General features: G+C 71.1%; 47 protein-coding genes and 2 pseudogenes (2 of these 49 running past the window's edge). 17 read left to right on the top strand and 32 right to left on the bottom strand.

Features of this window, described 5'->3' with window-relative positions; genetic code table 11:
* The 6 genes and pseudogenes from ACFWXQ_RS30470 to ACFWXQ_RS30445 form a co-directional block, all read right to left on the bottom strand.
* Positions 1–38, bottom strand: the beginning of a protein-coding gene (locus ACFWXQ_RS30470; RefSeq protein ID WP_383941779.1) for a serine/threonine-protein kinase. It extends 1,606 nt beyond the left edge of the window; the window shows 38 of its 1,644 coding nt (coding positions 1–38); the start codon lies at positions 36–38; its stop codon lies off the left edge, out of view.
* A 157-nt stretch (positions 39–195) separates the two neighbouring features.
* Positions 196–1,443 (bottom strand): annotated as a pseudogene (locus tag ACFWXQ_RS30465) (serine/threonine-protein kinase); the annotation flags it as partial.
* Between the two features lie 115 nt (positions 1,444–1,558).
* Positions 1,559–3,364: a protein kinase gene (locus ACFWXQ_RS30460; RefSeq protein WP_383941811.1), complete on the bottom strand. Its 1,806-nt coding sequence runs from the start codon at positions 3,362–3,364 to the stop codon at positions 1,559–1,561.
* A gap of 188 nt (positions 3,365–3,552) precedes the next feature.
* Positions 3,553–6,393 carry a protein kinase gene (locus tag ACFWXQ_RS30455; protein WP_383941781.1) on the bottom strand — a complete coding sequence of 947 codons (2,841 nt, stop codon included), beginning with the start codon at positions 6,391–6,393 and terminating at the stop codon, positions 3,553–3,555.
* A gap of 154 nt (positions 6,394–6,547) precedes the next feature.
* Positions 6,548–8,794, bottom strand: coding sequence for a serine/threonine-protein kinase (locus ACFWXQ_RS30450; protein WP_383941814.1), 2,247 nt, complete (start codon positions 8,792–8,794; stop codon positions 6,548–6,550).
* Between the two features lie 573 nt (positions 8,795–9,367).
* The gene (locus ACFWXQ_RS30445; RefSeq protein WP_383941784.1) at positions 9,368–11,074 is read right to left on the bottom strand and encodes a glycerol-3-phosphate dehydrogenase/oxidase; all 1,707 of its coding nucleotides are present in this window, start codon (positions 11,072–11,074) and stop codon (positions 9,368–9,370) included.
* Between the two features lie 272 nt (positions 11,075–11,346).
* Here ACFWXQ_RS30445 and ACFWXQ_RS30440 point away from each other — a divergent pair, with 272 nt between their 5' ends.
* Complete coding sequence (locus ACFWXQ_RS30440) at positions 11,347–12,552, top strand: nucleotide sugar dehydrogenase (RefSeq protein WP_383941788.1); 1,206 nt, start codon at positions 11,347–11,349, stop codon at positions 12,550–12,552.
* Between the two features lie 725 nt (positions 12,553–13,277).
* On the opposite strand, the gene ACFWXQ_RS30435 is transcribed toward ACFWXQ_RS30440, so the two are convergent.
* The 4 genes from ACFWXQ_RS30435 to ACFWXQ_RS30420 form a co-directional block, all read right to left on the bottom strand.
* Complete coding sequence (locus ACFWXQ_RS30435) at positions 13,278–14,402, bottom strand: GuaB3 family IMP dehydrogenase-related protein (protein ID WP_383941791.1); 1,125 nt, start codon at positions 14,400–14,402, stop codon at positions 13,278–13,280.
* Between the two features lie 114 nt (positions 14,403–14,516).
* Positions 14,517–16,022, bottom strand: a complete 1,506-nt coding sequence (gene guaB, locus ACFWXQ_RS30430) for an IMP dehydrogenase (protein WP_383941793.1) — start codon at positions 16,020–16,022, stop codon at positions 14,517–14,519.
* A gap of 636 nt (positions 16,023–16,658) precedes the next feature.
* On the bottom strand, positions 16,659–17,246 hold the full coding sequence (locus ACFWXQ_RS30425) for a sigma-70 family RNA polymerase sigma factor (protein ID WP_266497194.1): 588 nt from the start codon (positions 17,244–17,246) through the stop codon (positions 16,659–16,661).
* A 271-nt stretch (positions 17,247–17,517) separates the two neighbouring features.
* Entirely contained in the window at positions 17,518–18,129 is a 612-nt protein-coding gene (locus tag ACFWXQ_RS30420) for a response regulator transcription factor (protein WP_003948568.1), read from the bottom strand.
* 380 nt (positions 18,130–18,509) lie between these two features.
* Between ACFWXQ_RS30420 and ACFWXQ_RS30415 the strand changes: the two genes are divergently transcribed.
* Positions 18,510–18,845: a WhiB family transcriptional regulator gene (locus tag ACFWXQ_RS30415; protein ID WP_143639121.1), complete on the top strand. Its 336-nt coding sequence runs from the start codon at positions 18,510–18,512 to the stop codon at positions 18,843–18,845.
* Between the two features lie 51 nt (positions 18,846–18,896).
* Here ACFWXQ_RS30415 and ACFWXQ_RS30410 read toward each other — a convergent pair whose 3' ends face one another.
* The gene (locus ACFWXQ_RS30410; RefSeq protein WP_383941798.1) at positions 18,897–19,793 is read right to left on the bottom strand and encodes a LysR family transcriptional regulator; all 897 of its coding nucleotides are present in this window, start codon (positions 19,791–19,793) and stop codon (positions 18,897–18,899) included.
* Positions 19,794–19,872: 79 nt separating this feature from the next.
* On the opposite strand from ACFWXQ_RS30410, the gene ACFWXQ_RS30405 reads away from it, so the two are divergent.
* From ACFWXQ_RS30405 to ACFWXQ_RS30395, 3 genes are all read left to right on the top strand, one after another.
* The gene (locus ACFWXQ_RS30405) at positions 19,873–20,550 is read left to right on the top strand and encodes an MOSC domain-containing protein (protein WP_383941800.1); all 678 of its coding nucleotides are present in this window, start codon (positions 19,873–19,875) and stop codon (positions 20,548–20,550) included.
* A gap of 224 nt (positions 20,551–20,774) precedes the next feature.
* Positions 20,775–21,548 (top strand): SDR family oxidoreductase, encoded by a 774-nt coding sequence (locus ACFWXQ_RS30400; RefSeq protein WP_055612684.1) that lies wholly within the window; start codon positions 20,775–20,777, stop codon positions 21,546–21,548.
* 181 nt (positions 21,549–21,729) lie between these two features.
* Complete coding sequence (locus tag ACFWXQ_RS30395; RefSeq protein ID WP_383941803.1) at positions 21,730–22,437, top strand: ester cyclase; 708 nt, start codon at positions 21,730–21,732, stop codon at positions 22,435–22,437.
* A gap of 136 nt (positions 22,438–22,573) precedes the next feature.
* On the opposite strand, the gene groL is transcribed toward ACFWXQ_RS30395, so the two are convergent.
* From groL to ACFWXQ_RS30375, 4 genes are all read right to left on the bottom strand, one after another.
* Positions 22,574–24,196, bottom strand: coding sequence for a chaperonin GroEL (gene groL, locus ACFWXQ_RS30390; protein ID WP_383941806.1), 1,623 nt, complete (start codon positions 24,194–24,196; stop codon positions 22,574–22,576).
* A gap of 121 nt (positions 24,197–24,317) precedes the next feature.
* On the bottom strand, positions 24,318–24,626 hold the full coding sequence (gene groES / locus ACFWXQ_RS30385; RefSeq protein ID WP_015035628.1) for a co-chaperone GroES: 309 nt from the start codon (positions 24,624–24,626) through the stop codon (positions 24,318–24,320).
* Positions 24,627–25,004: 378 nt separating this feature from the next.
* Positions 25,005–25,778 carry a polysaccharide deacetylase family protein gene (locus ACFWXQ_RS30380; RefSeq protein WP_383954186.1) on the bottom strand — a complete coding sequence of 258 codons (774 nt, stop codon included), beginning with the start codon at positions 25,776–25,778 and terminating at the stop codon, positions 25,005–25,007.
* A complete protein-coding gene (locus tag ACFWXQ_RS30375; RefSeq protein ID WP_383954190.1) occupies positions 25,775–26,635 on the bottom strand; it encodes a polysaccharide deacetylase family protein in 861 nt (286 codons plus the stop codon). Before ACFWXQ_RS30375 ends, ACFWXQ_RS30380 begins: the two co-directional genes overlap by 4 nt.
* A 222-nt stretch (positions 26,636–26,857) precedes the next feature.
* On the opposite strand from ACFWXQ_RS30375, the gene ACFWXQ_RS30370 reads away from it, so the two are divergent.
* Complete coding sequence (locus tag ACFWXQ_RS30370; protein WP_383954184.1) at positions 26,858–28,063, top strand: methyltransferase domain-containing protein; 1,206 nt, start codon at positions 26,858–26,860, stop codon at positions 28,061–28,063.
* 30 nt (positions 28,064–28,093) lie between these two features.
* Here ACFWXQ_RS30370 and ACFWXQ_RS30365 read toward each other — a convergent pair whose 3' ends face one another.
* Genes ACFWXQ_RS30365 through ACFWXQ_RS30355 form a run of 3 tightly spaced genes read right to left on the bottom strand, consistent with a single transcriptional unit; the run spans position 28,094 to position 31,049 of the window.
* Positions 28,094–29,281, bottom strand: a complete 1,188-nt coding sequence (locus ACFWXQ_RS30365) for a dipeptidase (RefSeq protein ID WP_383954188.1) — start codon at positions 29,279–29,281, stop codon at positions 28,094–28,096.
* 5 nt (positions 29,282–29,286) lie between these two features.
* On the bottom strand, positions 29,287–29,841 hold the full coding sequence (gene purE / locus ACFWXQ_RS30360; RefSeq protein WP_383954182.1) for a 5-(carboxyamino)imidazole ribonucleotide mutase: 555 nt from the start codon (positions 29,839–29,841) through the stop codon (positions 29,287–29,289).
* Entirely contained in the window at positions 29,838–31,049 is a 1,212-nt protein-coding gene (locus ACFWXQ_RS30355; RefSeq protein ID WP_373466695.1) for a 5-(carboxyamino)imidazole ribonucleotide synthase, read from the bottom strand. The genes purE and ACFWXQ_RS30355 overlap by 4 nt, the downstream gene beginning before the upstream one ends.
* A gap of 142 nt (positions 31,050–31,191) precedes the next feature.
* On the opposite strand from ACFWXQ_RS30355, the gene ACFWXQ_RS30350 reads away from it, so the two are divergent.
* Complete coding sequence (locus ACFWXQ_RS30350) at positions 31,192–31,788, top strand: GtrA family protein (RefSeq protein ID WP_190229519.1); 597 nt, start codon at positions 31,192–31,194, stop codon at positions 31,786–31,788.
* Between the two features lie 86 nt (positions 31,789–31,874).
* On the opposite strand, the gene ACFWXQ_RS30345 is transcribed toward ACFWXQ_RS30350, so the two are convergent.
* The gene (locus ACFWXQ_RS30345; RefSeq protein WP_383954180.1) at positions 31,875–33,143 is read right to left on the bottom strand and encodes an ATP-binding protein; all 1,269 of its coding nucleotides are present in this window, start codon (positions 33,141–33,143) and stop codon (positions 31,875–31,877) included.
* Positions 33,144–33,313: 170 nt separating this feature from the next.
* Positions 33,314–33,991: a response regulator transcription factor gene (locus tag ACFWXQ_RS30340; RefSeq protein ID WP_037748267.1), complete on the bottom strand. Its 678-nt coding sequence runs from the start codon at positions 33,989–33,991 to the stop codon at positions 33,314–33,316.
* A 501-nt stretch (positions 33,992–34,492) separates the two neighbouring features.
* On the opposite strand from ACFWXQ_RS30340, the gene ACFWXQ_RS30335 reads away from it, so the two are divergent.
* Complete coding sequence (locus ACFWXQ_RS30335; protein ID WP_383954178.1) at positions 34,493–35,989, top strand: oligopeptide:H+ symporter; 1,497 nt, start codon at positions 34,493–34,495, stop codon at positions 35,987–35,989.
* A gap of 166 nt (positions 35,990–36,155) precedes the next feature.
* Here the strand turns inward: ACFWXQ_RS30335 and ACFWXQ_RS30330 are convergent, their stop codons facing one another.
* The 6 genes from ACFWXQ_RS30330 to ACFWXQ_RS30305 all read right to left on the bottom strand — a co-directional run bounded on the left by ACFWXQ_RS30330 (position 36,156) and on the right by ACFWXQ_RS30305 (position 41,893).
* Positions 36,156–37,439, bottom strand: coding sequence for a hypothetical protein (locus ACFWXQ_RS30330; RefSeq protein WP_383946096.1), 1,284 nt, complete (start codon positions 37,437–37,439; stop codon positions 36,156–36,158).
* 77 nt (positions 37,440–37,516) lie between these two features.
* Positions 37,517–38,638 (bottom strand): neocarzinostatin apoprotein domain-containing protein, encoded by a 1,122-nt coding sequence (locus ACFWXQ_RS30325; RefSeq protein ID WP_383946099.1) that lies wholly within the window; start codon positions 38,636–38,638, stop codon positions 37,517–37,519.
* A 62-nt stretch (positions 38,639–38,700) separates the two neighbouring features.
* Positions 38,701–39,621, bottom strand: coding sequence for a hypothetical protein (locus tag ACFWXQ_RS30320; RefSeq protein WP_383946044.1), 921 nt, complete (start codon positions 39,619–39,621; stop codon positions 38,701–38,703).
* A 78-nt stretch (positions 39,622–39,699) separates the two neighbouring features.
* Entirely contained in the window at positions 39,700–40,386 is a 687-nt protein-coding gene (locus ACFWXQ_RS30315; protein WP_383946102.1) for an LPXTG cell wall anchor domain-containing protein, read from the bottom strand.
* A gap of 303 nt (positions 40,387–40,689) precedes the next feature.
* Positions 40,690–41,193: an ATP-binding protein gene (locus ACFWXQ_RS30310; protein WP_383946047.1), complete on the bottom strand. Its 504-nt coding sequence runs from the start codon at positions 41,191–41,193 to the stop codon at positions 40,690–40,692.
* 271 nt (positions 41,194–41,464) lie between these two features.
* Entirely contained in the window at positions 41,465–41,893 is a 429-nt protein-coding gene (locus ACFWXQ_RS30305) for an STAS domain-containing protein (protein ID WP_383946050.1), read from the bottom strand.
* A 249-nt stretch (positions 41,894–42,142) separates the two neighbouring features.
* Between ACFWXQ_RS30305 and ACFWXQ_RS30300 the strand changes: the two genes are divergently transcribed.
* The 3 genes from ACFWXQ_RS30300 to ACFWXQ_RS30290 all read left to right on the top strand — a co-directional run bounded on the left by ACFWXQ_RS30300 (position 42,143) and on the right by ACFWXQ_RS30290 (position 46,460).
* Positions 42,143–43,042, top strand: a complete 900-nt coding sequence (locus ACFWXQ_RS30300) for an RNA polymerase sigma factor SigF (RefSeq protein ID WP_383946053.1) — start codon at positions 42,143–42,145, stop codon at positions 43,040–43,042.
* Between the two features lie 280 nt (positions 43,043–43,322).
* Positions 43,323–44,924: a ricin-type beta-trefoil lectin domain protein gene (locus tag ACFWXQ_RS30295; RefSeq protein ID WP_383946056.1), complete on the top strand. Its 1,602-nt coding sequence runs from the start codon at positions 43,323–43,325 to the stop codon at positions 44,922–44,924.
* Positions 44,925–45,026: 102 nt separating this feature from the next.
* Positions 45,027–46,460: a DUF418 domain-containing protein gene (locus tag ACFWXQ_RS30290; protein ID WP_383946059.1), complete on the top strand. Its 1,434-nt coding sequence runs from the start codon at positions 45,027–45,029 to the stop codon at positions 46,458–46,460.
* 34 nt (positions 46,461–46,494) lie between these two features.
* On the opposite strand, the gene hutI is transcribed toward ACFWXQ_RS30290, so the two are convergent.
* From hutI to hutU, 4 genes are all read right to left on the bottom strand, one after another.
* Positions 46,495–47,682, bottom strand: a complete 1,188-nt coding sequence (hutI, locus tag ACFWXQ_RS30285; RefSeq protein ID WP_383946062.1) for an imidazolonepropionase — start codon at positions 47,680–47,682, stop codon at positions 46,495–46,497.
* Between the two features lie 41 nt (positions 47,683–47,723).
* Positions 47,724–49,085, bottom strand: coding sequence for a formimidoylglutamate deiminase (locus ACFWXQ_RS30280; protein WP_383946065.1), 1,362 nt, complete (start codon positions 49,083–49,085; stop codon positions 47,724–47,726).
* Positions 49,082–50,347, bottom strand: coding sequence for an allantoate amidohydrolase (locus ACFWXQ_RS30275; protein ID WP_383946067.1), 1,266 nt, complete (start codon positions 50,345–50,347; stop codon positions 49,082–49,084). The genes ACFWXQ_RS30280 and ACFWXQ_RS30275 overlap by 4 nt, the downstream gene beginning before the upstream one ends.
* Before the next feature lie 152 nt (positions 50,348–50,499).
* A complete protein-coding gene (gene hutU / locus ACFWXQ_RS30270) occupies positions 50,500–52,164 on the bottom strand; it encodes a urocanate hydratase (RefSeq protein WP_383946070.1) in 1,665 nt (554 codons plus the stop codon).
* Between the two features lie 229 nt (positions 52,165–52,393).
* On the opposite strand from hutU, the gene ACFWXQ_RS30265 reads away from it, so the two are divergent.
* From ACFWXQ_RS30265 to ACFWXQ_RS30240, 6 genes and pseudogenes are all read left to right on the top strand, one after another.
* Positions 52,394–53,848 carry a diaminopimelate decarboxylase gene (locus ACFWXQ_RS30265; protein WP_383946105.1) on the top strand — a complete coding sequence of 485 codons (1,455 nt, stop codon included), beginning with the start codon at positions 52,394–52,396 and terminating at the stop codon, positions 53,846–53,848.
* Between the two features lie 26 nt (positions 53,849–53,874).
* Positions 53,875–54,051: pseudogene (locus ACFWXQ_RS30260) on the top strand (amino acid permease); the annotation flags it as partial.
* Positions 54,052–54,185: 134 nt separating this feature from the next.
* The gene (locus ACFWXQ_RS30255) at positions 54,186–54,584 is read left to right on the top strand and encodes a hypothetical protein (RefSeq protein ID WP_055617535.1); all 399 of its coding nucleotides are present in this window, start codon (positions 54,186–54,188) and stop codon (positions 54,582–54,584) included.
* Positions 54,585–54,589: 5 nt separating this feature from the next.
* Complete coding sequence (locus ACFWXQ_RS30250; RefSeq protein ID WP_383946108.1) at positions 54,590–55,663, top strand: transcriptional regulator; 1,074 nt, start codon at positions 54,590–54,592, stop codon at positions 55,661–55,663.
* Positions 55,664–55,701: 38 nt separating this feature from the next.
* Positions 55,702–56,187, top strand: a complete 486-nt coding sequence (locus tag ACFWXQ_RS30245) for a roadblock/LC7 domain-containing protein (RefSeq protein ID WP_200396371.1) — start codon at positions 55,702–55,704, stop codon at positions 56,185–56,187.
* An 84-nt stretch (positions 56,188–56,271) separates the two neighbouring features.
* Positions 56,272–56,646, top strand: a complete 375-nt coding sequence (locus tag ACFWXQ_RS30240) for a hypothetical protein (RefSeq protein WP_383946074.1) — start codon at positions 56,272–56,274, stop codon at positions 56,644–56,646.
* Between the two features lie 14 nt (positions 56,647–56,660).
* On the opposite strand, the gene ACFWXQ_RS30235 is transcribed toward ACFWXQ_RS30240, so the two are convergent.
* Positions 56,661–57,245, bottom strand: coding sequence for a hypothetical protein (locus ACFWXQ_RS30235; RefSeq protein ID WP_383946077.1), 585 nt, complete (start codon positions 57,243–57,245; stop codon positions 56,661–56,663).
* Between the two features lie 103 nt (positions 57,246–57,348).
* Positions 57,349–57,399: the 3' end of a MurR/RpiR family transcriptional regulator gene (locus ACFWXQ_RS30230; RefSeq protein ID WP_383946111.1), read on the bottom strand. Its footprint extends 831 nt past the window's final position; only the last 51 of its 882 coding nucleotides appear in the window; its start codon lies off the right edge, out of view; its stop codon occupies positions 57,349–57,351.

Here is a 57,399-nt window from a genome sequence, read left to right as displayed (position 1 = left end):
TCGTCGGGTCCGTAAGGGGCTCCCCCGTTGTTGCTCATGGGTCCATCCCTATCGCGGCAAGCGCTTCGGGAGCCACCCTGGGCGCTTTCCAGTCACAGACCCGTGACGCACGGCGTCGCTTATGTTCCTTTTACGCGGCGGCACGACTCACGTGCCCGAGGGGGCGCCGCCGCCGGATCCCGGGCGGGTCACCGTGCCGGTGGGCTCGGGGCTCGGGGGCGCAGGGCTCGTGGTGGCCGGGCCGGTGGTGGCCGGGCTCGTGGCCGGACCCGGGGGCGCGCTCGCCGCCGGGCCGGTCGTCGACGTCGTTGTCGCGGTGGTCGTCGCAGTGGTCGTCACCCGGGACGAGGGCACGGAACTCGTCGGCGACAGGGGCCCGTTGCCTCCGTCGCCGTCCATCAGCAGCGCGGCCGCCGACACGCCCGCCACGGCCATCGCGGCGACGAGCGCCACCGCGATCAGCACGTTCCGCGTGGCGGAGCGCGAGGAGGCGACGGACCTCATCGGCGATGTCACGGGCGAGTCCGGTGGAGGCGACGGCACGTGCGGTGGCTGCGGCGGCCTCGGCGCGTCCCGCAGGGTCGGTCTGTAGCCGGGCGGCACCTGCGGCATACGTCCCGTGTCGAGAAACGCCCGCAGCAGCCGCTCCGCCTCGACGGCGTCGAGCCTGCGCTCGGGATCGCGCTCAAGGAGACCCCGTACGACGGGAAGCAGGGGCGCGGCGGCCGCGGGCGGGTGTATCTCGTCGATCACGACCGCGTGCAGGATCCCGCCCAACGAGTCGCGGTGGAAGGGCGATTCGCCGCTCAGGGCGGTGCAGAGCAGCGCGCCGAGCGACCACAGGTCGGACTCGGGCCCGGTCCTGACGCCGGACATCCGCTCGGGCGCGGTGTATTCGGGCGAGCCCACGAACGACCCGTTCTCGGTGAGCGTCGTCGACCCCGCGACCTGGGCGATCCCGAAGTCGGTGAGGACGACACGGCCCTCCCCGGTGAGGAGGACGTTCGCGGGCTTCAGGTCCCGGTGCAGCACACCCGCGCCATGCGCCTTGCGCAGCGCGCCCAGCAGGTCGATCCCCATCCGGGCCGCCTCGGCCGCCTCCACGGGCCCGCTCCGGGAGATCCGCTCGGCGAGCGAGCCGCCCTCGATCAACTCCATGACGATGCAGGGGCGTTCGTCCTGCTCCACGACATCGTGCACGACGATGATGTGCGGGTCCCGCAACTGGGCGATCGCACGCGCCTCACGCAGGGTCCGCTCGCGCTGCAGCCGGGACTCCTCCGCCGAGAGCGAGGTGTCGAGGACGAGTTCCTTGACCGCGACCTGCCGGCCGAGCAACAGGTCCGTGGCCCGCCATACGACGCCCATACCGCCCCGGCCGACTCTGGCCTCCAGCCGGTAACGGCCCGCGATGACACGGACGTTGTCCCCCTCGGTCACCATGCGCCCCATCATGCCGCACCGGACGGAGGCCCTCCGGGATGCCCGGGCGCGGGTGGCCGACAAGCGACGTACGCGGTCACGTGCCGGGCCGGCCGCACTTACGGGGCGTACGGGGTCACTGGGCGCCCGGGGGCCGCCAGCTGCGCAGGATCGTGTCGAACTGTTCCTTCGCGGTGTCCCAGTCCGCCGCCGGCGCGGACATGTAGATCACGTACTCGACGCCGTCACGGCTGAGATACGCCTGCTCGCTGGCCCGGCGCGGGCCGGGGAACTCGGTGTCCTTCAACAGCGCGGTCCAGGTGAAGTCCCAGAGCGCGCCCGGGCGGTCGCGGAAGGTGTTCTCCTCCAGACTGACCCGCCGGTAGTCCCGCAGCCGCCCCAACTGCTCCTCCAGGTCGAGCAGATGCGTGTACGGGGTGTCGAAGTCCGGGGAGTCGTCGACGGCGATGCGGACGAAGTGCTCGCCGTTGTCGGGCGTGTAGTCGACCTGGGTGTTCTCGACCTGGCGCTTCCAGCCCTTGGGCAGGACAAGGCTGAAACCCTGGGGGTCGTCTACGCGCTCCCAGCCGTCCGGCACACCGCCGGTGCCGGTGTCCGGGGTCTGGTTCCCGTTCCCGTCGTCCGTCGCACCTCCCGAGGAGGACGGGGTGGAGGAGGACGGATCGGGTGAGGACGTCGACTTGCTGCCGCTGCCCCACCCTTCCGCGTACAGCAACGCCGCCACGCCTCCGCCGCCCACGAGCGCGGCCAGAATGACGACGAGGACGAGCGTGCTGACCTTGCGCCGCTGCCTCCCGGCGACGGCCGGCTGGTTCAGGGTGGCGACGGCCGGGTCGGGCGCGGGGCGGCCGTTGCTGCCGTAGGTGTCGTGCCCGCCGTGACTGCCGTGGCTGCCGTAGGCGTCATGGCCGCCGGGAACGCCAGGGGCTCCCTGGGTCCCGTGCGCACCCTGCGGGCCGCCGTACGTGCCCTGTGGGCCGTAGGCGGCATGGGCCGGCCCGTACGTGCCCTGGGGCACGGGTGACTCGGGAGACCGAGGGGACTCGACGGACTCGGGTGAGGCGGCCACATGTTCCGTCGGCACATAGGCCTGCGCCGAACTGGGTGCGCGCCCCTCCGCGGCCTCGGCGAGCATCTGCTCGGCCTCCTCCGGACCGGGCCGCTCGGCGGGATCCTTGCGCAGCAGCGCGGCGATGACCGGCGCGAGCGGACCGGCGTGCGTCAGCTCCTCGGGCTCCTCGCCGACCACGGCCTGCATGGTGGTCAGCGGGGTCGTCCGCCGGAACGGAGACCTCCCCTCGACCGCCGTGTAGAGCGTCGCGCCGAGCGCCCACAGATCGGAGGAAGGACCCGGATCATGGCCGCGTACACGCTCCGGCGCCAGATAGTCGACCGAGCCGACGATCTCCCCGGTGCGCGTGATCGTCGTGTCGCCCTCGACCTGCGCGATCCCGAAGTCGGTGAGCAGGACGCGCCGGTCGTTGGAGAGCAGTACGTTGCCGGGCTTGACGTCGCGGTGCAGTACGCCCGCGGCGTGCGCGGCCCGCAGCGCGCGCAGCACCCACAGCCCGACCCGGGCCGCCTCCCGGGGCTCGACGCGCCCGGACTCCTTGACCGCGTCGGCGAGCGAGTGGCCCTCGACCAGCTCCATCACGATCCACGGTCGGCCGTCGTGCTCCAGCACGTCGTGCACGGTGACGACGGCCGAGTGGTTGATCCGCGCGGCCGCGCGCGCCTCGGCCCGGGTCCGGGCGAGGAGCACGGGCCGGTCGTTGTCCGCCACATAGAGCGCGGCCGTCAACTCCTTGATGGCGACGGCCCGGTGCAGCACCTCGTCGTGCGCACGCCACACCCGGCCCATGCCGCCACTGCCGATGGAGTCGACGAGCCGGTAGCGCCCCGACAGCAGCAGGCCCTGCATCTGATTCACGTTTCCCCGCAATGCTCTTGACAGGGTCAGACTAAGGACCGGCCCCCGCCCAGGGAACCGGCGGGGCCCTACGGAGACAGCACTGTGACGGTTCGCCCCAGCGTGAACAGACGGTTACCGCCCGGCAATCGGACGCCGACCAGTGGTCCGGCAGATCTCAGCCGGTGGCCCGAAAGTCCTCAGCCGGTGGCCTGATAGGTCGCCGACGCCTGCTCGTAGAGCCGCGTCACCTCGTCCCGCTCGGCCTCCGGACCGAGCACCTGCACCACGTGGTACCGCCCGTCGACGATGATCGCGAGATTGCGTACGAAGACCTCGCGCCCCTGGGAGTCCTGCCAGGTGAACTGGCCCTCGGCCATGGTCCGTCCGCCCACCTCGATGCGCCGCATCCCGCTGGACGTGGCCCACGTCGAGTCGCGGAACGGCTGCAACTCGCGCTCGTCCTCACGCTGGTACGCCATCGGATCGGTGCCGTACTCACTGGTCGTGTCGCGGCCGGGCACGATCAGCAGCTCGAAGCCGCCCTGGGAGTAGACGATCTGGCCGCGGCCGTTCTTCCCCGTACGATCCCAGCCGTTGGCGACCGCGACGCGGAAACCCTCGGAGTCCTTGCGCAGGGTGAAGCCCTGCGCGACCTCGGGTCCGCCGGTCTGGGGGCTGGAACTCGACGGCTGCGTCGGGCTGTTCTCCTTGCTCGGCGACTTCTCGTCCTGCGGATCCGTGCCCGCGTTCCCGTCCGTGCCGGTGTCCGTGTCGGCCGAGTGCCCCGGGGCCGGACTGACGACGTCCCCCGCGGACCCCGTCCGCTCACCTGCGTTGTCGGACTTGGGCATGAAGGCCACGGCATACGCGACGGCCGCCGCCATGGCCAGCAGTATCAGCAGGAGCAGCGTGCGGCCGAGCCGGCGGGGCTTGGCCTCCCGCTTGGACCGCTTGTGGCGGCCGTGCGGGCTGGTGTCGGGCAGCCCGGCGCGGCGCCTTCGGACGAGCTCGCCCCGGCGGCGCACGACAGGCAGCCGCTTGGGATCCACGGGCGGCGCCGCCACCACATACGTCCCGGCCTCCGGCTCGGGCGCCGACCGCACCAGCGAACGCAGCCAGCCGCGCAGCTCCTCGAAGTCCAGCCGCTCGGTGGGGTCCTGGCGGAGCAACGACTCCACGACCGGCCGGAGCGGCCCGCACTCCTCGGCGAACGCGGGCGGCTCGGCGCACACCAGCTGCACCAGCTCGGCGGTGTTCTCCTCGGGGTAGGGCGCGTGCCCCTGAACGGCCCGGAAGAGCAGCGCCCCCAACGCCCACAGGTCCGTCGCGGGCCCGATCGGCGCCGCCAACTGCCAGTTCTCGTGCACGGGCCCGGCCTGCTCGGGCGCCCAGCGCTCGGTGACCGGTCCGACCACAGCCATCCGCGCCTGCCGCGCCCGCTCGGCCGCCAGCGCGGTGGCGGGGCCCCGATGGGCGACGGGTGCGGTCTCGGCGGTCAGCCGGCTCCACTGGGTGGGGGCTTCGGTGGTGGTTCCGGTGGTGGTGTGGGCGGGGTCTGCGGTGTGGGCAGGATCCGTTCCGTAGGCGGAGTTCGTGCCGTAAGCAGGGTCCGAGCTGTAGGCAGGGTCGAGGGTGCCGGCGAAGTGGCCGGCGATGCCGTTGCTGTTCCCGGTGTGGGACACGCCGTTGCCGTTCCCGGGGTATCCGGTGCCGTCACCGTGGCCCGGTACGCCGCCGCCATTGCCCCCACTGCCGCCGTTGCCGCTGCTTCCGGCGCCGGGCCCGGGCAGCGCGGGAGGCTGGTTCTGTCCGCTCCCGCCCAGTTCGGGCGCACCATGACGCGGCGCCGCGCCGTGCCAGGAACCGGACCGCCCCACCCCGTACGGGTCGGCGATCTGCCCCGGCGGCGAGGTGTGCTCCACTCCGAGCCCGGAGGTCTGTCCGATCTCGGCCTCGGCCTCGCCTTCGGCGGGCCGGGGCCGCGGCGCGGGCAACGCCGCGTTCCGGCCGCCGCGCTGCTCCTCCTGCACCCGGGCCGCTGCCCGCGCGCCCGCGCGGTAGGCCGCGATGGCCCCGGCGCGCGCGGCCCGCACATCACCGCCGGCGTCCAGCGCCCGCTGCCCCGCGGCCGACGCCTGTGCCCGAGGGACGGGCGACAGCCCTCCGCCGCCTCCGGGCACGGCCTCGACGGCGGCACGACCGCCACCGGCAGCCCGCGCACCGGGCACACCACCGGAACCGCCCTGCTGGGACTGCCCATGCTGACCAGGCTGCCCGTGCTGACCGACTCGGTCGTGCGGCCCGGACGAGCCTGCGGGACCAGGCGGACCGGCCGGACTTGTCTGCCCTGCTGGCCCTGTCTGCCCTGCCTGCCCTGGCGGACCGCCCGCCGTTCCGGAACTGCCCGCCCCGCCCTCACCGTCGGCGGTCGGCACCGGGTCGTACCCGCACAGCGCCTCCTCCGCGGCCCCCGCGGCAAGCCCCGTGAGCATCACGCGCCCGTCGTCGCAGACGAGCACCGTGCGCGCGGTGATGTTCCGGTGCACCCAGCCGTGGCCGTGCAGCACCCGCAGCGCGGTCAGCACGTCGGAGGCCACCTCGGCGGCCCGGTACGGACTCAGCGGCCGCTCCGCGAGCAGCGCCGCCAGTGGCCGCGCGGCCACCATCTCACTCACTATCCACAACGACCCGCCCTCGGCGAACACGTCGAAGACCTGGTCGAGCCGCGGGTGGTCGGGGATCTGGGCCGCGGCCTGCGCGGCCTCGATCGCACGCCGCACCGCCGGTTCGGTGGGCCGCCGTGTGGTCCGCGCGGACGGCCGCCGCACTCCGGCGTCCCGGGCCACGAACCCGTCGGGCAGCCCGTCCGCGTCGAGCACCTCCGCCTCGACGATCTCGGGCAACGGCACCTGCCGGACCAGGACTTCCTGCCCGCTGTACGTGTCGAAGGCCCGGGTCTCGGCGAGTTCGTACTCGTCCGACGGTGGCAGCGGCAGACGGTAACGGTCGGCGAGTACCCGTCCCGCATAGTCGTCCACGATGCCTCCCCCGGCCGCCCGGTTGGTCAATTCCGTTCGCCATGCGTCCCGTTGTGGCTGCAGATGTGGCTGCGTACGGTCCGCAACCCCTCACGATACGTGCCGGAGGCAACCCACAGTGAGGAGATACGAGATCTCAGGAATCTCGTGCCCCTCAGGACTTCGGTTCGAACGACTTCGTAAGCGTCAGCCACGTATTTTTACGAAGCTCGGTGTCCCATTTCGAGCCCTTCGCGGTGTACATGAGCCCATATCCGAGGCTGTCATCGACTACGAACCCTCGGTCTATCGACCGGTACTGCGTCCCGCCGTCCTCGTAGGTGAACTCCCAGTCGGCCGTGTTCCAGCCGCGGTAGTCCACCTTCTCTATTCGGATGCGCTTGTACTGCGACCGCTGCATGAACTGCTCTTGGTTCTTCCAGTCCGCCACCGGGTCGCTCTTGGGCGTCGTGGTCCACCCGACCAGCAGCTTCTGCCCGTCAGGACCGGCGAACCGGGACCCGGCCGCACTCGTGGACTCGTACTTCCACCCCTTGGGCAGCCCGATCGAGAACCCCTGCCCGCTCTTGTACGTCTGAGCGACGCCGTCTCCCGAACCGCTGCCGGAGTCGTCGTTCGAACCGCTTGTCCCACTCGTAGCGGTGGCACTTGGCGAACCGCCGGTGTTCGCGCCCCCGCCGGCGGAGTCGGTCTTCTCTCCGCTGTCCTTTTCCGTACCGCTGTTCTCGTCCTGTTTGGTGTCGCTGCCCGCACTCGCCCCGCTGGACGCCGACTTGTCGTCGCCGCCCTTGTTCTCCTTGGTCCCGGAGTCGTCGCCGCCACTGAGCGTGACGGCGAGGATCGTGCCCAGCACGGCCAGCACGACGACCACGGCGGCGATCACCAACGCCCGCCGGGGCACCACATCGGTGAGCGACGCCCTCGGCGCCACGGTCCGCGGATGCGTCTCCCCCGCACCACCCGAACCCCCGCCCACCGAACTGAAGTTCACCTCGGAGGCAGCAGAATTCCGCCCCTTGGCCGAACCGGCCGCACCCACGGAGGCAGAGCGAGAAACAGCCTCAGCGGCCGAGCCAGAAGCAGCCGCTGCGGCAGCGGGGGAAGAGGAGGGCGAAGCGGGGGCGGAGGGAGAGGGGGACGGGGAGGGGGAGGGGGAGGCCGCAGGAGCGGCCGAGGTCGAGGCTGAGGCTGAGGCTGAGGTCGAGTTCGGGTTCGAGGCCTTGGCGGCCTTGCCGTCCGGCCCCTCCGACTTCTCCGGCGCCGTCGGTGCCCCGGCGCCTGCGGCTTTCCCGGCACCGGCCTTCTCCGCACCGGCCTTCCCGGCTCCGGCCACCGCGGCAGCACCCGCCGCCGCAGCCGCAGCCCCCTTGCCCTTCCGCACGGAACGCAGCGCCCCGCGGAGCCGCTCCACCGGCTCCTCGCCCTTCTTGCTCCCGCCCGCGGCCTTGCCGCCCGAACTCTTCTTCTTGGCAGGGGCGTCCACCGGAAGCTCGGGCAACGGCACGACCTTCGTCGCGTCCGCCGGCTCCGGCTCGTCCTCCTTGGGCTCGGGCGCGTGGATCACCTCGGCGAGCATCACCCGGGCCCCGGCGTCGTCGAGCCGCTGCTCGGGGTCCTTGACAAGCAGGCCGTAGATGACCTTCTCCAGCGGCCCCGCGTTCTTCGGCTGCTCCATCGGCTCCGTCATCACCGCGGTGAGCGTCGCGATGGCGGACCCCTTGTCGTACGGCGGCACGCCTTCCACCGACGCGTACAGCAGCCCACCGAGCGACCACAGGTCGGCCGCGGGGCCGGGCTTGTGCCCCCGGGCGCGCTCGGGCGAGATGTACGAGGGCGCGCCGACGAGCATGCCGGTCGAGGTGATGGACGGGTCGCCCTCCACCTGTGCGATTCCGAAGTCGGTGAGCACGACCCGGCCGTCCTCGGCGATGAGCACGTTCGACGGCTTCACGTCGCGGTGCAGGATGCCCTCGCGGTGCGCCGAGCGCAGCACGTCGAGGATGGCCAGCCCGACCTCGGCCGCACGCTTCGGCGTGAGCAGCCCGTCCTCACGGATGACCTCGGCGAGCGACTTGCCCTCGACGAGCTCCATCACGATCCACGGCCGGTTGTCCTCGTCGATCACGTCGAAGACCGTCACCGCGCCGTTGTTCCGGATCCGCGCGATGGCCTTGGCCTCGCGGAAGGTCCGGGTGATCAGCCGCCGCTTCTCGTCCTCGTCGATCCGCGCCGGCAACCGCAGTTCCTTGACCGCGACCGTCCGGCCCAGCGTCTCGTCCTTGGCCCGCCACACGGTGCCCATGCCGCCGCGGCCGAGGACTCCTCCCAGCCGGTATCGCCCGGCGAGAAGACGATCGCTCTCGTCCTGCCGGGATGCTCCCGTGCGCTCCGCCTCCGACATGCGTCCCCTCATGCAACCCGCCCTGACAGAGCCTCCATTGTCACCCACCCGACCACCGTCCGACGCCCCGGGTGCCCCCTCGCGGAAGCATTCCTTCCCCGCGCCGCCCCTCACCTGCCCCGCCCGTCACCCGGCCGAGCCCGTCCCTCATGGTGAGCGGCGACAAGGGAAGACCTCGTGCCACCCCTGAGGACGCTACTGACCCTTCCTGTGCGCCTGCCCCTCCTCGCTGCGTGCCTGCCCCTCCTCGTCCTGACCTCGACCGCCGCCCCGGCCGACGCGGCAGCTCTAGCGACGCGATCCGCCCCGCCCCGCCCCGCCAACGCCAACGCCAACCATCGCGTCGCCACCTTCCTTCCGCGTGAACACGGATGCGGTCGCAGACCCCGGCCTCGAACCGGCCCCGCTCGCCGCCGAGTTCTGCCCCCGCACCCCGTAGAACGACCGGGTTCCGAGCAAAGATCCCAGCTCAGGACACTCGTTCGGGTGATACCCGGGAACCGTCCGCTCGGGTTCCCGGGCCGCCACCACCGCCGGAACTCGGCGCACTCGCGGCTTCCACCACCCCGCCGCCTACAACGGCACGATCTCCGGCGCCCCCAGCCGAGCCGCGTCCGCCGTCAGGTCGTCCGGCTGCCGCTGCGACTCCCGCTCCGCCTCGACCCGCTTCTCGTAGTGCTCGACCTCGCGCTCGATCTGGTCCTTGTCCCAGCCCAGCACCGGCGCCATGAGCTCCGCGGCCTCCCGCGCGCTGCGCGTACCCCGGTCGAAGGTCTCGATCGAGATGCGGGTCCGCCGGGTCAGCACGTCGTCGAGGTGCCGGGCCCCCTCGTGCGAGGCGGCGTAGACGATCTCGGCGCGCAGATAGTCCTCTGCGGCGGGCAGCGGTTCGCCCAGCGAGGCGTCCGCGGCGATGAGGTCGAGCAGCTCCTCCGCGAGCGATCCGTACCGGTTCAGGAGGTGCTCCACGCGCACCACATGGAGTCCGGTCCGCGCGGCGGTCCGCGCTCGCGCGTTCCACAGCGCCCGGTACCCCTCGGCGCCGATCAGCGGGATGTCCTCGGTGACGCACTCCGCGACCCGCTGGTCGAGCCCGTGCACCGCCTCGTCCACCGCGTCCTTGGCCATCACCCGGTACGTCGTGTACTTGCCGCCCGCCACGACCACGAGCCCCGGCACCGGATGCGCCACGGTGTGCTCGCGCGACAGCTTGCTCGTGGCGTCCGACTCGCCGGCGAGCAGCGGCCTCAGCCCCGCGTACACCCCCTCCACGTCATCACGGGTCAGGGGCACCGAGAGCACCGAGTTCACATGCTCCAGCAGGTAGTCGATGTCCGCGCTGGATGCCGCCGGATGGGCCTTGTCGAGGTCCCAGTCGGTGTCCGTCGTCCCGATGATCCAGTGCCTGCCCCAGGGGATCACGAACAGCACGGACTTCTCCGTACGCAGGATCAGCCCGGTCGTCGAGGTGATCCGGTCCTTCGGTACGACCAGATGGATGCCCTTGGACGCCCGGACGTGGAACTGACCCCTCTCGCCCACCATCGCCTGGGTGTCGTCCGTCCATACGCCGGTGGCGTTGACGACCTGCTTGGCGCGGATCTCGTACTCCCCGCCCCCTTCGCCGTCCTGCACCTTGGCGCCGACGACGCGTTCGCCCTCGCGCAGGAAGCCGGTCACGCGCGCGCGGTTGGCGACCTTCGCTCCGTACGCCGCCGCCGTGCGCACCAGGGTCGCCACATAACGGGCGTCGTCCATCTGCGCGTCGTAGTACTGCAGCGCCCCGACCAGCGCGTCCTTTTTCAGGGCGGGGGCGACGCGCAGCGCGTGACGGCGTGACAGGTGACGGTGCATCGGCAGTCCGCGGCCGTGGCCGCGCGCCATCGACATCGCGTCGTAGAGCGCGACGCCCGAACCCGCGTACAGCCTCTCCCAGCCCTTGTGCTGCAAGGGGTACAGGAACGGGACGGGCTTCACGAGGTGCGGCGCGAGCCGCTCCAGCAACAGGCCGCGCTCCTTCAGCGCCTCGCGCACGAGCGGGAAGTCGAGCATCTCCAGATAGCGCAGGCCTCCGTGGATCAGCTTGCTCGACCGGCTCGACGTGCCCGACGCCCAGTCACGCGCCTCGACCAGGCCGGTGGACAGACCGCGGGTCACGGCGTCCAGTGCCGTGCCCGCACCGACCACGCCTGCTCCCACGACCAGCACATCCAGTTCGTGCTCGGCCATTCCCGCGAGTGACTCGGCGCGCTCCGCCGGTCCCAGTGTCGCTGTCCGCACAGTTGCCTCCCGCTGTCTGTCGCGCCGGGCTCACCCGTCCGGCGAGGCCCGACTCACATCCCCCATGCCCAAATTCTCAACCCGTTGCCCGCCTTCGGCCACCACCAGCCGTCCGCCTGTGGATATCTCTCGATGACTTCCGGAGAAACACAGCCGAGCAATCCCGCAAATCGGTCATATTTACTCCTAGTCTGACATTGCACTCGCCCGTTCTGTCCACAGGGCTTGCGCCCTTGTCCCCCTTCGGTTACTGGGAAGGACGGCCCACCGCCATGCCCGCAGATCTCGCCGTCATCGGTCTCGGCCAGCTCGGCCTGCCTCTGGCCCAGGCCGCCGTCACCGCCGGCATCTCCACACTCGGCTACCAGTGCGGCGACCCCGCACCGCTGGCCGCGGCCGACCAGCGCCGGATGCTCTCGACGGGCTTCCGGCCGGCCACCAACCCGGCCGAACTCGGCCGGGTCCGTACCGCGGTCATCTGCGCGCCGACCCCGCGTGGCGCGGACGGCGCGCTCGACCTGGGCCAACTGGCCGACGCCGCCCGCACCCTGGCCGCACACTTGCGCCCGCACACCACGGTGATCCTTGAGTCCCCCGTCTACCCCGGTACGACGGAGGAATTCCTCCGGCCGCTCCTCGAAGAGGGCTCCGGCCTCCGCGCGGGCCGCGACTTCCATCTCGCGTACTCACCCAGCCGCGTCGACCCGGGCAACCGCGACCACACCCCCGCCAACACCCCGAAGGTCATCGGCGGCCTCACTCCCGCCTGCACCGAGTCGGCCGCCGCCTTCTACGGACGCCTCACCGACAAGGTCGTACGCGCGCGTGGACCACGAGAAGCCGAGACGGTGCAGCTCCTGGAGACCAACTACCGGCACGTCAACATCGCCCTCGTCAACGAGATGGCGGTCCTCTGCCACGATCTGGGCGTCGACCTGTGGGACGTCATCCGCTGCGCCGAGACCAAGCCGTTCGGCTTCCAGGCCTTCCGCCCCGGCCCCGGCGTCGGCGGCCACGCCGTCCCCCGGGACCTCGCGGGCCCGCGGACCCGCTCCCTGCGCATGGTCGAACTGGCCCAGCAGGTCAACAACCACATGCCCCAGTACGTCATCCAGCGCGCGGCCACGCTCCTCAACGAACACGGCAAGTCCGCCCGCGGCGCACGCGTGCTCCTGCTCGGCGTCACCTACAAGGCCGACCACGCCGACCAACAGGGCTCCCCCGCCAGGGAGATCGCGACCCGCCTGATGGAACTCGGCGCCACCGTCAGCTACCACGACCCGCTCGTCCCGTCCTGGAGCATCCTCGACCGCCCGGTCCCCCGCGTGGACTCCCTCTACGAAGCGGCAGCCGACGCGGACCTGACGATCCTCCTCCAGCAACACCGCACGTACGACCTGCAGGGACTGTCGGTGAAGGCCCAGCTGCTGCTGGACACGCGGGGGGCTACGCCTACGGGGGCGGCGCACAGGTTGTGACCGGGGGCGCGCGGGGCGATCCCGAGCCTCTGGGGCTGGTGGCACAGAGCGCTCCACGCCGGTACCGTACAAAAAGGTGGAGCCCACCGCAGCAGGCACTGCGGCAGGCTCCAGGATGGTTCACAGAGTGTCCACCCCTAGTTGGTGCAGGGGTGGCCGCTCACAAAAGGTGGAGCCCACCGCAGCGGACACTGCGGCAGGCTCCAAGATGGTTCACGGAGTGTCCGCCCCTATTGTGTTTAGGGGTGGCCGCTCACAAAAGGAGGAGCCCACCGCAGCGGTCACTGCGGCAGGCTCCAAGATGGATCACGGAGTGTCCGCCCCTAGTTGTGATGGGGGCGGCCGCTCACCATCCGAAAATTCGCAAGATCCACCTCCTCCGGCACTTCACCGTCCACAGACGGATCCGGTCCCAGTGGGTGGGCTTGCGATGGCGGCCCATGGGCGCCCCCTTCCACGACGCCACCCATTGACCCGGTAGGCAGCACGTCGGAACTCGGGCCGGGCCCCGAGGGCCGGGGTCCGGAACCATGTCCTTGGAAGGGGGCACCCCACACAACTGGGGCGCCGAACAGGGACGTTACCGCCCCGAAACGGCCTTCAGACGCGCATTCGCCCCGAACGCAACCACGCGCCCCCCATCACAAAACGCGCCCCACCAGGCCCGGTTGGGCACACGAAAGGGCCCGGACCACCCGGCCCGGGCCCCTCGAAGCGCCGTGCGGCTACCGCTTGTGCTGTGAGTCCGCCACCGTGACCTCGACCCGCTGGAACTCCTTGAGTTCGCTGTAGCCGGTCGTGGCCATGGCCCGTCGCAGCGCGCCGAAGAAGTTCATCGAGCCGTCGGGCGTGTGCGAGGGTCCGGCGAGGACCTCCTCGATGGTGCCGACCGTGCCGAGGTCGACCTTCTTGCCGCGCGGCAGCTCGTCGTTGACGGCCTCCATGCCCCAGTGGTGGCCCCGGCCGGGCGCGTCGGTGGCGCGCGCGAGCGGGGAGCCCATCATCACGGAGTCGGCGCCGCAGGCGATCGCCTTGGGGAGGTCGCCGGACCAGCCGACACCGCCGTCCGCGATCACGTGGACGTACCGCCCGCCGGACTCGTCCATGTAGTCGCGGCGGGCCGCGGCCACGTCGGCGACCGCGGTGGCCATCGGGACCTGGATGCCCAGCACGTTGCGCGTGGTGTGCGCGGCGCCGCCGCCGAAGCCCACCAGGACACCGGCCGCGCCCGTACGCATCAGGTGCAGGGCCGCCGTGTAGGTGGCGCAGCCGCCGACGATGACCGGGACGTCCAGCTCGTAGATGAACTGCTTCAGGTTCAGCGGCTCGGACGCGCCGGACACGTGCTCGGCCGACACCGTCGTACCGCGGATGACGAAGATGTCGACGCCCGCGTCCACGACGGCCTTGGAGAACTGGGCGGTGCGCTGCGGCGAGAGCGCGGCCGCGGTGACCACGCCCGAGTCGCGCACCTCCTTGATGCGCTGCCCGATCAGCTCCTCCTTGATGGGAGCCGCGTAGATCTCCTGGAGACGGCGGGTCGCGGTGTCCGCGTCGAGCTCCGCGATCTCGTCGAGGAGCGGCTGCGGGTCCTCGTACCTCGTCCAGAGGCCTTCGAGGTTCAGGACGCCCAGGCCGCCGAGCTCGCCGATACGGATGGCGGTCTGCGGGGAGACGACCGAGTCCATGGGGGCGGCCAGGAACGGCAGCTCGAAGCGGTAGGCGTCGATCTGCCAGGCGATCGAGACCTCCTTCGGGTCTCGCGTACGGCGGCTCGGGACGACGGCGATGTCGTCGAAGGCATACGCCCGGCGGCCGCGCTTGCCGCGCCCGATCTCGATCTCAGTCACGTGTGTGGCCTTTCCCTCTTCGCTTCTGCGCCTCCCAGTATCCCCGACACCCACGACGAGGGCGGTCCCGGATGCTCCGGAACCGCCCTCGTCGTGGTGTCGACCGGGTGGCGACTACTGGTTGCGGCTGTAGTTCGGTGCCTCGACCGTCATCTGGATGTCGTGCGGGTGGCTCTCCTTGAGGCCCGCGGACGTGATCCGTACGAAGCGGCCCTTGGTCTCCATCTCGTCGATGGAGGCGGCGCCGACATAACCCATGGTCTGGCGCAGACCGCCGACGAGCTGGTGCAGCACGTTGGCCAGCGGGCCGCGGTAGGGCACCTGGCCCTCGATGCCCTCGGGCACGAGCTTGTCGTCGGAGGCGACCTCGGCCTGGAAGTAGCGGTCCTTCGAGTACGACCTGCCCTGGCCGCGGGACTGCATGGCGCCGAGCGAGCCCATGCCGCGGTACGACTTGAACTGCTTGCCGTTGATGAACATCAGCTCGCCGGGCGATTCCTCGCAGCCGGCGAGGAGGCTGCCGAGCATCACGGTGTCGGCGCCGGCCGCGAGGGCCTTGCCGATGTCTCCGGAGTACTGCAGTCCGCCGTCGCCGATCACCGGGACGCCCGCCGCGCGGGCGGCGAGAGCGGCTTCGTAGATGGCGGTGACCTGCGGGACGCCGATGCCGGCGACCACGCGGGTGGTACAGATCGAGCCGGGGCCGACGCCGACCTTGACGCCGTCGACACCGGCGTCGACGAGAGCCTGGGCGCCGTCACGGGTGGCGACGTTTCCGCCGATCACGTCGACGCCGACGCTCGACTTGATCTTCGCCATCCAGTTGAGGGCGTTGCTGTTGTGCCCGTGGGAGGTGTCGACGATCAGGAAGTCCGCACCGGCCTCGGCGAGTGCCTGCGCCCGCTCCAGCGCCTCGGGGCTGGCGCCGACGGCGGCGCCCACGAGGAGCCGGCCCTCGCCGTCCTTCGCCGCGTTCGGGTACTTCTCGGCCTTCACGAAGTCCTTGACCGTGATGAGGCCCTTGAGGATGCCCGCGTCGTCGACCAGCGGAAGCTTCTCGATCTTGTGGCGGCGCAGCAGCTGCATGGCGTCGTTGCCCGAGATGCCGACCTTGCCGGTGACCAGGGGCATCGGGGTCATGACCTCGCGCACCTGACGGGAGCGGTCGGTCTCGAAGGCCATGTCGCGGTTGGTGACGATGCCGAGCAGCTTCTTGTTGCCGTCGGTGACCGGCACGCCGCTGATGCGGAACTTGGCGCACAGCGCGTCGGCCTCGGCGAGCGTCGCGTCCGGGTGCACCGTGATCGGGTCGGTGACCATGCCGGACTCGGAGCGCTTCACGAGGTCGACCTGGTTGACCTGGTCCTCGATGGACAGGTTCCGGTGCAGTACGCCGACACCGCCCTGCCGGGCCATGGCGATCGCCATGCGCGACTCGGTCACCTTGTCCATCGCCGCCGACAGCAGCGGGATGTTCACGCGTACGTTGCGGGAGATGCGGGACGAGGTGTCGACCGCGTTGGGCAGCACCTCGGATGCGCCCGGCAGCAGCAGCACGTCGTCGTAGGTCAGCCCCAGTGTCGCGAATTTCTCGGGCACTCCGTCGACGTTTGCAGTCATGACACCTTCCCCAAATGGCCTTGATCGGTGCGGATGTCCATGCTAACGGGAAGCATGGCTCTCTCATTCCACGGTTGCGGGCGCCCCTGGGCTTCGTAGCTTCGTACGTGGAGGACGACCGCCGCGTTCATCCGGCGCCCGGACGCCGGGGCCCGGGCCTTGGGCGGGCCGTGCGCTGTGCCGCCGCCCCGTGCCTCGCCCGGGGCGGCGGAAAAAATTTGCCGTACTCATGAGAAAGCCCACCCTGCCGGGAGGCTCACCCGAAGATCCACGGGCCCGGCGGACCGGTTCCGACCGGCGCACCGACCGTCGGACCGCACGTCCGTCCGGCCCATCAGCCGTCCAGCCGCACGCCGGCCCCGCTCGGCCGACCGCACCCCGGTCCGGCACCCAACCGCACCGCGGCCCCGCACGTCCATCCGCACCGCAGCTCGGCACGTCCGAACGCGCCACGGCCCGATGTCGCCCGACCGCGCGCCGGGCCCGGTTTCGTCCGGCCGCGCCTCGAACAGCCACCCCGCCCAGCGGCCGCACTCCGAAGCCCGCGCAGCCCGCGCAGTCCCCGCAGTCCGCGAAATCCGCCGATCGCACCTCGGCCAGGCACACGCCACCCAGGGGACACACCCAGCAGCCCGCCTACTGCTCCGCCAGTGCCCGCAAACGGCTCAGTGCCCTGTGCTGTGCCACCCGGACCGCGCCCGGTGACATGCCCAGCATCTGGCCCGTCTCCTCGGCCGTGAGGCCTACCGCGATCCGCAGCAGGAGGAGCTCCCGCTGGTTCTCGGGGAGGTTGGCCATGAGCTTCTTGGCCCACTCGGCATCGCTGCTGAGGAGGGCACGCTCCTCGGGGCCGAGCGAGTCGTCCGGCCGCTCGGGCATCTCGTCCGACGGCACCGCCGTCGAGCCGGGATGGCGCATCGCGGCGCGCTGCAGGTCGGCGACCTTGTGCGCGGCGATGGCGAAGACGAAGGCCTCGAAGGGGCGCCCGGTGTCCTTGTACCGCGGCAGTGCGAGGAGCACCGCGACACAGACCTCCTGTGCCAGGTCCTCCACGAAGTGCCGTGCGTCACCCGGAAGTCGGGACAGCCGTGTACGGCAGTAGCGCAGGGCGAGGGGGTGGACATGGGCGAGCAGGTCGTGCGTGGCCTGCTCGTCTCCGTCGACCGCGCGATGGACGAGCGCACCGATTGCCCCTTGGGCAGTGGCCGCCTCGTCGTCACGCATCGGTCCATGGTGCCTTGGCGTCGTCCTGTCCGTGGCACCGCGTCCGTAGTTGTGCACCGAAGCGTTATGAGCAGGTGCGCCGGAACTCATCTCCTGCGCCCTCCCCTCCCGCTCGACCGACTCGTTCCCGAGGAACTCCACACCTCAAGGATGCGGCATCCGCCGGGAAACGGGGATCGGGCGCCCGAACGGCCGATTTCGATCCCCCGTCGGGTCCGGCCCCACCCGCCGTGCGGCGGGCGGGGACACCCGTACCCCCGCGGCGGTTCACCTAGCGGACCAGGCCCCATCGGAACCCGAGCGCCACCGCGTGCGCGCGGTCCGAGGCGCCGAGCTTCTTGAAGAGCCGTCGTGCGTGGGTCTTGACGGTGTCCTCGGAGAGGAACAGCTCACGGCCGATCTCCGCATTGGACCGGCCGTGGCTCATGCCCTCCAGGACCTGGATCTCACGCGCTGTGAGCGTCGGCGCGGCACCCATCTCGGCCGACCGCAGTCTGCGCGGCGCGAGCCGCCAGGTCGGGTCGGCGAGAGCCTGGGTGACGGTCGCACGCAGCTCCGCGCGGGAGGCGTCCTTGTGGAGATAGCCGCGGGCACCGGCGGCGACCGCGAGCGCGACACCGTCCAGGTCCTCGGCGACGGTGAGCATGATGATGCGCGCACCGGGGTCGGCGGACAGCAGCCGCCTGACCGTCTCCACGCCGCCCAGACCGGGCATGCGTACGTCCATCAGAATCAGATCCGAACGGTCGGCACCCCAGCGGCGGAGGACTTCCTCGCCGTTGGCCGCCGTGGTCACGCGCTCTACGCCGGGCACGGTCGCCACCGCACGGCGGAGCGCCTCTCGGGCAAGCGGGGAGTCGTCGCAGACGAGGACGGATGTCATGGCCGTCCTCCGCAGCTGATGCGCGTCACCTTGAGCCTCCAGGCTGGTACGAATCGTCACCTGTGCGGTTGACGCTCTCGGACGCTTGCCCGAGCGCTTGTTCTTTCAACCGCCTCCGCACTCTCAACGACGGTCACCCGAAAGAGTTACGGGGCGGTGAGCCACGTTCGGCACTCTACGTGAGGGCGCGGACACGGTGGAGACACCCACGGCGGACCCTCAAGGTTTCATCACAACCCATGCCCCATTTAGCCGCTTTTCTTCCCATTTACTGGTGTCTGAGGCTAGATTCGCAATGAGTCATATTTTCATCTCCTTAGATCGTAGATGTACGGTCATGGGCACGTAACCGCCCAGAACGGCTACAAGGGGACTACGCAATGGCAGATTTCTCCCGCCTTCCCGGACCGAACGCGGATCTGTGGGACTGGCAGCTCCTCGCGGCTTGCCGCGGGGTCGACAGCTCGCTCTTCTTCCACCCTGAGGGCGAGCGCGGTGCGGCACGGAGCGCTCGTGAGAACTCGGCCAAAGAGGTCTGCATGAGGTGCCCGGTACGCGCGGAGTGCGCGGCGCACGCACTGGCGGTGCGCGAGCCGTACGGCGTGTGGGGCGGCCTCACCGAGGACGAGCGCGAGGAACTCATGGGGCGGGCACGCAACCGCCTGGTCTCGGCGTCGGCATCGGCGTCCGGCGGAGGCACTCCGTCCCATCACTGAAGGAACGTTTCTTCGAACGGGCACGCGCGCGTGCCCCCACTTTCCGACGGGTCAGCGCGTCGCGGCCCGGGCCAGCTGGTCCAGCGTGGCCGCCACCGCGGGCACCTGGGCGAGGTCCGGCAGCGTGAGCGCGACGATCTCCCGGCGCAGGGCGGGCTCGACCATCACCGTGCGCGCACCCTTGGGGCGTACGGACTCGATGGCCAGCTCGGGCAGGACCGCGACCCCGAGACCCGCTCCGACCAGGCCGACCACGGCCGGGTAGTCGTCGGTCGCGAAGTCGATGCGGGGTGTGAAGCCCGCGCGCTCGCAGACCTCGACCAGCTGGCCGCGGCAGCGGGGGCAGCCGGCGATCCACGGCTCGTCGGCGAGTTCGCCGATGGCGACCGTCCGTGCGCGGGCCAGCCGGTGCCCCTCGGGGACCAGGCCGACGAGCCGGTCCTTGAGCAGGGGCCGTACCACCAGGTCGTCCCACTCCTCGGCGCCCGCCGCGCCCTCGTACCGGAACGCGAGTGTGACGTCGCAGTCGCCCTCGCGCAGCATCTCGACCGAGCGTGGAGGCTCGGCCTCCTCCAGGGAGACGCGGGTGCCGGGGTGCGCGGCGCGCAGGGCGGCGAGCGCGGCCGGTACGAGCGTGGAGCTGCCGCTGGGGAAGGAGACGAGCCGGACCCGGCCGGCCCGCAGGCCCGCGATCGCGGCGACCTCCTCCTCGGCGGCCGTCAGCCCGGCGATGATGCCCGCGGCATGCCGTACGAGAGCCTCGCCGGCCTGGGTCAGCCGCATCTCGCGGCCCGTACGGATCAGCAGGGGTGTGCCGACGGACGCTTCCAGGGCCTTCATCTGCTGGCTGACGGCCGGCTGGGTGCAGCCCAGTTCGCGCCCCGCCGCCGAGAAGGAGCCGGTGGCGGCGACGGCGCGCAGCACACGGAGATGACGGGCCTCGATCACCCCCCGAGCATAAGCGAGTCTTGGACATGGCGACGAATATTGCGTCGAGGCTTTGGCTCATATCGCCTAGCGTGCAGTCATGAAGCTTCTGTCTCTGAACCTCGGCCGCCCCAAGGCCGTCGACTACACGGACCAGGCGGACGGCGTGACCGGGATCGACAAGCGGCCGGTGGACGGGCCGGTGCGAGTGTCCGCGCCCGGGCCCAAGGGGGTCGGCGCGAGCGGGCTCGCCGGGGACGCGGTGTGCGACCTGCGGCACCACGGCGGCGACCACCAGGCGGTGTACGCCGTCGCGCGCGAGGACCTGGACGACTGGGAGCGCGAGCTGGGGCGCCCCCTGGCCGGCGGGGCGTTCGGGGAGAACCTCACGACGGAGGGCGTCGACGTGTCCGGCGCGCGGATCGGGGAGCGCTGGCGGGTCGGCTCCGAGGTTGTCCTGGAGGTCACCTCCGGGCGGATTCCCTGTCGCACCTTCCAGGGCCATCTGGGCGAGAAGGGGTGGGTCAAGCGGTTCACCGCGAAGGGGGCGCCCGGTGCGTATCTGCGGGTGATCGAGCCGGGTGAGCTGCGGGCGGGCGACCCGATCGAGATCGTCCACCGGCCCGACCACGAGGTGACCGTCGCCCTCCAGTTCCGCGCCGTCACGACCGAACGGGCCCTGCTGCCGAAGGTGTTGGAGGCGGGGGACGCGTTGCATCCGGAGGCGCTGGAGAAGGCGCGGGAGTACGTGGAGAAGTACGGCCAAGGCGCGGAGTGAGCCGAGACCGCCGTCGCGCCGGGCGAGTTGGAGGAGCCCGGCGCCGGCGAGCGGCCGATCCGGACACTCCGCGCAAATCACACCACCGTCCGCCGCACCGCGAAGGCCGGGAGATGACGGGGCAGTTCGTCGTTGTGGAGGTTGTGGGGAAGGGACAGCCGACGGGTGCACTTTCGGGTCATTCGACGCACGGACAGCATGAGACAGGTCACTAATCTTGGGCCATGACAACGGCTCTGATTACGGGATCGACCGCGGGCATCGGTGCCGCCTTCGCGCGGCGGCTCGCCTCCGACGGGCACAACCTCGTGCTGGTGGCGCGTGACAAGAAGCGGCTCGGCGAGCAGGCGACCGAACTGCACGACCGGCACGGCATCGAGGCGGAGGTGCTGACGGCGGATCTGGCGACGGACGAGGGCATCGAGGCGGTGGCCGCCCGCCTCTCGGACCGCAAGAACGCGGTCGACCTGCTGATCAACAACGCGGGCTTCGGCAACAAGGGCCTCTATCTGGACGTACCGATGGCGGACGAGCTGAAGATGCTCAAGGTGCACTGCGAGGCGGTGCTCCGGCTGACGTCGGCGGCGGCCGAGTCCATGCGGGCGCGCGGGCGCGGCGGTGTCGTCAACGTGGCGTCGACGGCCGCGTTCGTACCGCGCGGTACGTACGGGGCGTCGAAGGCGTGGGTCGTGCAGTTCACGCAGGGCGTGGCGAAGGACCTGTCCGGCAGCGGTGTGCGGCTGATGGCGCTGTGCCCCGGGTTCGTACGGACCGAGTTCCACGAGCGGGCCGGGATGGGCACGGACAACATCCCGAACTGGATGTGGCTGGACGCCGACAAGGTGGTCGCGGCCGCGCTGGCCGACCTGGCGCGGGGCAAGTCGCTGTCCATTCCGGACCCGCGCTACAAGGCCCTGATGGGAGTAGCGAAGGTGACACCGCGGGCCTTGCTCAGCGGGATCAGTTCGAAGACAGGGCGGAAGTACGGGCCGAAGTGAGCCCGGTCGTGCGCGGTGACACGGACGGGCACTTAGGCAACGGCACGGACGGCTTGGACCGCACGGGCACGAACAAAGACGCGGACACAGGTGGAATCCCCTTCGGCTGAAAAACGGCCGGAGGGGATTTTCACTAAAATGGGCGTATTCAACCGGACTCGAAGTGCCGGGAGGCGGCGCCATGACTTTCGTACAGCTGATCGACTGCAAGACCAGCCGGATCGACGAGATGAACCGGCTCATGGACAGCTGGGTCGAGCAGACCAAGGGCAAGCGGACCGCGACGCACAACGTGATCGGGAAGGACCGGCACGACGCGTCGCACTTCGTCGAGATCGTGGAGTTTCCGTCGTTCGAGGTGGCGATGCGGAACTCGAGCCTTCCGGAGACCGACCGGATCTTCCGGGAGATGGTGGCGATCTGTGACGAGATGCCGACCTTCACGGATCTCGACGTGGTGCGGGACGTGTGGCTCTACAAGGCCAGCGTCCGCAATCTCTTCGGACTGTTCGCCGGGAAGGGCAAGCTGCCGACGTGGTACGAGACCGTCGCGGAGAACTACCACGACCATGATCCGGCCAATGAGCAGGACGCGATCGGGATGGACGCCATGCGCCGCGAGGTGGAGATGTGGCGGTCCGGGTTCGACTTCGTGTTCACCATCGAGGACCAGATCGCCGACGGCGACCGGGTCTGTACGCGCTGGACCTGGAACGGCACCCACAAGGGTGACTTCATGGGGATACCGGCCAGCGGCAAGAAGGTCACCATGACCGGCACGACCATTCACCGGTGCCGCGAGGACGGCAAGGTCGTCGAGGGGTGGTGGCAGTACGACCGGCTGGGGCTGATGGACCAGCTCGGGGTGCTGGACCAGCTGGAGGTCTGACCGCGCCGGGCCGCACCGGCGACGGCACGTAAACCCGGCAGCGCGAAGGCCCGGTCCCCCGCGACGGGGTACCGGGCCTTCGCCGGGCGCTCAAAGGGACGTACGCCCCCTCGGGATGCCCTCAAGCGGCTTGCGCCTAGTGGGAGTGGCCGTGACCGTGGCCCGCGTCGGCCTCTTCCTCGGCCGGCTTCTCGACGACCAGGGTCTCGGTCGTGAGGAGCAGGGAGGCGATGGAGGCGGCGTTCTCCAGGGCGGAGCGGGTGACCTTGACCGGGTCGATGACGCCGGCCTTGACCAGGTCGCCGTACTCGCCGGTGGCGGCGTTGAAGCCCTGGCCCTTGTCGAGCTCGGCGACCTTGGAGGTGATGACGTAACCCTCAAGACCGGCGTTCTCGGCGATCCAGCGCAGCGGCTCGACGGCGGCCTTGCGGACGACGGCGACACCGGTGGCCTCGTCGCCGGTCTTGCCGAGGTTGCCGTCCAGGACCTTCACGGCGTGGACGAGCGCGGAGCCACCACCGGAGACGATGCCCTCCTCGACCGCGGCGCGGGTCGCGGAGATGGCGTCCTCCAGACGGTGCTTCTTCTCCTTGAGCTCCACCTCGGTGGCGGCGCCGACCTTGATCACGCACACGCCGCCGGCCAGCTTCGCGAGGCGCTCCTGGAGCTTCTCGCGGTCCCAGTCGGAGTCGGTGTTCTCGATCTCGGCCTTGATCTGGTTGACACGGCCGGCCACGGCGCCGGTGTCGCCACCGCCGTCGACGATGACCGTGTCGTCCTTCGAGATGGTGACGCGGCGGGCGGTGCCCAGTACGTCGAGGCCGACCTGGTCGAGCTTGAGGCCGACCTCCTCGGCGATGACCTCGGCGCCGGTGAGCGCGGCCATGTCGCCGAGCATCGCCTTGCGGCGGTCACCGAAGCCGGGGGCCTTCACGGCGACGGCGTTGAACGTGCCGCGGATCTTGTTCACGACCAGGGTCGACAGGGCCTCGCCCTCGACGTCCTCGGCGATGATCAGCAGCGGCTTGGAGGAGTTGGTCTGGATGACCTTCTCCAGCAGCGGCAGCATGTCCTGGATGGAGGAGATCTTGCCCTGGTGGATCAGGATGTACGGGTCGTCCAGGACGGCTTCCATGCGCTCCTGGTCCGTCACGAAGTACGGCGACAGGTAGCCCTTGTCGAAGGCCATGCCCTCGGTGAAGTCCAGCTCCAGACCGAAGGTGTTGGACTCCTCGACGGTGATGACACCGTCCTTGCCGACCTTGTCCATCGCCTCGGCGATGAGCTCGCCGACCTGGCTGTCCTGGGCGGACAGACCGGCGACGGCGGCGATGTCGGACTTCTCGTCGATCGGGCGCGCGGTCGCGAGGAGCTCCTCGGAGACCGCGGCGACGGCCGCGTCGATGCCCTTCTTCAGGAGGGCGGGGGACGCGCCGGCGGCGACGTTCTTCAGGCCCTCGCGGACGAGCGCCTGGGCCAGCACGGTGGCGGTGGTCGTACCGTCACCCGCGATGTCGTTGGTCTTGGTCGCCACCTCCTTCACCAGCTGGGCGCCGAGGTTCTCGTACGGGTCGTCGAGCTCGACCTCGCGGGCGATCGTGACACCGTCGTTGGTGATGGTGGGTGCGCCGAACTTCTTGTCGATGACGACGTTGCGGCCCTTGGGGCCGATCGTCACCTTGACCGTGTCGGCAAGCTTGTTGACGCCGCGCTCGAGGGCGCGACGGGCGTCCTCGTCGAACTTCAGGATCTTCGCCATGGGAGCGGTTCAGCCCTCTCGAAAAACGTGGGTGAAACGAACTGCGCCCCCGACGCCCGGCTTCATAAGGTCGCGGGGGCCAGGGGCGCAGTTCACTGCAATGCTGGTAATGCCGGGTGAATTACTTCTCGACGATCGCGAGCACGTCGCGAGCCGAGAGGACGAGGTACTCCTCGCCGTTGTACTTCACCTCGGTGCCGCCGTACTTGCTGTACAGCACGACATCGCCGGTCTTGACGTCGAGCGGAAGACGCTCGCCGTTCTCGAAGCGGCCCGGGCCAACGGCCAGGACGACGCCCTCCTGGGGCTTCTCCTTGGCGGTGTCCGGGATGACCAGGCCAGAGGCCGTGGTCTGCTCGGCGTCGAGCGGCTGGACCACAATGCGGTCCTCGAGCGGCTTGATGGCAACCTTGGAGCTGGTGGTCGTCACGATCCGACCTCCCCCTTCGGAGATCTCACGGGGTTAACTGTCTGAGGTGGCGACCAGGTGGATCCGTCGTCGCGGGTGCCGGACCTGCCCGTCGCTATTGGCACTCTCCTGCGGTGAGTGCCAGGCCTGAGACTATGACTGCGATTAGCACTCGGTCAAGCGGAGTGCCAGTTGCCTCCGGCGGTCAGGGGATGTCCGGCGCCCGGCGCCACGGGTGAACGCCCCTTGGAAAGCCGGGGCGCAGCCCCGCTTTCCAAGGGGCGCGGGGAACTGCGCGACAAGCCACAGCCGGGCCCGCACCCGAAATCGAACCCCACGGGGTCTGGGGCGGAGCCCCAGAAGGACGGGACGGGTAGGGGCGGCGGGGGCGAGAAACCGCTAGAGGTAGTCCTCCAGGCGGGCGACCGTGAAGCCCTGGTCCTGAACCCGGTTCAGGATCTTGGCCGTCGCCCGCGTGAGACTCGTACCGTTCCGGCCCTCCGGGCAGTGAAGGACGTCGCCAGGGCGAAGGCGGTCGGCGTCACGCCAGAGGACAACGGCGGCCACCCCACAGTCGGCGGCAGCACGCAGAGTGTCGGCGTTGTAGTCGCCATAGGGCGGCCGGAAGAGCCGCGGCCGGATACCGAAACGCTGCTTGAGCTTCTCCTGCTGCCCGCAGATCTCGGCCCGCTGACCGGCGTACGGAAGTCCCGGCAGGTACGGATGGTCGAGCGTGTGGTTCTGCACGGTCGCGCCGACCGCGCGGAGCCGGCCGAAGTGGGCGTACCCCGGCCCGACGACACTGTCCGTGAGGAACATCGTGACCGGCAGCCGCAGTTCACGGACCATGTCCACGAACGCCGGATCCTTCTCGGCGCCGTCCTCGAAGGTCAGGAAGACGACCCGGTCACGGGTGGGAACGCGGTCGACCACGGGCGGCAGACCCGGTCCCGCGGTGCGGGCGGAGGGCCGCCGGTCGGGCGGTTCCGGCGCCGGCGCGAGCGGCGCGGACAGACCCCAGCGGCGGTACGGGTCCTCGGTGGGGCCGTACGTGCGCACCTTCTCCGCCGCCTTCTTGCCCAACCGCTCGATGGGGTCCACGGACTGGGCGCAGCCGGCCAGGCAGACCAGGCCCGCGAGCAGTGCCGCGGCGGCGGCCGGCCGCTTCCTCACAGGTAGTCCTCGATACGTGCCACCGCGTACCCCTTGTCCGTGACCAGCTTCAGGAACCGGCGGACCATGTCCGGCATCGTGCCCTTCCAGTGCTCCTTGCCGCGGAAGTGGCTGAGGACGATGTCTCCGGGATGGAGGTCGCGGTCCAGCTCGCGGTAGTCCCAGCGGTCGACGAAGACCTCCTCGTTCCACAGCGGGGCCGCCTTGATGCCGCAGGCCCTTGCCGCGCGCAGGGTGTCCTCGTTGTAGTTGCCGAAGGGCGGGCGGAAGAGGGCCGGGCGCTTGCCGTAGCGCTTCTCGATCACGTCCTGCATGCCGCAGATCTCCTGCTTCTGCCGTTCGTAGGAGAGGTTCGGCATATAGCGGTGGTGGAGGGTGTGGTTGTTCAGGACCACACCCCTGTCCTGCATCTTCCTGAAGTAGCCGTAGTCCTCTTTGATCAGGTAGTCGCTCAGGAAGGCCGTGTACGGGATCTTCAGTTCGCTCATCATCCGCAGGAACGCCGGGTCCTTCTCGGCGCCGTCGTCGATGGTGAGGAAGACGACCTTGTCCTTGGTCGGGATCGTGGTGAAGACGGGCGGCAGGCCTTCGTGGTCGTCCACCTCGAAGCCCTTGCGGGTGCTGATGGCGGGCTTCTTCTTGGGGGCGGGGGGTGCGGGCAGCGGGGGTTTGGCCAGCCCCCACCGCTTTGCCGCGGTGGCGCGTGCGCTGTGCTCTTGGCGGAGTTTGGTGGCGTAGGTGTCCATGGCTCGCGCGGGTGGGGCCTTGAGGAGTTGCTGGCCCGCGGCGGGCTTGGCGGTGGTGGAGGGTGCTTCTCCGCAGCCGGCTGCGAGGGCGGTGACGGTCAGTAGCGTGATCACGGTGCGTGTGGGGCGTGTGGGCCGGTTGTTCGTCCGCGGGCGCGTTGGGGCCGGTCGCGCAGTTCCCCGCGCCCCTGAAGAGGAACCCCCGATTACACCGTTACTGTAATTTTGTCGTACAAGTCGCATGAGTTCGGATACTCACAGGTCAGGCCCCTCACCGGGCGTCGACACCGCCGTCCTGCCCGTCCCGTCCACCGACTGGCCCACAATGGGGCGGTGAACGACCTGGATCCGCTCGCCTCATTCGCTGCCCTGCTCACCGACCAGGGCCGGGCCCTTCTCGAAGAAGTGCGGGACACCGAACCCTCGCAGGAGCTGGCCGTCGCGACCCGGCTGCGGCGGGAGTATCCCGTCGGGCTCGTGTCGGCGGCGCTCGGGCAGGCGCGGTTGCGGCAGCGGGCCGTGCTGAAGTTCGGCGCGGCGGACGCGGGGCGGATGTACTTCACGCCGAACGGGGTGGAGCAGTCGACCCGGGCGAGTGTCGCCGCGTACCGGGCCCGGCGTTTCCAGGAACTCGGTGTGCGGTCCGTGGCGGACCTGTGCTGCGGGATCGGCGGTGACGCGATCGCGCTCGCCCGGGCCGGGATCCGGGTCCTCGCCGTCGACCGGGACCCGCTGACGGCGGCCGTCGCGCGGGCGAACGCCGAGGCGCTCGGGCTCGGCGAGCTGATCGAGGTGCGCGAGGCGGATGTCACGGAGGTCGCGACGGACGCGTACGACGCCGTGTTCGTGGATCCGGCGCGGCGGGGCGGCCGCGGGCGCGTCTTCGACCCCGAGGCCTATTCGCCGCCGCTGTCGTGGGCCGTGCGAACCGCCCTCGAAGCGCCTCTCGCCGCGCTGAAGATCGCGCCCGGGATTCCCCACGAGACGGTCCCCGCCGAGGCCGGGGCCGAGTGGATCTCGGACTCCGGGGACGTGAAGGAGGCCGTGCTGTGGTTCGGCACGGGAGGGACAGGGCACGGAGGGGCGGGGTCCGTATGCGCGACCCTGCTGCCCGGGCCGCGGACCCTCGTCGGCCGGGGGCTGCCCGACCCCCAGGTACGGCCTCTGGGGCGGTACTTGTACGAGCCCGACGGGGCCGTCGTCCGGGCCCATCTGGTCGCGGAGGTCGCCGAGGAACTGGACGGCGGCGGGCTGATCGACGAGACCATCGCCTACATCACCGCGGACTCGCTGAAGGCCACGCCCTACGCCACCGCATACGAGATCACCGACCAACTCCCCTTCGGTGTGAAGAAGTTGAAGGCGCTGCTGCGGGAGCGCGGGGTCGGTGTCCTCACCGTCAAGAAGCGCGGCTCGGCCGTCGAGCCGGAGGAGCTGCGGCGGAAGGTGAAGCCGCAGGGGCCGAACTCGGCGACCGTGTTCCTGACCCGGGTGAAGGGCGCCCCGACCATGCTGCTGGGGCACCCCGCACCCGCGTAACCGCTCCCGACCGCCGCGTAACCGCCGTGCCTAGCCGTCCAGTTGCTCCAGGGTCGCGTTCGACGGGCCCCTGCGGGACTGCTCCTCGCGGGCCACGTCCTCCGCGGCGCCAAGGACCCGGACCGCGTTCTGCCACGTCAGCTTGGCGAGGTCGGTGGACGACCAGCCGCGGTCCAGGAGTTCGGCGATGAGGTTCGGGTAGCCGGAGACGTCGTCGAGGCCGTCGGGCGTGAACGCCGTGCCGTCGTAGTCGCCGCCGATGCCGATGTGGTCGACGCCCGCCACCTCGCGCATGTGGTCGAGGTGGTCGGCGACCGTCGGAACGGTCGCGACGGGGCGGGGGTTGGACTCCTCGAAGAGGCGGTGGACCTTCATCGCCTCGGTGGTCGTGTCGAGGTGGTGGAAGCCCTGCTCGCGCATGTTCTCGTCGGCGGCGGCCGTCCAGTCGACAGCGGCCTGGAGGACGAACTTCGGCACGAACGTCACCATCGCCACACCGCCGTTGGCGGGCAGGCGCTCCAGCACGTCGTCCGGGATGTTGCGCGGGTGGTCGCAGATCGCGCGCGAGGAGGAGTGGGAGAAGATCACCGGCGCGACGGACGTGTCCAGCGCGTCCCGCATCGTCGTGGCGGCCACGTGGGAGAGGTCCACGAGCATGCCCAGGCGGTTCATCTCCCGCACGACCTCGCGGCCGAACGCCGACAGGCCGCCGACGGACGGCTTGTCCGTCGCCGAGTCCGCCCACGCGATGTTGTCGTTGTGGGTGAGGGTCATGTAGCGGACCCCCAGCTCGTACAGCCCGCGCAGGGTGGCCAGCGAGTTGTCGATCGAGTGGCCGCCCTCGGCACCCATCAGCGAGGCGATACGGCCCTCGCCGCGGGCCGTCTCCATGTCGGCGGCCGTCAGCGCGGCCCGCAGGTCGGCGGGGTAGCGCGCGATCAACTGCCGTACGCAGTCGATCTGTTCGAGCGTCGCCGTCACCGCGCCGGGCAGGTCCGAGCGCACGTACACCGACCAGAACTGCGCACCCACACCGCCCGCCCGCAGCCGCGCCAGGTCCGTGTGCAGATGGGCACTCTGGTCGACGGCGATGTCACGGGCACCGATGTCGTAGCGGACCTGCTCGCGCAGCGCCCAGGGGAGGTCGTTGTGCCCGTCGACGACGGGGAAGTCGGCGAGCAGGGCGCGGGCGCGGTCCAGGGAGTCCGCGGTAGGCACGGCGGTCACTTCCCGAAGCCGAATCCGTTGCCCGCGCCGGCCTCGACCTTGGCGCGCAGGCGCTTGCCCTTCTCCGTGGCCTGGTCGTTGAGTTCCTGTTGGAACTCGCGCATTCGGGCGAGGAGTTCGGTGTCCTGGGTGGCGAGGATGCGGGCGGCCAGCAGGCCCGCGTTGCGTGCGCCGCCGACCGAGACCGTGGCGACCGGGACACCGGCGGGCATCTGGACGATGGAGAGCAGCGAGTCCATGCCGTCGAGGTACTTCAGCGGGACCGGGACGCCGATCACCGGCAGCGGGCTCACCGAGGCGAGCATGCCCGGCAGATGGGCCGCGCCGCCCGCGCCCGCGATGATCACCTTGAGGCCGCGCCCGGCCGCCTCCTCGCCGTACGCGATCATCTCGCGCGGCATCCGGTGCGCGGAGACCACGTCGACCTCGTACGCGATCTCGAACTCGTCGAGGGCCTGGGCGGCGGCTTCCATGACGGGCCAGTCGGAGTCCGAGCCCATGACGATGCCGACTACGGGCGACTCGGAGGACGCATCTGCGGACGTGCTCATTCGGTGATCGTGCCTCTCAGGTAGGCGGCTGCGTGACGGGCGCGGTCCAGGACGTCGTCCAGGTCGGCGCCGTAGGTGTTGACGTGGCCCACCTTGCGGCCGGGCTTCACGTCCTTGCCGTACATGTGGATCTTGAGCTGGGGGTCGCGGGCCATGCAGTGCAGGTACGCGGAGTACATGTCGGGGTAGTCGCCACCCAGGACGTTCACCATGACCGTCCACTTCGCGCGCGGGCGGGGATCGCCGAGAGGCAGGTCCAGGACCGCGCGGACGTGGTTGGCGAACTGGGAGGTGATCGCGCCGTCCTGGGTCCAGTGGCCGGAGTTGTGCGGGCGCATGGCCAGTTCGTTGACGAGGATGCGGCCGTCACGGGTCTCGAAGAGCTCGACGGCGAGGTGGCCGACGACGCCGAGTTCCTTCGCGATGCGCAGGGCCAGCTCCTCGGCCCGCAGCGCGAGCTCGTCGGAGATGCCGGGCGCGGGCGCGATCACCGTGTCGCAGACGCCGTCGACCTGCTGGGACTCGACGACGGGGTAGGCGACGGCCTGGCCGTGCGGCGACCGTACGACGTTGGCCGCCAGCTCCCGTGCGAAGTCGACCTTCTCCTCGGCGAGGACCGGGACGCCGGCGCGGAAGGGGTCCTCGGCGTCCGCCGCGGACCGTACGACCCACACGCCTTTGCCGTCGTAGCCGCCGCGGACGGTCTTGAGGACGACCGGGAAGCCGTCCCCCTCGGCGCCCTCGGGGAGCCCTTCCGCCGCGAACGCGGCCACGTCGGCCGGATCGCTCACGATCCGGTGCCGCGGACACGGCACGCCGATCTCGTCGAGCTTCGCGCGCATCACGCCCTTGTCCTGGGCGTGCACGAGCGCGTCGGGCCCGGGGCGCACGGGAATGCCGTCCGCCTCCAGGGCACGCAGATGCTCGGTGGGTACGTGTTCGTGATCGAAAGTGATCACGTCGCAGCCCCGCGCGAAGGCCCGCAGCGTGTCGAGGTCGCGGTAGTCGCCGATGACGACATCACCGACCACCTGCGCCGCGGAATCCTGGGGGGTGTCACTGAGGAGCTTGAATCTGATGCCGAGCGGGATGCCCGCCTCGTGTGTCATACGAGCGAGTTGGCCCCCGCCGACCATGCCGACTACCGGGAATGTCACGCCCCCAGGGTATCGGCCATATCGGGGCACCCCTGTCGCGCGCATGATCATCGGAAGTTCCGCATGTTCATCACATCCCGGCCACATATTCGAGTCCAAGCCGGGCACTGAAGGGAACCGCTGGTTAGCATGGCGGAGTCGACGAAGGTTGACGAAATTGACGTATCCGACGAGACGGGGGCTGGGCGACACCATGGGCAAAGGTGGTAAACGCAGGGCACATGCCAGGCCGCCCAGCGCTGTCCGCATGCGGATCGACCGGCTGACCAGGGAAGTCGCCAAATTCGGCGCGGTCGGCGGGGCCGGTCTGCTGGTCAACCTGATCGCCTTCAACCTGGTGCGCAGTACCACGGATCTTCAGGTCGTGCGGGCCAGTGTGATCGCCACGGTCGTCGCGATCGTCTCGAACTACATCGGTTTCCGGTACTTCACGTACCGCGATCGCGACAAGAGCGGCCGCACCAAGGAGCTGACGCTGTTCGTGCTGTTCAGCGCGGTCGGCCTCGTCATCGAGAACGGCTTCCTCTACGCCGCGACGTACGGGCTCGGGCTGGACAGCCCGCTGGCCAGCAACGTCTTCAAGTTCGTCGGCATCGGTATCGCGACGCTCTTCCGCTTCTGGTCCTACCGCACCTGGGTCTTCCGGGCGGCTCCGGCGCGTGAGGCCGTGGCCAGCGCCGAATCGTTCCTGGAGAACCCGGAGCCCTATCTCGACCAGGAGCGCCAGGCCTACCTCCAGGACGAGGACCGCCCGACCCGCCAGTTCCGCCAGGTCCAGCGCGTGCGCTAGGGGGCCGTCGAGGGCACCCGCGCCCCGTTCAGGGGCGCGGGGAACTGCGCGACCAGCCACGACGCACCCGCACCTCCCCCACTGCGCTAGCGAACCGTCTCCTCGCCGCCCTGCGGCGGCCTGAGCGGCGTACGCGACAGGAACAGCCCGAACACCGGAGGCTGCGCCTGGAGCATCTCCAGGCGCCCCCCGTCGGCCTCCGCGAGGTCGCGGGCCACCGCGAGCCCGATCCCCGTGGAGTTCCGGCCACTGATGGCCCGCTCGAAGATCCGGGCGCCCAGATCGGCCGGGACACCGGGCCCCTCGTCGGTGACTTCGATCACAGCCTGGTTGCCGGTGACGCGCGTGCGCAGCGCGACCGTGCCGCCACCGTGCATCAGGGAGTTCTCGATCAGCGCGGCGAGGACCTGGGCCACGGCTCCGGGCGTCCCGACGGCCTGGAGATGGTGCTTGCCGGAGCTGACGATCGCGCGGCCCGCGTTGCGGTAGGCCGGGCGCCACTCCGCGAGCTGCTGCTTGATGACCTCGTCGAGATCGAAGGTGACGGCGGAGCCGGTGCGCGGGTCCCGGGAGTTCGTCAGGAGCCGTTCGACCACGTCCGTCAGGCGCTCGACCTGGCCCAGCGCGATGGTCGCCTCCTCCTTCACGATGTCCGGGTCGTCGGTGAGGGTGATCTCCTCCAGCCGCATGGACAGCGCGGTCAGCGGCGTACGCAGCTGGTGCGAGGCGTCGGCGGCCAGCCGGCGCTCGGCGGTCAGCATGCGGGCGATGCGCTCGGCCGAGCCGTCCAGGACGTCCGCGACCCGGTCCAGCTCCGGGACGCCGTAGCGCTTGTGGCGCGGCCGCGGATCCCCCGAGCCGAGCCGCTCGGCGGTCTCCGCGAGGTCGGTCAGCGGAGAGGCGAGCCGGTTGGCCTGGCGGACCGCGAGGAGCACGGCGGCGATCACCGCGAGCAGGGCGACCGCCGCGATGAGCAGGAGCGTACGGCCGATCTCCCGGGTGACCGCGGAACGGGGCTCCTGGACCGTGACCGTCTCGCCCTCCTCGCCCTCACGGCTGGAGGTGGTGACGTCCCCCGTGGGCTTGGTGCCGATGTGGATGGCGGCGCGGCCCGGGATCTCGATGCGGGCGTACCGGTCGTCGGCGACCTGGTCCTTGAGGATCCTCGCGCTGACCTGCTCGTCACCGAGGATGCGGCTGTCGACGATGCTCGCCAGCCGCACCGCCTCGGTCTCCACGCGCTCCTGGGCGCTGTCGCCGATCGTGCGGGTCTCGACGATGACGAGCGAGACCCCGAACACGGCGACCACGACCAGCACGACGGCCAACGTGGAACTGATGAGACGGCGACGCACGGGCCCCTCCGGGCAACTGATCAATAAGGGCTGGGGCCACACCCCGCAAGGGGCGCGGGACCGTCACACTCTGCGGCTCCGCCGCGTGGGCGCGACCAGCCACACACGACCCGCGGCCGCGCACTCACCGGCGCCACAACGGCGATGAGGCGCAGCCCGACAGCAACGAGCTAGCTCTTCTCGAAGCGGAACCCGACACCCCGTACCGTCGCGATGTACCGCGGGTTCGCCGCGTCGTCGCCCAGCTTCTTCCGCAGCCACGAGATATGCATGTCGAGGGTCTTCGTGGACGACCACCACGTCGTGTCCCACACCTCACGCATGAGCTGGTCACGCGTGACGACCCGCCCGGCATCCCGGACGAGAACCCGCAGCAGGTCGAACTCCTTGGCGGTGAGCTGGAGCTCCTCGTCGCCCATCCAGGCCCGGTGCGACTCGACGTCGATGCGCACACCGTGCGTGGCGGGCGGCTGCTGGGGCTCGGCCGCGCCGCGCCGCAGCAGGGCCCGGACGCGGGCCAGCAGCTCGGCGAGGCGGAACGGCTTGGTGACGTAGTCGTCGGCGCCCGCGTCCAGGCCGACGACCGTGTCCACCTCGTCGGCACGCGCGGTCAGGATGAGGATCGGCACGGTGTGCCCCTCGGCGCGCAGCCGCCGGGCGACCTCCAGGCCGTCCATGCCGGGCAGCCCGAGGTCGAGCACACACAGATCGATGCCGCCCTGGATGCCGGCGTCGAGCGCGGTGGGGCCGTCCTCGCGTACCTCAACCTCGTACCCCTCCCGGCGCAGGGCGCGGGCCAGGGGTTCCGAGATGGACGCGTCGTCCTCGGCGAGCAGTACTCGGGTCATGAACTGATGGTAGTCCGCTGCGGACCAGTGCAGACAGGGTGATCGACGCCTGTGATTCGCCCGCATCGGGCGGGAGGTGCAACCCTGTGGGTTAGGGATGTAAATCTATGAACGGCCTTCGATTCAGGCGCATAGTTCCATCCATACCTGTGATCCATCTCTCAAGTCATGTCATATGCGGCAATGCCATGCGGTGTGGCCTTATGGTGACCAGACGCCTGTAGCACCACGCAGGGACCTTTGGCGGGAGCTTGACGCCGAAGGTCTCTTTTGTGTGCGGGCTGGTGTCTACCAGCCTTGAAAGGAATGACCTGTGGCCGGGCCCCGAGCGCGAGGACGCGTGCGGGGCGTGGATCCCGGTGGTCGCCGTCCGCCGCTCCGACGACCCGGAGCGGACTCCCCGTGGGCGTGGGGCGGGACGGCCCTCCCCGCCGGTGCCGGCCGCCTCCCCCACCGGGCGCGCGACGCTCTGCAGCGCGTCCCGACCAGCAAGGAACGACCATGGCGTCCAGCCTGACGAAGGACTCGGTCTCTCCGGGCACCCCCGGTTCCGAGAAGACCTTCTTCGGCCACCCCCGCGGACTGGCCACTCTCTTCATGACCGAGATGTGGGAGCGTTTCTCCTACTACGGCATGAGGGCTCTCCTCCCGCTGTACCTGGTCGCACCCGGCGGCCTGCACCTGAGCGCGACCGCCGCGACCGCGATCTACTCGGTGTACCTGTCGCTCGTGTACCTGCTCGCCCTCCCCGGCGGCTGGTTCGCGGACCGCGTGCTCGGCCCCCGCAAGACCGTCGCCGTCGCCGGCCTCGTCATCATGCTCGGCCACCTGACGCTGGCGCTGCCCTCGTCCGGCACGTTCTACGCCGGCCTCGGTCTCGTCGCGATCGGCTCCGGTCTGCTGAAGGCCAACATCTCGACGATGGTCGGCCACCTCTACGACGGTCCGGACGACCCGCGCCGTGACGGCGGTTTCACCGTCTTCTACATCGGCATCAACGTCGGCGCGTTCGCCGCACCGCTGGTCATCGGCACCATCGGCGAGAACGTCAACTGGCACCTGGGCTTCGCGCTCGCCGCGCTCGGCATGGCGCTGGGTCTGGCCCAGTTCCTGATCGGCCGCCGCCACCTCGACACGCGCTCCGACGTCGTCCCGACGCCGCTGTCCGCCGCGGAGAAGGCCTCGACGCTGCGCAAGGGTCTGCTGTGGCTGGCCGTCGCCGCGGTCTTCTACTCCGTCGTCGGCTTCTCCGGCCACTACACGCTGAACTGGATCCTGGTTCCGCTGACGGTCCTCGGCCTGGTCATCCCGGTCTGGGTCATCGCCCGTATCAAGCGGGACAAGTCCCTGGACCGTGTCGAGCAGTCGAAGATGTCCGCGTACATCTGGTTCTTCATCGCCGCGGCCGTCTTCTGGATGATCTACGACCAGGGCGGCTCCACGCTGTCGATCTTCGCCGAGTCGTCGGCCGAGAACACCGTGTTCGGCTGGGAGTTCCCGGTCTCCTGGTACCAGTCGGTGAACCCGGTGCTGATCATGGCCCTCGCCCCGGTCTTCGCCTGGGCCTGGCTGGCGCTGAACCGCGCCGGCAGGGAGCCGAGCACGATCGTGAAGTTCTCCTCGGGTCTGGTCCTGGTCGGCGCGTCGTTCTTCCTCTTCCTGGCTCCTCTGTCGATCGCCGAGGGCGGTCACAAGGCCGCCGCGATGTGGCTGGTCGCCATCTACTTCGTCCAGACCGTCGGCGAACTGACCGTCTCCCCGGTCGGCCTCTCCGTCACCACGAAGATGGCTCCCGCGAAGTACGCCTCCCAGATGATGGGCGTCTGGTTCCTCGCCGTCACCGCCGGCGACGCCACGACGGGCCTGCTCTCCATCGCGGGCGTCGACCTCAACGGCATGGGCGTGGTCGCCATGGAGGCCACCCTCGCCGTGATCGCGGGCATCGCGGTCTACATGTACCGCAACAAGGTCAAGTCCTTGATGGGCGACGTCCGCTAGACGCTCCGCCGAGTTCGGGTACGTCCACCGCGGGTGCATCGTGGCTGATCGCGCAGTTCCCCGCGCCCCTGATCAGGGGCGCGGGGAACTGCGCAGTCTTTTAGGGGCGCGGGGAACTGCGCGACCAGCCACGACGGACCCGCAGCCCCCGAACGGCGACGCTCCCCTACGACGCTCGCCGCGAAGCCCGCCGCCGAGGCATGAACGTGAACACGGCCCCGCCAAGCAGAATCGCGGTCCCGGCAACAAACCCGAGCGCCCGCAGTCCTCCGCTGTCATCGGCCCCCGTGTCGGCCAGCCCGCCGCCGGAGTCACCGGACCCACCGGCACCCGACGTACCGGTTCCCCCGGCGGAGCCACTCCCGCCCGCGGCACCCCCGGGCTGCGCCGACGTGTCCAGCGTCAAGGACACCTCGGACTTCTCCGGCGTACACGTCGTGGTCGTCCCGAGCGCGTTCACCGTCAGCACACCCGGCGAGAGCGTCGACTCCCCGTCGGCGCCCGGCTTGTACGTGCCGGTCATGTCGGAGATCACCATCGGATCCCCGGACTTGATCGCCTCGGGGTTCGTCGGCCCCTCGACATGGACCGTGCCCTTGTCGGCACCGCCGAGCACGACCTCCATCGACGGCTTGACCGAGTCCGCCGGGATGTCGGCGGGGCTGTCCATCACGGACCCCTTGAACTGGACGGTGAGGTCGTAACTCCCGCCGTCCTTCTTGGCGTTGATCTGCACCGGTGAGGTCGCGTTCTTGTCGCCGATCGGCGTCTTGCACGCGTAGGGGATCTTGACCTCCTTGCCGGTGAAGTCGGTCTCACCGCCGCCACCGGTGGTACCGCCCGTGTCGCTGCCCCCGGTCTCGCCCTCGGTCGGGGCCGGCTCGCCGCTCGTCGGCGGCGGGCTGGTCGGGTCGGTGGGACCGGGCGTCGCGGGAGGCGAAGTCCCCTCCCCCGCCGTGACGTTGATCGTCGCCGCGGGCTTCACCGTCTCCGTCGGCGTGCACTTCGTGTCCGTCGAGAAGGCGTTGATGGCGTACGCGTCGGGCGTCAGCGTCACCTCGCCCGCCGTGGTCAGTTTCAGTTTGCCCTTCATGTCGGACAGGACCATCGCCCCGCCCTTGGGAATCGCCGGGTTCTCGCGCGGCCCCTGCATCGCGATGGACGCGGCCTGCGCGCCGGCCGCCTTGAGGGTGCCGGACGGCTGGACCGAGTTCGCGGGCAGATCGATGAGGTCGGGGTTCTTCGACGCGGCCTGCGTGAACTTCCAGACCACCTCGACCTCGTCACCGACCTTCGCCGTGGCAGGCGCGGTGACCTCCACCTTGGTGGTGCCCTTGACCGTCGGCAGCCCGGCGGCCGGAGGCGGTACGCAGTCGGTCGCGTAGGACACCTCGGCGGCCTGGGCCGGTGCCGCGGCCACGCCCAGCAGGACTCCCGCACCGCCGAGCATCATCGCGACCCCTGCCGCGCCCGCTCTCCGGCTGCCTCTGGGCCGTCTCGGCCCCGGCCGGACTCTCCGTTGCGTGCTCACGTGTTTCCCTTCCTGGTGGGGGTCGTCGGACTGTTCTCGTGCGGTGCGGAGAGCGGATCGGCCTCGGCCGCCCCCGGATCGGTGTCCGGGGTGAACCAGGGCAGGGTCGGGTTCGTACGGGATCGCGTACGCGTCGTGGTGTCGGCCTCCGACTCCTCGGAGGAAGCCGGCGTGAGGCTCAACTTCGGCATCCGCAGGGTGACTTCGGGCAGCCGGAGCCCGCCGCGCCGCACACCGTGCGCACCGCGGCCGGGACGCCCCGCACGCCCGCCCCGGCCCGCGCCGGAGCGACCTGCACGTCCGGAGGAGCCACGCGGCCGCATCCGGTCGACCACGGCCATCCCGATCCGGAAGAGCGCGGCCGGTACGACGACACAGACCAGGATCCAGAAGAGCGTCACGCCCCAGGGGCGCCCCACGCCCCACGGCTGCTCGGCGAGGACTTTGCCGCCGAACTTGAGCGAGACGGTGTAGTCGCCGTGCGCGCCGGCGGTCAGCTCGACCGGCAGGGTGATCCGTTCCTTCTCGCCGGGCCCGATGGTGCCGCGCCACTGCTGTTCCTCCCACTGCGGGGCGAACACACCGTGGGAGGTGCCGACCTGGAACACGGGGTTCTTGACGGCGGTGGTGCCGACGTTGCCGACGGTGAAGACGAGCTTGCGGGACGGCGGCGCGCCGAACCAGGTGAGCAGGCCGCTCGACCCGTCGAGCCGGGTGTCGGTGAGCACCGAGAGCCGTCCGCCGCTGTCCTGCTTGGGCAGCGGCTCGACGTCGTGTCCGGCGACCAGGAACGGGGCGTCCGCCTCCGCCTTCTCCCCGGTGACCGTCGCCACGTGCACCACACAGGGGCACGGCTTGGGCGGCTCGGCGACCGGCAGCTTCTTGCTGAAGGCGCCCTTCGCGTCGGTGGTGACGGCCCGGCCGTCCGCGTTGGCACAGGAGTTGGTCCCGCCGATGACGCCCCGGTCGGTCGAGGACTGCCCGCAGATCAGCATCATCAGCAGCGCGTCCGGCCGCCACCCCGTACCGCTCACGGTGATCGAACCGCCCGTCCCCGCCTGGGACTTGGACAGCTTGACCACAGGTTTCTCCGCCGCCGAGGCGGTCGCCCCCGCCATGGGGAACAGCACGAGCGCGAGCACCACGACAACCGCCCGTATCCGCACCCCTGTTTTAGCGCTCACGTCACCGCTCCCGTCAACTCGGCTTCCGTACGCGGCTGTCCGGCGTCCGGTGTCTCCCGCGGCCGCCTACGACGTCGTACGAACCAGTGGCCGCCGGCGGCGCACACCGCGAGCCCGGCCGCCGTGCCCGCCACCGCTCCCCACGGCACGAACCGCGCCGAAGCGCCCGCCTCGTCGTGGGCCCCGCCCGCCGCGGTGACCGTGACCTCGACGTCGACGGAGCCGATCGCGGGCGGGTCGGGCCAGGGTTCGGTGAGCGCGACCCGGCGCCCGGGGAGCAGTTCGACGGGCAGCGTGCGCGGGGCCCGGTCCAGCACCTCGCCGAAGAGCCCCTCGGCGCGTACGGCGAGTTTCGGGGTCAGCACGGTGGTGCCGCGGTTGACCAGTTCGTACGAGATGCGCCCGCCGGCGACCCGTACGTGCTCGACGGTGAGCGCGGCGAGGGTGGGGCCCGCGACCCGCAGATGGACGCGTACGGCCGCGGTCCGGCCGGTGGCGCTCGCGACGATCGCGCCGGGGTGGTCGCCGGGCGTGGCGCCCGCCGGGACGCTCACGGTGAACGGCACGTCCGCGCGGGTACGTGCCGGGATCCGCACCGTCCGCTCGGCGAAGGTGATCCAGGCACCGGTGTCCCTCGCCCTGGTCCGCACGGAGAATCCGCCGCTCCTCGTGTTGTCGGCGTCCGCGCCCCGGAGCCGTACGGTGAGCGGCTTCCCGCCCGGATTGAGCACCGACACGGTGTCCTGAAGGACCGTGCCGGGCGCGCCCTCCGCGTAGAAGTACGGCCGTGCGTCCCGCCCGCCCGCCGACGGCACGACGGACCAGCCGCCGTCGGCCGCGGCGGTGGGAGCGACGGCCAGAAGCACGACGGCGGCGAGACAGAGAACACGGGCAGCGGGCGACGGTACGAACGGCATCGGCGGCTCCGGATGGCGTACGGGTCGTGCGGGTCGTGCCGGACGTGCGGGTCGCGCAAGGTGTACGAGACGTACGGGTCAGCGGTGGGCCTGGTTCCTCCGGGTCAGCCACAGCACTCCGGCCGCGCCCGCCAGCAGCACCGTGCCGCCGAGCGTGCCGAGGGCGATCGCGGAGTCCTCGGGGCCGGTCTGCGGGAGTTCCTCGCCGCCCGCGGGGGCGTCCTGCGAGGAGCCCGTCGTTCCCGTCGTCCCGCCGCCGGCCGCCGTGACGTCCAGGGTCAGCGAGACCTTCGGGCTGTTGGAGGGCGTGCACGTGGTCGTCGTACCGAGGGCCTTGATGGTCAGCACACCCGGCGTGAAGGTGACCTTGCCGGACTCCTTCGGGGTGTACGTGCCCGTGAGGTCGGTGATCTTGATCGGGGTGTTGGCGGGCACGGTCTCCGGGTTGGCGGGTCCCTTGACCGCCAGGGTGCCGGTCTCGGCGCCGCCCAGCTTGATGACGGCGCTCGGGTTCATCGCGCCCTTGCCCAGGTCGACGGGGCTGGACGAGACGCCCTTCTCGAAGGTCATCGTGATCTGGTAGCCGCTGCCGCTCTTGACGCCCTTGATGTCGATGGGCGAGACGGCGGATTTGTCACCGATGGGTGTCTTGCACTGGTAGTTGACGTCCACCACGTCGGCCCGGGCAGCGGGGGCGGCCATCAGCACCGCCGAGCCGGCCAGAGCCGCGGCGGACGCGAGCGCGGCGGTTCGTTTCGGGTACATCCGGTATGACACGGTCCCCTCATTCCTGAAGGCTTTCCTGATGGCGTTCCTGACGGCACATCAGATCGGCCGTCAAGGTACGCCCGGCGCCTTGCCGAGGGAAGACAAAATGCGCGCCGGATCCGTGGGGATCCAACGCGCATCAAGTGAGGAAAGGGCAAGCACCCGAACCACGGGTAACCCAAGAGACACCCAGGGGTAGGCGCCCCTGAAAGGGGCGCGGGGAACTGCGCGACAAGCCACAACGGACCCGCAGACGAAGAAACCCGCAGGCCACGCCAAACAGCCAGACCCAGCCGAGCGCTAAGCCGGCGCCCCAAGCTCCGCCCAGACCGTCTTGCCCGCAACCCCGTTCGTACGGATCACACCCCAGTCCAGACACAGCCGCTGCACGATGAACATCCCGTGCCCACCGGGCCGCCCGGCCCGGTGCGGCGTGCGCGGAGCCGGCTGGCCCGCCCCCCGGTCGGAGACCTCGACCCGGAGCACCTTGTTCTCGCAGGCGATCGAGAGCTCGTCCGGGCCCTCGGCATGCAGACAGGCGTTCGTGACCAGCTCGGAGACGACCAGCAGGACGTCCTCCGCTGCGGCCCGCTGGTCGGCGCCGGCCGCGGGCAGCCAGCCCCACTCGTACAACGCCTGACGGGCGAAGTCGCGGGCGAGCGGGACGACCCCGCTCGCGCCGTCGAAGTTCAGCCGACGGGCCCGACGCACGACGGGCGTACCGCCCGGGGGCGTCCCGGAAGCGCCGCCGTCGCCCGGTTCCGGGCCGCGGTCGCCCGGCGGGTAAGGCCGGGTGGTGCTCATCAGCGCTTCACCTCACCGATTCACCAGTTCACGATTCAAGACTCAGCACTCAGTACATTCAGGACATTCGGAAAGCTCAGGGACATTCGGGATCCGGGAGTCGTCCGGGGACTGCCGCGCGCTTGCCGTTCGGTCTGTTGACATATTCAGGATGTCTCCTGCCCGACCGAACCGTCAGAACACCCACTTATTCGGCACGGATGCTGTGACTCTGGTAACGCGCTGATCACACGGACACAACCGAGGCATAACTTTGCCCCAGAAGAGCGCCTCAGGGCGACTGGTCGCCACGATCGGGCCCGGGTTTTCCGGCCTCGGATCCATCGGACCCGGGCTCGGCCAGAGCCTCTTCGAGCGTGTCGTGGAGGGTGAAGACGGCTTCCGCCCCGGTGATCTCGAAGACCCGGGACACCACCGGCAGCATGCCCGCCAAATGGACCCCGCCGCCCGCGGCCTCGGCCTTCAGCCGGGCGCCGAGCAGCACGTTCAGCCCCGTGGAGTCGCAGAACTCCAACTGCGAGCAGTCCACGACGAGGCGCGCGAACCCGCGATCGAGGCATTCCTCGATCGGTTCGCGCAGTAGATCCGCCGTATGGTGATCCAACTCACCGGCCGGGGTCACGACGGCGCTGGCGCCCTCTTCCCGCACCTCGACCAGAAGCCGGCCCGACTGTGCGCTGCCGACCGTCCCGCGGTCCATGCCGTGTCTCACTTCCGAGCGTCGTGGCTGTTGATACGCCCTCGAACCCTACGCCTTCCTTGCACCCTCCAACACCCGAACAACCGCCAAGAAACGGACATTTAGCAATGAAACACACTTGCGGGAGAGTCGCGAAAGCGGGTAGGGCTAGTAGAGACAGTTTTCGAGACGGCCGGCTTTGGAGGCGCCGCACACCGCAGTGCACGTATTGGCATCGGCAGCCATATGCCGAGAACGATGGAGGACACCATGTCACCCCGGCTCGACGCATCGCAGCCCCAGAGGGCGACGTCGACACCCCCTCTGGAACGACTGGAAGACGAGTCCGCCGACGAGAACGCCGGCCTCGCCGGACTTCCGGAGATCCCGCCTTTCGACGAGGTCGGGCCAGTGGACGCACGGGCCCTGTCCAAGACCCTCTTCCAGCGGCTGGAGTCGCTGGAAGAAGGCACCCACGAGTACTCGTACGTACGCAACACCCTGGTCGAACTCAATCTCGCCCTGGTGAAGTTCGCGGCCTCCCGGTTCCGCTCCCGCAGTGAGCCGATGGAGGACATCATCCAGGTCGGCACGATCGGCCTGATCAAGGCGATCGACCGCTTCGAGCTCAGCCGTGGCGTCGAGTTCCCGACCTTCGCGATGCCGACCATCGTCGGCGAGATCAAGCGCTTCTTCCGCGACACCTCATGGTCCGTGCGGGTGCCGCGCCGACTGCAGGAACTCCGCCTCGACCTGGCCAAGGCGGGCGACGAACTCGCGCAGCAATTGGACCGCGCTCCGACGGTGGGAGAGCTGGCGGAGCGTCTGGGGCTGTCGAACGACGAGGTCGTCGAGGGCATGGCCGCGTCGAACGCCTATACGGCGAGCTCGCTCGACGCCCAGCCCGAGGAGGACGACTCCGAGGGCGCGCTGGCGGACCGGATCGGTTACGAGGACCACGGGCTCGAAGGCATCGAGTACGTCGAGTCGTTGAAGCCGCTGATCGCCGAACTCCCGCCGCGCGACCGGCAGATCCTGTCCCTGCGGTTCGTCGCCAACATGACCCAGTCCGAGATCGGTGACGAACTCGGCATCTCGCAGATGCACGTCTCGCGGCTGCTCTCGCGGACGCTGGTGCGGCTGCGCAGGGGACTGACCGTCGAGGAGTGACGGTCGCCGTCGCCACCTCCACCGCACGGCCGCGCAGGGTCTGTGGTCGTACCGGCGCACCAGGCGCGTAGGTGTGCGCTCGGGGCCGGGCCGGATCATCCGGCCCGGCCCCGAGTGCGTTGTCCACGGGTCACGCGGGTCCGTGCCCTCGTATCCCCCGAGTTACCCACGGGAACCCCTTTCTTCACTGGTCGCCTTCCATCACTATGGTCACCCGCCAAACTGGCTGGTATGTCAGTTGTCCGGCGGGTGAGGCGCGGGGGTCCAGGGAGGCACGTGGATGGGTCGGGGCGAGGGCGAGGGGCACGGGGCCGGCGGTGATGCCGGGAACGGAGGCGGGGCCGGGGGCGCGGCCGGCGTGCACGCGGGTGCGGCCGACGCGCGGCTCACCGAACTGCTGCGCGCGGACACCAAGACCGCGTACGCGGCACTGCGCGAACTGCGCGTGCGCCACCGGCCGGCGGTCCTCGCGTACGCCCGTCTGTGCACCACCGCCGAATCCGCGGCGCGGCAGCTGACGGACCGGGCGTTCGCCCTGGCGGCCCAGGAGACCGCGCGCGGCACCGACCCGGGCGGCCCCTGGCGGCACCAACTCCTGCTGCTGGCGGGGCGGGTGGCCGTCACCTGGACCGGGGACGAACGGGCCGACCGCCTCGACCCCGGACTGCTCGCGCGGCTGCGCACGGCCGGTCCCGAGGGCCCGACGCCTCCGCTGCTCGACGCGTTCCGGTCGCTCCCCTCCCGGGTCCAGTGCCTCGCCTGGTACGGGATCGTGGAACAGGAGCCCGAGGAGAGCACGGCAGGCCTGCTGGGACTGACCCGCGAGGACGTGACGTACGGGACGGAGCCGGCGCTCCAGGCCCTGCGCGCGTCCTTCCTGAAGAGCCACCTCGCCGCCTCCGGCGATCCGCGCTGCCAGGACTTCCGCCGGCTGATCGAGGAGTCGGTACGCCCCGACAGCCCCCGCCACAGCGCGGATCTGCGCGCCCACATGGCCGAGTGCGCGCACTGCGCCACCGCGTACGAGGAGTTGTCCGCGCTGCGGGACGACCCGCACACGGGCCTGGCCGAGGGTCTGCTGCCGTGGGGCGGCACGGCGTACGCCACGGGTGCGGCGGCCCGCTCGCGCGCCACCGCGCAGACGGAGTCGGCCACTTGGGGGTCCCTGGCGGCCTGGCCGCCCTCCCGTCGCCTCGTGCTGGCCTCCGCGGCGCTCGGGGTCGCCCTGGCCCCGCTGGTGCTCTTCCTCCTCACCTCGGGCGGCTCAGGGCCCGACACGGCGGGGAGCGCGGGGAATCCGGTGCCCCCGCCGGCGGTCACGGTGACGGCCACGGTCCCGACGGCACCGTCCGCGTCCCCCACGGGCAGCACCAAGCCCCCTTCCCCGACCAGGAGTTCACGCCCGTCGAAGTCGGCGTCCCCGAGCCCGTCCCACCCGACGTCCGGCCCGCCGTCCGCCCCGGCGCCGCCTCCGAACGGCAGTTACGCCCAGGTCGTGAACCGCTCCACCGGCCGCTGTCTGGACATCCGGGACGGCGACATGGAGAAGGGCACGGACGTCGTCACGGCCCCCTGCTCCTCGTCCGGCACCCAGCGCTGGCGCGTCGACGCGGACCGGGGCGCGCTGCAGTCGTACGCGGACCCCGACTTCTGTCTGGACAGCCGCGGCGCGACCGACGACGGCGTGGGCATCTGGGAGTGCGACTCGCTCGGCGGCCGCAACGCCGTGAACCTGCGGTTCGCGGTGTCCGCCGACGGCGCGATCCGCCCGGCCGTCGCCCCGGACCACGCGCTGACTCCGTACGGCGACGACGGCCTGGACCTGGCCCCGGACACGGGACGGACGGAACAGCTGTGGCGGGCGGGGGCGGGGCCTTCGTAGCGACTTTGGTCGCGGGTCCCCGACCCGATGTCATCCCTTGGTCGGCCGGTGCTGGACCGCCGGCCGATATCGCGCAGGTCACGCCCTTCCTAGCTTGGGGTCATGACGATCACGAGCGAAGAGACGCCGGTGCGGCGCGGGGGCGTGCGGGCCGAGGAGCGGGCGCTCGCACCCGACCTCGCACGCGGGATCATGCTGTTGCTCATCGTTCTGTCCAACACCGCCTTCCACCTCTGGGCCGCCAGGCGCGGACCCTCGGGCTGGCAGCCCGCGGACGGCTCATGGTTCGACCACGCGGTGCAGTTCACCATGATCATCGTGCTGGACCTGCGGGTCTATCCGCTCTTCGCGTTCCTCTTCGGCTACGGGATGATGCAGCTCTTCCTCCGGCAGACCGCCGCCGGCAACTCGGAGCGGGGCGCCGCCAGGATCCTGCGCAGGCGCAGTCTGTGGCTGATCGTCATCGGGCTCCTGCACTCCAGCCTGCTGATGGCGGGCGACATCGTCGGCTACTACGGAGTGCTGAGTCTCGTCCTCGGCCTGGTCTTCCTGCGGCGCAGCGAGCGCGCGCTGAAGCGGTGGATCTGCGCCGGCGCCGTGCTGATCGTGTTCTTCGCGGCCCAGCCCGTCGTGTCGGCCCTGCTCCGGGGCGAGTTGGGCACCCTCGGGGACGCGGGCGCGGAGCCCGGCTTCATGGCGTACGCGGCACAGGAGGGGAACTGGCTCACGGCGGCCGGGACCCGGCTGGAGACCGGCCTGTTCGTCACGTTCCTGGCCTCCGCGCTGGCACTGGTCGGCGGCGGGTACGTCGTCTTCCTGCTCGGCTTCTGGGCGGCCCGCCGCCGTGTCCTGGAGGAGCCCGGACGCCACCGGACCCTGTTGCGCCGTACGGCCGTCATCGGCATCGCGGTCGGCTGGCTCGGCGCGCTGCCCGCCGCGCTCGCCCACATCGGCGCCCTGGACGTACCGGCCGACGCACAGAGCGAGGAGGGGGCGCTCACGCTGCTCCGGGACGTCACGGGCAACGCCGCGGGGCTCGGTTACGTGGCGGCCGTGGCGCTCTTCGTGCGTTGGTGGAGCGGCCGAGGGGCGCGCGTGGGGGCGGGGGCGCGTGCTGACGCGAGTACGGGTGCTGCGAGCGCGGGCGCAGGCGTGGGTTCGGCGGGTGCGGGTGTGGGTGAGGTTGCGAGTGCGGGTGAGGGTGAGGTTGCGAGTGCGGGTGAGGTTGCGCGGGCCGGGGCGGGTACGGGTGTCGGGGTTGAGGTCGGTGCCACGGTCGTCGCGGCCGTGTCGGCGGTCGGCAAGCGGTCCCTGTCCTGCTACCTCGCGCACTCGCTGCTCTTCGCGCCGGTGCTGGCCGCCTGGGGGCTCGGCCTCGGCGAGCACCTGTCCAGCTGGACCATGGCGCTCTTCGCAGTCGGCGTGTGGCTGCTCACGGTGGCGGGGGCGTACGCCCTGGAGCGCGCGGGGCGCAGGGGCCCGGCCGAGGCGGTGCTGCGGCGGCTGATGTACGGGGTCCGGGCCAAGACGGGCTGAGTGACCGGCCCGCTGTGGCCCGGGGCCGCCCGCTTCACGCCACGCGTACGCCCCGCCGCCACACCTGGTCGACCAGCGGTACGCCCGGCCGGTAGGCCAGGTGGACGTGGCTCGGGGCGTCGAGGAACGCGAGGTCCGCGTACGCGCCCGGGGTGAGGCGGCCGACATCGGTGCGGCGAAGGGCCCGGGCTCCGCCCGCGGTGGCCGACCACAGCGCCTCGTCCGGGGTCATGCGCATGTCCCGTACGGCCAGGGCGATGCAGAAGGGCACGGACGACGTGAAGGACGAGCCCGGGTTGCAGTCGGTGGAAAGGGCGACGGTGGCGCCCGCGTCGAGGAGGCGGCGGGCATCCGGCCATTCGGCACGGGTGGAGAACTCCGCGCCGGGGAGCAGGGTCGCCACGGTGTCACCGCTCGCGAGGGCGTCGACGTCCGCGTCCGTGAGGTGGGTGCAGTGGTCCGCGCTCGCCGCGTCCAGTTCGACCGCGAGTTGGACGCCGGGACCGTACGAGAGCTGGTTGGCGTGGACGCGGGGGTGCAGGCCCTTCGCCCTGCCCGCCGTGAGGATCGCGCGGGCCTGGTCGCCGTCGAAGGCGCCCTTCTCGCAGAAGACGTCGACCCAACGGGCGTACGGGGCACAGGCGTCGAGCATCTCGCCGGTGACGAGCGCGACGTACGCGGCGGGGTCGTCGGCGAAGTCCGGGGAGACGATGTGGGCGCCGAGGTAGGTCACCTCGTCGGTGTGCGCGGAGGCGATGCGCAGGGCCCGGGCCTCGTCCTCGACCGTCAGCCCGTAGCCGGACTTCGTCTCGAAGGTGGTCGTGCCCTGGCGCAGGGCCTCGGCGAGGTAGTGGGTGAGGTTGCGCTCCAGCTCCTCGTCGCTCGCCGCCCGGGTGGCGGCGACGGTCGTACGGATGCCGCCGGCACTGTAGGCCCGGCCGGACATCCGGGCGTTGAACTCCTGCGTGCGGTCGCCCGCGAAGACGAGGTGCGAGTGGGAGTCGACGAAGCCCGGGATCACCGCGCGGCCACCGGCGTCGACCCGATTGTCAGTGGCGGGTGCTTCTCTTGAATCACCGGTCCACGCGATGCGGTCGCCGTCGATGACGACGGCCGCGTCCTGGATCAGACCAAGAGGGGACCCGTCACCGAGGGAGGGATCGTTGGTGACCAGACTGGCGATGTTGGTGATGACGGTCGTCGTGCCGTTCGCAGTACTCATGGCGTCCTTGTCGGGGCTCGGGCTCGGGCTGGGCGCGAGGATCAGGCGCGCAGGGCTTCGACGGCGTCGGCCATGGCCTGCGGCACGTTCGGCACGAGGGCATGGGCCCCGTCGCGTACGACATGGCGGCCGCCCACGACCGTATGGCGCACGTCCGCCGCGGTCGCCGCGAATACGGCCGTCTCGGCGCCGAGCCGCGGCACCGGCCCCGCTGTTCTGACCGAGTCGAGCGCGATCGTCGTGAAGTCGGCGAGCGCGCCGGGTTCGAGCGTGCCCGCGTCGTCCCAGCCCAGGGCCGCGTGGCCGTCCGCGGAGGCGGCGCGCAGGAGCGCCGCCGCCGTCCAGTGGCCGCGGGTGCGGGTGCGCAGGCGCTCGTTCAGCTCCATGGCGCGTGCCTCTTCGAGCAGGTCGATGACGGCGTGGCTGTCGGAGCCGAGGGACAGCGGCGAGCCCGCCCGCTGGAGTGCGACGGCCGGTCCGATGCCGTCGGCGAGGTCGCGCTCGGTGGTCGGGCACATGCAGGTGCCGGTCGTGGAGCCGCCGAGCAGCGCGATGTCCTCGTCGGTGAGGTGGGTGTTGTGGACGCCCGTCGTGCGGGGGCCGAGCACCCCGTGGTCGGCGAGCAGCCGGGTCGGCGTGCAGCCGTGCGTCTCCAGGCAGGCGTCATTCTCCGCCGTCTGCTCGGACAGGTGCACATGGAGCGGGGCCCGCCGCTCCTCGGCCCACCGCGCCACCGTCGCCAACTGCCCCGCGGGCACGGCCCGTACGGAGTGGATGGCCGCCCCGATCCGTGCGTGATCCCGGTCCTTGAGAACTGAACAGCGTTCGGCCCAGGCCTCCGCGGTGCCGTCGGAGAAGCGCAGCTGGTGCCGGTTCGGGGGCTGCCCGGTGCGCTTGTTGAGGAGGCCGGCGGCGAGGTAGGCGGTGTCGAGGAGGGTGATGCGGATGCCCGCCTCGACGGCGGCCTCGACGAGGGCTTCGCCCATCGCGTTCGGGTCGGCGTACGAGGTGCCGCCCGGCGCGTGGTGGACGTAGTGGAACTCACCGACGGCCGTGACTCCGGCGAGGGCCATCTCGGCGTACACCGCGCGGGCGAGCGCGTGGTACGTGTCCGGGGTCAGCCGGTCCGCGAAGGAGTACATGATCTCGCGCCAGGTCCAGAAGGTGCCGGAGCCGACCTGGACGGTGCCGCGCAGGGCGCGGTGGAAGGCGTGGCTGTGGGCGTTGGCGAGACCGGGAAGGGTCAGCCCGCGCAGGATCTCGGTGCCGGGCGGCGGGGTGTCGACCCCCGTGCGGACGGCGGCGATCCGCCCGTCTCCGCCCACGTCCAGGGCCACGCCCGGCTCGACGAAGGAGTCGAGCCAGGCGTGCTCCAGCCAGTAGGTCGTGCCTCGCGCGCTCACGTGCAGGCCAGCCCTTCCAGTACGTCGGCAAGTGCGGTCACCCCGGCCACGCAGTCGTCCTCGGCGGCGTACTCGGCCGGCGAGTGCGAGACGCCCGTGGGGTTGCGTACGAACAGCATGGCGGTGGGGATGGATCCGGAGAGGATCCCGGCGTCGTGTCCCGCGCCCGTTCCGAGGACGGGGACCTTGAGGTCCGCTTCCTTCTCCCTGCCCAGGATGCGGGCGATCTCGTCCCGCAGGGCGTGCTCGAACTCGACGACGGGGGTGAACGACTCCCGGACGATGTCGAGTTGGACCCCGTGCTCGTCGGCGTACTCGCGGGCCGCCTTCTCGATGCCGCTCACGACCGTGTCGAGGGTCGCCTGGTCGGCGGCGCGGGAGTCGAGCCAGCCGCGCACGAGGGAGGGGATGGCGTTGACGCCGTTCGGCTCGACCGAGATCTTGCCGAAGGTCGCCACGGCACCCGCGAGGCTCGCCTCCCGCCGGGCGGCGAGCACGGTCTCGGCGTACGACAGCATCGGGTCGCGGCGGTCCACGAGCCGGGTGGTCCCCGCGTGGTTGGCCTCGCCCCGGAAGTCGAACCGCCACCGCCCGTGCGGCCAGATGGCGCTCGCGATGCCGACCTGGTCGCCGGAGAGGTCGAGGGCACGCCCCTGCTCGACGTGCAGTTCGACGAACGCACCGATCCGGGCCAGGCGCTCGGGGTCGGCCCCGATGGCGTCCGGGTCGTAGCCGGCGGCCTCCATGGCCTGCGGAAGGCTGACCCCGTCACCGTCCCGGAGCTGCCGTGCCTGCTCGACGGTGAGCTCCCCGGCCGCGAGCCGCGACCCCACACAGGCGAGCCCGAACCGGGCCCCTTCCTCGTCACCGAAGTTCACGATGGCGAGGGGCTTGGCGAACCGTGCGTTTCTGCTCCGCAGCTCATCCAGCGCGGCGAAGGAGGACACGACACCGAGCGGACCGTCGAAGGCGCCCCCATCGGGCACCGAGTCGAGATGCGACCCGGTGACGACGGCGTCCCCCTCGGCGGGATCCCCGAGCCAGGCCCACTGGTTCCCGTTCCGGTCCAGCTCATAGCTCAGCCCCCGCGCCCGGGCCTGCCCCTCGAACCAGTCCCGACAGTCCCGATCGGCCCCGCTCCAGGCGAACCGCCGGTACCCACCGGAGTCTGGGTGCCGCCCGATGGGCTGCAACTCCCGCCACATGTCGTGGAAGGAGGGAGGCGCTGAGCGCGGCTGAGCCTTCGAGCCCGGTCCAGGCATTTTCAGCCCGTCCGGCGTTTGAGGACGAGGCCGTTCAGGCCGATCGGGGGTCTGGGGGCGGAGCCCCCGGCGGGGTCCAGGGGCAGAGCCCATGGTTTCGGGAAGGGGCGGGGTGGGGGAAGAAGAGTCCCGCTCCCCACCGAACGGCAGGCTCACGCGGACTCGCCTTCCCGCATGGGAACCCGGACGCCCCGCTCGTCAGCGACCGACTCCGCAATGTCGTACCCGGCGTCCACATGCCGAATGACACCCATCCCGGGGTCATTGGTCAGCACACGCCGGATCTTCTCCCCGGCCAGCTTCGTCCCGTCGGCCACGGACACCTGCCCGGCATGGATGGACCGCCCCATCCCCACCCCGCCACCGTGGTGGATGGACACCCAGGACGCCCCGGACGCCACGTTCACCATGGCGTTCAGCAGCGGCCAGTCGGCGATCGCGTCGGAGCCGTCGAGCATGGCCTCGGTCTCCCGGTAGGGGGAGGCGACGGAGCCGCAGTCAAGGTGGTCGCGCCCGATGGCGAGGGGAGCCTGCAGCTCACCACTGGCCACCATGTCGTTGAACCGCTCGCCCGCCTTGTCCCGCTCGCCGTAGCCGAGCCAGCAGATGCGGGCCGGGAGGCCCTGGAAGTGGACGCGCTCGCCGGCCAGCTTGATCCACCGGTGCAGGGACTCGTTCTCCGGGAAGAGGTCGAGGATCGCCTTGTCGGTCTTGTGGATGTCGGAGGCCTCACCGGACAGGGCGGCCCAGCGGAAGGGGCCCTTGCCCTCGGAGAAGAGCGGCCGGATGTAGGCGGGGACGAAGCCGGGGAAGGCGAACGCCCGCTCGTAACCGGCGAGTTGGGCCTCGCCCCGGATGGAGTTGCCGTAGTCGAACACCTCGGCACCGGCGTCCATGAAGCCGACCATGGCCTCCACGTGCCGGGCCATGGACTCACGGGCACGGGTCGTGAACCCGGCAGGGTCCTTCGCGGCGTACGAGGCCATGTCGTCGAAGTCGACGCCCACGGGGAGGTAGGCCAGCGGGTCGTGGGCCGAGGTCTGGTCGGTCACGATGTCGACGGGGGCGCCCTCGGCGAGCATGCGCGGCAGCAGTTCGGCGGCGTTGCCGAGGAGCCCGATGGAGAGCGGGCGGCGGGCGTCGCGGGCCTCGACGGCGAGCTGGAGGGCGTGCTCCAGGGAGTCGGCCCTCACGTCGAGGTACCGGTGCTCGATGCGGCGCTCGATGGCGCGCGGGTCGACGTCGATACAGATCGCGACGCCGTCGTTCATGGTGACGGCGAGCGGCTGGGCGCCGCCCATGCCGCCGAGGCCGGCGGTGAGGGTGATCGTGCCGGCGAGTGTGCCGCCGAACTTCTTGGCGGCGACGGCGGAGAACGTCTCGTAGGTGCCCTGGAGGATGCCCTGGGTGCCGATGTAGATCCAGGAACCGGCCGTCATCTGCCCGTACATGGTGAGGCCGAGGGCCTCCAGGCGGCGGAACTCCTCCCAGTTCGCCCAGTCGCCCACCAGGTTGGAGTTGGCGATGAGGACGCGCGGGGCCCACTCGTGGGTCTGCATGACGCCGACGGGCCTGCCGGACTGGACGAGCATCGTCTCGTCCTGCTTGAGCGTGCGCAGCGTACGGACCATGGCGTCGAACGAGCGCCAGTCGCGGGCGGCCTTGCCGGTGCCGCCGTAGACGACGAGCTTGTCGGGGTGCTCGGCGACCTCGGGGTCGAGGTTGTTCTGCAGCATCCGCAGCGCGGCTTCCTGCTGCCATCCCAGGGCGCTCAGTTCCGTACCGCGCGGTGCTCGGACGGGGCGGGGTCCTGACATGGTCTGCCTCCTGGCGGCTGGTGAGTGCTCCGGGTGGTGCCGGTCATTCAGTCGATATTCACATCCTGATCGCCTGAATAGAACTAGTCAATACCTTCGTGGGCCAGCACGGGCGCGGCGCGGATGTTTGGCTGGATGTATGGCGGCATACACAGGCGCGGGAGACGCGGACCCGACGGGCGAAGAACCGGACGGAACTCCGGAGGGTCCGGGCGGATCTCCGAAGGGGCTGGGCGGAAGTCCGGACGGACCGGGCGGAAGTCCGGACGGACCGGACACGATTCCGTACGGACCCGGCGGAGGTCCGGGCAGGAAGCCGAGAGGCACTCCGGACGGGGATCGGGGCACGGACCTGGACGGGGGCCTTCGGCGGGACGAGGCTGTCCGTGCGGCCGTCGAGCAGGGGCTGGTCGGTCCCGCCACCCCCATCGTCGGGCTCCTCGACATCACCGGCATCCGGGCCTCGGCGACGGCCCTGCACGCGGCCTTCGACGCGGTGACGGCACCGGGGACGCCCGTGCTGCACGCGTTCGCGGTGAAGGCGACCCCCCTCGTGCCGGTGCTGCGGCTGCTGCACCGGGAGGGCATCGGCGCGGAGGTCGCGAGCCCGGGCGAGCTGGCCCTCGCCCGCGCGGCCGGGGTCCCGCCGTCCCGTACGGTCCTCGACTCGCCCGCCAAGACCCCGGCGGAGCTGCGGGAGGCGCTCGCCCTGGGCATCGCCGTCAACGCGGACAACCCGCAGGAGCTGGACCGCCTCGACGCCCTCGTGCACTCGGCCTCCACCCGATCCCCCATCGGGATCCGGGTGAACCCCCAGGTCGGCGGGGGTTCGATCGGGGCGCTCTCGACGGCGACGGCGACCTCGAAGTTCGGGGTGGCGCTGCGGGACGAGGGGGCTCGCGAGTGGGTCGTGCGGGCGTATCTGGACCGGCCGTGGCTGACGCGGCTGCACGCGCACTCCGGTTCGCAGGGGATGCCGCTGGAGCTGATGGCACGGGGGGTCGCGGAGACGTACGGGCTCGCGGAGGAGATCAACGAGCGGGCCGGGCGGCGGCAGATCGACACGCTCGACATCGGCGGCGGCCTGCCGGTGAACTTCGGGTCGGACACGCACACACCCACGTACGAGGAGTACGCGCGGCTGCTCGCGGAGACCGTGCCGGGGCTGTTCGACGGGCGGTACGGGCTGGTCACGGAGTTCGGGCGGTCGCTGCTCGCCAAGCACGGGGTGGTGCTGGCGCGGGTCGAGTACGCGAAGTCGGCCGGCGGACGGGCGATCGCGGTGACACACGCGGGGGTGCAGGTGGCGGCGCGCACGGTGTACGCGCCGCGGTCCTGGCCGTTGCGGGTGGCCGCGTACGACACGAAGGGGCGGCCCAAGGCGGGGCCCGACGTGGTGCAGGACGTGGCGGGTCCCGCGTGCTTCGCGGGCGACCTGCTGGCGGAGGGGCGGTCGATGCCGTTGCTCGAACAGGGCGAGTACGCGGCCGCGTTGGACACGGGGGCGTACTACTTCGCGCACCACTACGCGTACAACTCCCTCGCGCGGCCCTGGATCCACGGCTTCGGGTCCGACGGGGCGGGCGGGGTTCGGTTCGCCGTGGTCCGGACGCCGCAGACGCTCGACGAGATCGTGGCGGAGTCGGGAGGGGCGCACGCGGGGTCGCTGACCGGCACGTTCTGAGACGCCCGCGCCGGGGCGGAGCTCTGCACTTCCGTACGCCGACCGTGCTTCCGGTGCTCGGCGCGGTCACCGCCCTGATCCTCGCCAGTCCGCCGGCCGACCGTCCCGCGGACGTCTACATCCGCGCCGGGGTGCTGCCGGCCGTGGGGGTGGGTCTGTGGGCACTGAACAAGGTGGTGCTGCGTGTAAGGAGCGAGGGCTGAGAGGGAAAATCCACACACTCTAGCCACCGGCTGGCATGTTCCTCAGGAAAATGCCAGATCCATCACTCCTCGCGCACACGTTGCGTAGTTTCGGCGTCACTCAGCCGAACCACAACGGGCGGGAGGGAAGCACCGTGCCCGGAATCGACGAGTGCCTGCTGGAGGCCATGAGACTGCCCGGAGCCCGGGGAGCCTCGGTGGTCGACTGGACCAGCGGACTGGCTCTCGGCACGGTCGGGGACTCGCCCAACGGGGACCACGAGGCCACCGCGGCCGAGGCGGCGGAACTCGCCCGTCTGGCCGCGGAGCACAAGGCCTTCGCCCCCGAGGAAGGAGCCGACTGGTCCGGCGGTCAGCCGCCGGTCGAAGATCTCATCATCTGCAACAAGGACAGCTACCACGTCCTGCGTTTCGTCCGTACGACGTTCGACAGCAGTGTGTTCCTGCATCTGTGGCTGGGTCGTTCGGACGGCAATCTCGCCCTGGCCCGAATACGCCTGGGCGAGATGGCGGAACGGCTGGTGGTGGGGTGACCACGATGGAGGCACGCCCCCTGCCCGGCCGCGACAGAGCCGACGAGGACAGAGCCGACGGCGACACGGCGGATCCCGTCAGGACGGACCACGTCCCGGCGGACCGCACCACCCCGGACCGCGGCTCGGCGAACCGCGCGGAACCACGGTCCGGCATGCCGCCCACCCTCAGCCCGATGCTCAGCCGTCTCGCCGAGGAGCGCGCCACCGGCGTCCTGACGCGGGAGCGCGGCGTGCTGTATCTGGTCGAGGGCCAGGTGGTGCACGCCGAGAGCCCGGCGACACCCGGGCTCGACGTGCTGCTCACCACCCGCGGCGCGCTGGGCTCCGACGGCTGGTGGGAGGCGGTCTCGGAGGCGGGGGCCGACCGGCGGGTCGGACGGTTCCTGGTGGACAGCGGGCGACTGACGGCGGGCGCCCTTGAGCTGTGCCACCTGGGCGCGCTGTACGACGCGGCGTTCTTCACGCTCGGCCCGAGCAGCGGTCCGGCGCGCTTCCGGTACGGGGTCGCGCACTGGATCGGTCCCGTGCGGCCGGTCTCCGTGGACGCGGTGGAGCGGGAGACGCTGCGGCGTCGCGATCTGCTGCACCGCATCTGGCCGGAGCCGGGCACGGACACCGAGCCGCTCGTACGGACCGGCCGTGCCGTCGACTCGGCCCTTCCCCCGCGTCAGCGCACGGTCCTCGACCAGGTGGACGGTGAGCGCACGGCGTCGGACATCTCGCTGGTGCTCGGCCGGCCGGGGTTCCACACCCTGGTCGACCTGCGGCGGCTCGCGGCCGCCGGAATCGTGACGACGCGATCGCCGACGATCACGTCCGGGCCGGTCCCGTCCGGCTCCATCGCGCCCGGCTCCATCGCGCCCGGACGGGACGAAGCCGGGCCCGCCGAATCAGGGTCCGCCGAATCCGGGCCCGTCCCGTCCGGACCGGACGAAACCCGGGCGCCGGGAGCGCCCGCAACCCCCCTGTCCCCCGTCTCCACGGTGGTCGCGCAGGCCGCGGAGGCGGCGCAGGCGTCGGCCGATCCCGACGTCGCCCTGCTGCGCCGGCTCAGAGACGCCTTGGAGGCCTTGTGATCCGCGCGCTCCGACAGCGTGCCGAGAGGAGACAACTGATGGCGGCCGAGGCCGAAGTCCTCGACGAACTACACCGGTTGCGGGCCCGAGTGCCCCAGCTGACGGGTGCCCTCGCGGCCAGCGTCGACGGCCTCGTGCTGGCCCAGGACACCCCGGGCGTGGAGCCGGAGGGGCTCGCCGCGCTCACCGCCGCCGCGCTGGGAGTCGCCCTGCGCATGGCGGACGCGACCGGACGGGGCGATTTCCGCGAACTGCTGCTGCACGGCGAGCACGGCTATCTGGCGACCTACGCGGCGGGACCCTCCGCCGTGCTGACGCTGCTGGCCGGCGACCGGGCGAACGTCGGCCGGCTGCACCTCGAAGGGCGCCGCTCCGGCACCCGCATCGGGGAGCTCGTCGAGGCCGCGGTCGAGAGCCGGCCCGCCCCGGCCGCGCGGGCCCCGGCGAAGCCCTCCGCGCCCCGCACCCGAACCGCGCGCGTCGCGCGCACCACCACCACCGAGCCGACCGGCAAGAGCCGTTGAGCACCGGCGACAGCCGTTGAGCACGGATCCACCGGACCGAACTCGCCGGACCGAACTCACCGAACCGAAAGGACGGGCACGACCATGACCAACACGGAAACCGCGCTGAAAGAGGCCCTGGCCTCCATCGAGGGCGCGACCGGAGCCGCTCTCGTCGACTACACCAGCGGTATGGCGCTGGGCACGATCGGCGGAAGCAAGGGCTTCGACCTCACGGTCGCGGCGGCCGGCAACACCGATGTCGTACGCGCCAAGATCCGCACCATGGAGCACCTGGGGCTCAAGGGCGAGATCGAGGACATCCTGATCACGCTGTCCGACCAGTACCACCTGATCCGCCTGATGAAGGGCCGCGGCGGCAACGGTCTCTTCCTCTACCTGGTGCTCGACGCCAAGCGTTCCAACCTCGCGATGGCCAGGCATCAACTGAAGAGGATCGAGGCGGATCTGGAGGTCTGACCCCGCCCCGGGGCTCAGACGAGCACGCCACCCCGGCGCCGCGCCCCACCGGGCGCGGCGTCGCCCGCGGCGATCCCCGTGGCGCGATAGCCCTTGACCCGCTTGCCCGCCGGAACGCCGGCCCCGCGCCCGAGCCAGTCGACGCGGACCCAGACGAGCGACTCGGCCCCCCGTTCGAGCCGTCCGATCCGGGCCGCCTTGAGGCGAAGGCCCGCCCCGGCTCCTGCGAGCAGCATCCCGCCGGCCGCGGGGACGGCGAACGCCGAGCCCAGTGCTCCCACGAGGGCGAGCAGCAGCCACCACCGGTGCCCGCGCCGCCAGTTCCGTACCGTCACGGCCCGGTCCTGGAGCACGTCGTGCTTCCCGGCCCTGGCGGCCCCGCCGACCAGCGCCACGTACCGCTTGTGCCGTACCAGGGCCACCACGGCCGCAGTGATCAGAAAGAGCGCGGCCCCCGCCATCACCCCGATCCGGCGCCCGGTGATCCCGGGCACCAGCACACCCACACCCGCCGAGATCACTCCGAGCCACCACAACGGTGCCGCCCCGGCCCGTACGACGACGGCCACCCGCGCCAGTCCCTGCCCTCCGCGCGTCACGATCCGCTCCTCACCGACTCATCGACGCCTCTTTTGGGCACGCAGGCTAGCGAGCAAAAGTGAGACACGTATGAGAGCGGGCGAAAAAGGCACCGCGATACCGCTACTCGACGAACAGGCCCCGTGCGGCGGCCCGCGCGTCGAACTCCTCCAA

Source organism: Streptomyces sp. NPDC058697, assembly GCF_042715345.1.
GTDB lineage: Bacteria > Actinomycetota > Actinomycetes > Streptomycetales > Streptomycetaceae > Streptomyces > Streptomyces liliifuscus.
This window is presented reverse-complemented; position numbering and strand designations above follow the sequence as displayed.

Bases quoted from the DNA above. Each gene is read 5' to 3' on its own strand.
- ACFWXQ_RS30395 (WP_383941803.1), top strand. From the start codon at position 21,730: ATGACTTTCGTACAGCTGATCGACTGCAAGACCAGCCGGATCGACGAG.
- ACFWXQ_RS30275 (WP_383946067.1), bottom strand. From the start codon at position 50,347: ATGCCTGGACCGGGCTCGAAGGCTCAGCCGCGCTCAGCGCCTCCCTCC.
- ACFWXQ_RS30320 (WP_383946044.1), bottom strand. From the start codon at position 39,621: ATGCCGTTCGTACCGTCGCCCGCTGCCCGTGTTCTCTGTCTCGCCGCC.
- ACFWXQ_RS30290 (WP_383946059.1), top strand. From the start codon at position 45,027: ATGACGATCACGAGCGAAGAGACGCCGGTGCGGCGCGGGGGCGTGCGG.
- ACFWXQ_RS30440 (WP_383941788.1), top strand. From the start codon at position 11,347: ATGCCCGCAGATCTCGCCGTCATCGGTCTCGGCCAGCTCGGCCTGCCT.
- ACFWXQ_RS30240 (WP_383946074.1), top strand. From the start codon at position 56,272: ATGACCAACACGGAAACCGCGCTGAAAGAGGCCCTGGCCTCCATCGAG.
- groL (WP_383941806.1), bottom strand. From the start codon at position 24,196: ATGGCGAAGATCCTGAAGTTCGACGAGGACGCCCGTCGCGCCCTCGAG.
- ACFWXQ_RS30460 (WP_383941811.1), bottom strand. From the start codon at position 3,364: ATGCAGGGCCTGCTGCTGTCGGGGCGCTACCGGCTCGTCGACTCCATC.
- ACFWXQ_RS30450 (WP_383941814.1), bottom strand. From the start codon at position 8,794: ATGTCGGAGGCGGAGCGCACGGGAGCATCCCGGCAGGACGAGAGCGAT.
- hutU (WP_383946070.1), bottom strand. From the start codon at position 52,164: ATGTCAGGACCCCGCCCCGTCCGAGCACCGCGCGGTACGGAACTGAGC.
- ACFWXQ_RS30425 (WP_266497194.1), bottom strand. From the start codon at position 17,246: ATGCGTGACGACGAGGCGGCCACTGCCCAAGGGGCAATCGGTGCGCTC.
- ACFWXQ_RS30300 (WP_383946053.1), top strand. From the start codon at position 42,143: ATGTCACCCCGGCTCGACGCATCGCAGCCCCAGAGGGCGACGTCGACA.
- ACFWXQ_RS30400 (WP_055612684.1), top strand. From the start codon at position 20,775: ATGACAACGGCTCTGATTACGGGATCGACCGCGGGCATCGGTGCCGCC.
- ACFWXQ_RS30405 (WP_383941800.1), top strand. From the start codon at position 19,873: ATGAAGCTTCTGTCTCTGAACCTCGGCCGCCCCAAGGCCGTCGACTAC.
- ACFWXQ_RS30355 (WP_373466695.1), bottom strand. From the start codon at position 31,049: ATGATCATGCGCGCGACAGGGGTGCCCCGATATGGCCGATACCCTGGG.
- ACFWXQ_RS30335 (WP_383954178.1), top strand. From the start codon at position 34,493: ATGGCGTCCAGCCTGACGAAGGACTCGGTCTCTCCGGGCACCCCCGGT.
- ACFWXQ_RS30245 (WP_200396371.1), top strand. From the start codon at position 55,702: ATGGCGGCCGAGGCCGAAGTCCTCGACGAACTACACCGGTTGCGGGCC.
- ACFWXQ_RS30305 (WP_383946050.1), bottom strand. From the start codon at position 41,893: ATGGACCGCGGGACGGTCGGCAGCGCACAGTCGGGCCGGCTTCTGGTC.
- ACFWXQ_RS30420 (WP_003948568.1), bottom strand. From the start codon at position 18,129: ATGACATCCGTCCTCGTCTGCGACGACTCCCCGCTTGCCCGAGAGGCG.
- purE (WP_383954182.1), bottom strand. From the start codon at position 29,841: ATGAGCACGTCCGCAGATGCGTCCTCCGAGTCGCCCGTAGTCGGCATC.
- ACFWXQ_RS30310 (WP_383946047.1), bottom strand. From the start codon at position 41,193: ATGAGCACCACCCGGCCTTACCCGCCGGGCGACCGCGGCCCGGAACCG.
- ACFWXQ_RS30325 (WP_383946099.1), bottom strand. From the start codon at position 38,638: ATGGCGGGGGCGACCGCCTCGGCGGCGGAGAAACCTGTGGTCAAGCTG.
- ACFWXQ_RS30315 (WP_383946102.1), bottom strand. From the start codon at position 40,386: ATGTACCCGAAACGAACCGCCGCGCTCGCGTCCGCCGCGGCTCTGGCC.
- ACFWXQ_RS30330 (WP_383946096.1), bottom strand. From the start codon at position 37,439: ATGCTCGGCGGTGCGGGAGTCCTGCTGGGCGTGGCCGCGGCACCGGCC.
- ACFWXQ_RS30295 (WP_383946056.1), top strand. From the start codon at position 43,323: ATGGGTCGGGGCGAGGGCGAGGGGCACGGGGCCGGCGGTGATGCCGGG.
- ACFWXQ_RS30250 (WP_383946108.1), top strand. From the start codon at position 54,590: ATGGAGGCACGCCCCCTGCCCGGCCGCGACAGAGCCGACGAGGACAGA.
- ACFWXQ_RS30350 (WP_190229519.1), top strand. From the start codon at position 31,192: ATGGGCAAAGGTGGTAAACGCAGGGCACATGCCAGGCCGCCCAGCGCT.
- guaB (WP_383941793.1), bottom strand. From the start codon at position 16,022: ATGACTGCAAACGTCGACGGAGTGCCCGAGAAATTCGCGACACTGGGG.
- ACFWXQ_RS30340 (WP_037748267.1), bottom strand. From the start codon at position 33,991: ATGACCCGAGTACTGCTCGCCGAGGACGACGCGTCCATCTCGGAACCC.
- ACFWXQ_RS30415 (WP_143639121.1), top strand. From the start codon at position 18,510: ATGGCAGATTTCTCCCGCCTTCCCGGACCGAACGCGGATCTGTGGGAC.
- hutI (WP_383946062.1), bottom strand. From the start codon at position 47,682: ATGAGTACTGCGAACGGCACGACGACCGTCATCACCAACATCGCCAGT.